This is a genomic window from Erwinia sp. QL-Z3, from assembly GCF_004551645.1.
Classification (GTDB): domain Bacteria; phylum Pseudomonadota; class Gammaproteobacteria; order Enterobacterales; family Enterobacteriaceae; genus Erwinia; species Erwinia billingiae.
The window spans coordinates 3,105,416-3,160,001 of record NZ_CP037950.1 but is presented as its reverse complement, the minus strand read 5'-3'; the positions used below and the strand labels follow the sequence as shown (position 1 = coordinate 3,160,001).

General features: G+C 54.1%; 62 protein-coding genes and 5 tRNA genes (2 of these 67 cut by a window edge). 29 read left to right on the top strand and 38 right to left on the bottom strand.

Annotation, left to right across the window (positions count from 1 at the left end; all coding sequences use genetic code 11):
* From E2F51_RS15340 to E2F51_RS15270, 15 genes are all read right to left on the bottom strand, one after another.
* On the bottom strand, nt 1–392 hold the 5' portion of the coding sequence (locus E2F51_RS15340) for an outer membrane lipoprotein carrier protein LolA (protein WP_209215555.1). The gene continues 211 nt to the left of window position 1, outside the view; 392 of the gene's 603 nt are visible here — the first part of the coding sequence; the start codon lies at nt 390–392; its stop codon lies beyond the left edge, outside the window.
* The gene (locus E2F51_RS15335) at nt 392–814 is read right to left on the bottom strand and encodes a thioesterase family protein (RefSeq protein ID WP_134823859.1); all 423 of its coding nucleotides are present in this window, start codon (nt 812–814) and stop codon (nt 392–394) included. The genes E2F51_RS15340 and E2F51_RS15335 overlap by 1 nt, the downstream gene beginning before the upstream one ends.
* A gap of 2 nt (nt 815–816) precedes the next feature.
* Nucleotides 817–2,511, bottom strand: a complete 1,695-nt coding sequence (locus E2F51_RS15330) for a glycosyltransferase (RefSeq protein WP_134823858.1) — start codon at nt 2,509–2,511, stop codon at nt 817–819.
* Nucleotides 2,505–2,852, bottom strand: coding sequence for a 3-hydroxyacyl-ACP dehydratase FabZ family protein (locus tag E2F51_RS15325; RefSeq protein WP_134823857.1), 348 nt, complete (start codon nt 2,850–2,852; stop codon nt 2,505–2,507). The genes E2F51_RS15330 and E2F51_RS15325 overlap by 7 nt, the downstream gene beginning before the upstream one ends.
* On the bottom strand, nt 2,839–4,182 hold the full coding sequence (locus E2F51_RS15320; protein ID WP_134824881.1) for an AMP-binding protein: 1,344 nt from the start codon (nt 4,180–4,182) through the stop codon (nt 2,839–2,841). Before E2F51_RS15320 ends, E2F51_RS15325 begins: the two co-directional genes overlap by 14 nt.
* Nucleotides 4,179–4,739 carry a hypothetical protein gene (locus E2F51_RS15315; protein WP_134823856.1) on the bottom strand — a complete coding sequence of 187 codons (561 nt, stop codon included), beginning with the start codon at nt 4,737–4,739 and terminating at the stop codon, nt 4,179–4,181. The genes E2F51_RS15320 and E2F51_RS15315 overlap by 4 nt, the downstream gene beginning before the upstream one ends.
* A 10-nt stretch (nt 4,740–4,749) precedes the next feature.
* Nucleotides 4,750–4,998: an acyl carrier protein gene (locus tag E2F51_RS15310; protein WP_013201615.1), complete on the bottom strand. Its 249-nt coding sequence runs from the start codon at nt 4,996–4,998 to the stop codon at nt 4,750–4,752.
* A 22-nt stretch (nt 4,999–5,020) separates the two neighbouring features.
* Nucleotides 5,021–5,287: a phosphopantetheine-binding protein gene (locus tag E2F51_RS15305; protein ID WP_134823855.1), complete on the bottom strand. Its 267-nt coding sequence runs from the start codon at nt 5,285–5,287 to the stop codon at nt 5,021–5,023.
* 16 nt (nt 5,288–5,303) lie between these two features.
* Nucleotides 5,304–6,104 carry a 1-acyl-sn-glycerol-3-phosphate acyltransferase gene (locus tag E2F51_RS15300; RefSeq protein ID WP_134823854.1) on the bottom strand — a complete coding sequence of 267 codons (801 nt, stop codon included), beginning with the start codon at nt 6,102–6,104 and terminating at the stop codon, nt 5,304–5,306.
* The gene (locus tag E2F51_RS15295; RefSeq protein WP_134823853.1) at nt 6,097–6,825 is read right to left on the bottom strand and encodes a beta-ketoacyl synthase chain length factor; all 729 of its coding nucleotides are present in this window, start codon (nt 6,823–6,825) and stop codon (nt 6,097–6,099) included. Before E2F51_RS15295 ends, E2F51_RS15300 begins: the two co-directional genes overlap by 8 nt.
* Before the next feature lie 211 nt (nt 6,826–7,036).
* Nucleotides 7,037–7,423 (bottom strand): hypothetical protein, encoded by a 387-nt coding sequence (locus E2F51_RS15290; protein ID WP_134823852.1) that lies wholly within the window; start codon nt 7,421–7,423, stop codon nt 7,037–7,039.
* Between the two features lie 291 nt (nt 7,424–7,714).
* Nucleotides 7,715–9,088, bottom strand: a complete 1,374-nt coding sequence (locus E2F51_RS15285) for an efflux transporter outer membrane subunit (protein WP_013201610.1) — start codon at nt 9,086–9,088, stop codon at nt 7,715–7,717.
* A complete protein-coding gene (locus E2F51_RS15280) occupies nt 9,088–10,182 on the bottom strand; it encodes an HlyD family secretion protein (protein WP_134823851.1) in 1,095 nt (364 codons plus the stop codon). Before E2F51_RS15280 ends, E2F51_RS15285 begins: the two co-directional genes overlap by 1 nt.
* Nucleotides 10,182–11,879: an MFS transporter gene (locus tag E2F51_RS15275; protein ID WP_134823850.1), complete on the bottom strand. Its 1,698-nt coding sequence runs from the start codon at nt 11,877–11,879 to the stop codon at nt 10,182–10,184. The genes E2F51_RS15280 and E2F51_RS15275 overlap by 1 nt, the downstream gene beginning before the upstream one ends.
* A gap of 1 nt (nt 11,880) precedes the next feature.
* A complete protein-coding gene (locus E2F51_RS15270) occupies nt 11,881–12,312 on the bottom strand; it encodes a MarR family winged helix-turn-helix transcriptional regulator (protein ID WP_053145687.1) in 432 nt (143 codons plus the stop codon).
* A gap of 222 nt (nt 12,313–12,534) precedes the next feature.
* Here E2F51_RS15270 and E2F51_RS15265 point away from each other — a divergent pair, with 222 nt between their 5' ends.
* From E2F51_RS15265 to E2F51_RS15255, 3 genes are all read left to right on the top strand, one after another.
* The gene (locus E2F51_RS15265; protein ID WP_134824880.1) at nt 12,535–13,365 is read left to right on the top strand and encodes an AraC family transcriptional regulator; all 831 of its coding nucleotides are present in this window, start codon (nt 12,535–12,537) and stop codon (nt 13,363–13,365) included.
* 88 nt (nt 13,366–13,453) lie between these two features.
* Nucleotides 13,454–13,861 carry a DUF2000 domain-containing protein gene (locus E2F51_RS15260; RefSeq protein WP_013201605.1) on the top strand — a complete coding sequence of 136 codons (408 nt, stop codon included), beginning with the start codon at nt 13,454–13,456 and terminating at the stop codon, nt 13,859–13,861.
* 444 nt (nt 13,862–14,305) lie between these two features.
* Nucleotides 14,306–14,518: a DUF2116 family Zn-ribbon domain-containing protein gene (locus tag E2F51_RS15255; RefSeq protein ID WP_013201604.1), complete on the top strand. Its 213-nt coding sequence runs from the start codon at nt 14,306–14,308 to the stop codon at nt 14,516–14,518.
* Nucleotides 14,519–14,859: 341 nt separating this feature from the next.
* On the opposite strand, the gene E2F51_RS15250 is transcribed toward E2F51_RS15255, so the two are convergent.
* The 6 genes from E2F51_RS15250 to uvrY all read right to left on the bottom strand — a co-directional run bounded on the left by E2F51_RS15250 (nt 14,860) and on the right by uvrY (nt 18,409).
* Nucleotides 14,860–14,945, bottom strand: a tRNA-Leu gene (locus E2F51_RS15250).
* 12 nt (nt 14,946–14,957) lie between these two features.
* Nucleotides 14,958–15,031: transfer RNA gene (locus E2F51_RS15245), tRNA-Cys, on the bottom strand.
* Between the two features lie 41 nt (nt 15,032–15,072).
* Nucleotides 15,073–15,148: transfer RNA gene (locus E2F51_RS15240), tRNA-Gly, on the bottom strand.
* Between the two features lie 156 nt (nt 15,149–15,304).
* Nucleotides 15,305–15,853, bottom strand: coding sequence for a CDP-diacylglycerol--glycerol-3-phosphate 3-phosphatidyltransferase (pgsA, locus tag E2F51_RS15235; RefSeq protein WP_013201601.1), 549 nt, complete (start codon nt 15,851–15,853; stop codon nt 15,305–15,307).
* 71 nt (nt 15,854–15,924) lie between these two features.
* Complete coding sequence (uvrC, locus tag E2F51_RS15230; RefSeq protein WP_134823849.1) at nt 15,925–17,757, bottom strand: excinuclease ABC subunit UvrC; 1,833 nt, start codon at nt 17,755–17,757, stop codon at nt 15,925–15,927.
* A complete protein-coding gene (gene uvrY / locus E2F51_RS15225; RefSeq protein ID WP_013201599.1) occupies nt 17,750–18,409 on the bottom strand; it encodes a UvrY/SirA/GacA family response regulator transcription factor in 660 nt (219 codons plus the stop codon). Before uvrY ends, uvrC begins: the two co-directional genes overlap by 8 nt.
* A gap of 240 nt (nt 18,410–18,649) precedes the next feature.
* On the opposite strand from uvrY, the gene E2F51_RS15220 reads away from it, so the two are divergent.
* Both E2F51_RS15220 and E2F51_RS15215 read left to right on the top strand, forming a co-directional pair.
* A complete protein-coding gene (locus tag E2F51_RS15220) occupies nt 18,650–18,874 on the top strand; it encodes a DUF2594 family protein (protein ID WP_013201598.1) in 225 nt (74 codons plus the stop codon).
* Between the two features lie 81 nt (nt 18,875–18,955).
* On the top strand, nt 18,956–19,294 hold the full coding sequence (locus E2F51_RS15215; RefSeq protein ID WP_013201597.1) for a GlpM family protein: 339 nt from the start codon (nt 18,956–18,958) through the stop codon (nt 19,292–19,294).
* Here E2F51_RS15215 and E2F51_RS15210 read toward each other — a convergent pair.
* Nucleotides 19,291–19,917, bottom strand: a complete 627-nt coding sequence (locus E2F51_RS15210) for an acyl-homoserine-lactone synthase (protein WP_134824879.1) — start codon at nt 19,915–19,917, stop codon at nt 19,291–19,293. The genes E2F51_RS15215 and E2F51_RS15210 overlap by 4 nt on opposite strands.
* 128 nt (nt 19,918–20,045) lie before the next feature.
* On the bottom strand, nt 20,046–20,768 hold the full coding sequence (gene sdiA, locus E2F51_RS15205) for a transcriptional regulator SdiA (RefSeq protein ID WP_013201595.1): 723 nt from the start codon (nt 20,766–20,768) through the stop codon (nt 20,046–20,048).
* 696 nt (nt 20,769–21,464) lie between these two features.
* Between sdiA and E2F51_RS15200 the strand changes: the two genes are divergently transcribed.
* Nucleotides 21,465–22,130 carry a DUF4396 domain-containing protein gene (locus E2F51_RS15200; RefSeq protein WP_013201594.1) on the top strand — a complete coding sequence of 222 codons (666 nt, stop codon included), beginning with the start codon at nt 21,465–21,467 and terminating at the stop codon, nt 22,128–22,130.
* Here the strand turns inward: E2F51_RS15200 and E2F51_RS15195 are convergent.
* Nucleotides 22,127–22,825, bottom strand: a complete 699-nt coding sequence (locus E2F51_RS15195; RefSeq protein ID WP_013201593.1) for an extensin family protein — start codon at nt 22,823–22,825, stop codon at nt 22,127–22,129. The two genes, E2F51_RS15200 and E2F51_RS15195, sit on opposite strands and share 4 nt — an antisense overlap.
* A 206-nt stretch (nt 22,826–23,031) precedes the next feature.
* Here E2F51_RS15195 and cycA point away from each other — a divergent pair, with 206 nt between their 5' ends.
* Nucleotides 23,032–24,426 (top strand): D-serine/D-alanine/glycine transporter, encoded by a 1,395-nt coding sequence (gene cycA / locus E2F51_RS15190; RefSeq protein WP_013201592.1) that lies wholly within the window; start codon nt 23,032–23,034, stop codon nt 24,424–24,426.
* A 35-nt stretch (nt 24,427–24,461) separates the two neighbouring features.
* Here cycA and rutR read toward each other — a convergent pair whose 3' ends face one another.
* The gene (rutR, locus tag E2F51_RS15185) at nt 24,462–25,127 is read right to left on the bottom strand and encodes an HTH-type transcriptional regulator RutR (protein ID WP_013201591.1); all 666 of its coding nucleotides are present in this window, start codon (nt 25,125–25,127) and stop codon (nt 24,462–24,464) included.
* Nucleotides 25,128–25,406: 279 nt separating this feature from the next.
* On the opposite strand from rutR, the gene rutA reads away from it, so the two are divergent.
* From rutA to rutG, 7 genes are read left to right on the top strand one after another with little or no spacing between them, the layout of a single operon-like run.
* A complete protein-coding gene (gene rutA, locus E2F51_RS15180; protein WP_013201590.1) occupies nt 25,407–26,498 on the top strand; it encodes a pyrimidine utilization protein A in 1,092 nt (363 codons plus the stop codon).
* On the top strand, nt 26,498–27,244 hold the full coding sequence (gene rutB / locus E2F51_RS15175; RefSeq protein WP_134823848.1) for a pyrimidine utilization protein B: 747 nt from the start codon (nt 26,498–26,500) through the stop codon (nt 27,242–27,244). Before rutA ends, rutB begins: the two co-directional genes overlap by 1 nt.
* A gap of 26 nt (nt 27,245–27,270) precedes the next feature.
* On the top strand, nt 27,271–27,657 hold the full coding sequence (gene rutC, locus E2F51_RS15170) for a pyrimidine utilization protein C (protein WP_013201588.1): 387 nt from the start codon (nt 27,271–27,273) through the stop codon (nt 27,655–27,657).
* A gap of 11 nt (nt 27,658–27,668) precedes the next feature.
* Nucleotides 27,669–28,490, top strand: coding sequence for a pyrimidine utilization protein D (rutD, locus tag E2F51_RS15165; RefSeq protein WP_134823847.1), 822 nt, complete (start codon nt 27,669–27,671; stop codon nt 28,488–28,490).
* On the top strand, nt 28,475–29,065 hold the full coding sequence (locus tag E2F51_RS15160) for a malonic semialdehyde reductase (RefSeq protein ID WP_134823846.1): 591 nt from the start codon (nt 28,475–28,477) through the stop codon (nt 29,063–29,065). Before rutD ends, E2F51_RS15160 begins: the two co-directional genes overlap by 16 nt.
* Nucleotides 29,066–29,075: 10 nt before the next feature.
* Nucleotides 29,076–29,600: an NADH-dependent FMN reductase RutF gene (rutF, locus tag E2F51_RS15155; protein WP_013201585.1), complete on the top strand. Its 525-nt coding sequence runs from the start codon at nt 29,076–29,078 to the stop codon at nt 29,598–29,600.
* A gap of 47 nt (nt 29,601–29,647) precedes the next feature.
* Nucleotides 29,648–30,976 (top strand): pyrimidine utilization transport protein G, encoded by a 1,329-nt coding sequence (gene rutG, locus E2F51_RS15150; protein ID WP_013201584.1) that lies wholly within the window; start codon nt 29,648–29,650, stop codon nt 30,974–30,976.
* Here rutG and E2F51_RS15145 read toward each other — a convergent pair.
* A complete protein-coding gene (locus E2F51_RS15145) occupies nt 30,973–31,899 on the bottom strand; it encodes a DMT family transporter (RefSeq protein WP_134823845.1) in 927 nt (308 codons plus the stop codon). The genes rutG and E2F51_RS15145 overlap by 4 nt on opposite strands.
* Before the next feature lie 103 nt (nt 31,900–32,002).
* Nucleotides 32,003–32,191, bottom strand: coding sequence for a general stress protein (locus tag E2F51_RS15140; protein WP_071822109.1), 189 nt, complete (start codon nt 32,189–32,191; stop codon nt 32,003–32,005).
* A gap of 363 nt (nt 32,192–32,554) precedes the next feature.
* Here E2F51_RS15140 and wrbA point away from each other — a divergent pair, with 363 nt between their 5' ends.
* From wrbA to E2F51_RS15125, 3 genes are all read left to right on the top strand, one after another.
* A complete protein-coding gene (wrbA, locus tag E2F51_RS15135; protein ID WP_013201582.1) occupies nt 32,555–33,154 on the top strand; it encodes an NAD(P)H:quinone oxidoreductase in 600 nt (199 codons plus the stop codon).
* A 19-nt stretch (nt 33,155–33,173) separates the two neighbouring features.
* Nucleotides 33,174–33,404 carry a YccJ family protein gene (locus E2F51_RS15130; RefSeq protein ID WP_013201581.1) on the top strand — a complete coding sequence of 77 codons (231 nt, stop codon included), beginning with the start codon at nt 33,174–33,176 and terminating at the stop codon, nt 33,402–33,404.
* A gap of 172 nt (nt 33,405–33,576) precedes the next feature.
* Nucleotides 33,577–34,950, top strand: a complete 1,374-nt coding sequence (locus E2F51_RS15125; RefSeq protein ID WP_053145726.1) for an NAD-dependent succinate-semialdehyde dehydrogenase — start codon at nt 33,577–33,579, stop codon at nt 34,948–34,950.
* Nucleotides 34,951–35,023: 73 nt separating this feature from the next.
* Here E2F51_RS15125 and agp read toward each other — a convergent pair whose 3' ends face one another.
* From agp to E2F51_RS15110, 3 genes are all read right to left on the bottom strand, one after another.
* Entirely contained in the window at nt 35,024–36,682 is a 1,659-nt protein-coding gene (agp, locus tag E2F51_RS15120) for a bifunctional glucose-1-phosphatase/inositol phosphatase (protein WP_209215446.1), read from the bottom strand.
* Between the two features lie 304 nt (nt 36,683–36,986).
* Nucleotides 36,987–37,074, bottom strand: a tRNA-Ser gene (locus E2F51_RS15115).
* A 225-nt stretch (nt 37,075–37,299) separates the two neighbouring features.
* Nucleotides 37,300–37,387: transfer RNA gene (locus E2F51_RS15110), tRNA-Ser, on the bottom strand.
* Nucleotides 37,388–37,604: 217 nt separating this feature from the next.
* On the opposite strand from E2F51_RS15110, the gene yccA reads away from it, so the two are divergent.
* Both yccA and tusE read left to right on the top strand, forming a co-directional pair.
* A complete protein-coding gene (gene yccA / locus E2F51_RS15105; protein WP_013201578.1) occupies nt 37,605–38,264 on the top strand; it encodes an FtsH protease modulator YccA in 660 nt (219 codons plus the stop codon).
* Between the two features lie 149 nt (nt 38,265–38,413).
* Nucleotides 38,414–38,740, top strand: coding sequence for a sulfurtransferase TusE (gene tusE, locus E2F51_RS15100; protein ID WP_053145730.1), 327 nt, complete (start codon nt 38,414–38,416; stop codon nt 38,738–38,740).
* 3 nt (nt 38,741–38,743) lie between these two features.
* Here the strand turns inward: tusE and yccX are convergent, their stop codons facing one another.
* Nucleotides 38,744–39,022 (bottom strand): acylphosphatase, encoded by a 279-nt coding sequence (yccX, locus tag E2F51_RS15095; protein WP_013201576.1) that lies wholly within the window; start codon nt 39,020–39,022, stop codon nt 38,744–38,746.
* Nucleotides 39,023–39,111: 89 nt separating this feature from the next.
* Here yccX and rlmI point away from each other — a divergent pair, with 89 nt between their 5' ends.
* Both rlmI and hspQ read left to right on the top strand, forming a co-directional pair.
* Complete coding sequence (gene rlmI, locus E2F51_RS15090) at nt 39,112–40,302, top strand: 23S rRNA (cytosine(1962)-C(5))-methyltransferase RlmI (RefSeq protein ID WP_134823843.1); 1,191 nt, start codon at nt 39,112–39,114, stop codon at nt 40,300–40,302.
* A 61-nt stretch (nt 40,303–40,363) separates the two neighbouring features.
* Nucleotides 40,364–40,684 carry a heat shock protein HspQ gene (gene hspQ / locus E2F51_RS15085; RefSeq protein WP_134823842.1) on the top strand — a complete coding sequence of 107 codons (321 nt, stop codon included), beginning with the start codon at nt 40,364–40,366 and terminating at the stop codon, nt 40,682–40,684.
* A 29-nt stretch (nt 40,685–40,713) separates the two neighbouring features.
* On the opposite strand, the gene E2F51_RS15080 is transcribed toward hspQ, so the two are convergent.
* A complete protein-coding gene (locus E2F51_RS15080) occupies nt 40,714–41,130 on the bottom strand; it encodes a CoA-binding protein (protein ID WP_013201573.1) in 417 nt (138 codons plus the stop codon).
* 186 nt (nt 41,131–41,316) lie between these two features.
* Here E2F51_RS15080 and E2F51_RS15075 point away from each other — a divergent pair, with 186 nt between their 5' ends.
* Both E2F51_RS15075 and mgsA read left to right on the top strand, forming a co-directional pair.
* Entirely contained in the window at nt 41,317–41,958 is a 642-nt protein-coding gene (locus tag E2F51_RS15075; protein WP_013201572.1) for a DUF2057 family protein, read from the top strand.
* Nucleotides 41,959–42,041: 83 nt separating this feature from the next.
* Nucleotides 42,042–42,500 (top strand): methylglyoxal synthase, encoded by a 459-nt coding sequence (gene mgsA, locus E2F51_RS15070; RefSeq protein WP_134823841.1) that lies wholly within the window; start codon nt 42,042–42,044, stop codon nt 42,498–42,500.
* Nucleotides 42,501–42,537: 37 nt separating this feature from the next.
* On the opposite strand, the gene helD is transcribed toward mgsA, so the two are convergent.
* On the bottom strand, nt 42,538–44,592 hold the full coding sequence (helD, locus tag E2F51_RS15065) for a DNA helicase IV (protein ID WP_134823840.1): 2,055 nt from the start codon (nt 44,590–44,592) through the stop codon (nt 42,538–42,540).
* A gap of 133 nt (nt 44,593–44,725) precedes the next feature.
* Here helD and E2F51_RS15060 point away from each other — a divergent pair, with 133 nt between their 5' ends.
* Nucleotides 44,726–45,172 (top strand): YccF domain-containing protein, encoded by a 447-nt coding sequence (locus tag E2F51_RS15060; protein ID WP_013201569.1) that lies wholly within the window; start codon nt 44,726–44,728, stop codon nt 45,170–45,172.
* Between the two features lie 6 nt (nt 45,173–45,178).
* Nucleotides 45,179–47,317 (top strand): YccS family putative transporter, encoded by a 2,139-nt coding sequence (yccS, locus tag E2F51_RS15055; RefSeq protein ID WP_134823839.1) that lies wholly within the window; start codon nt 45,179–45,181, stop codon nt 47,315–47,317.
* On the opposite strand, the gene E2F51_RS15050 is transcribed toward yccS, so the two are convergent.
* Nucleotides 47,314–47,943 (bottom strand): TfoX/Sxy family DNA transformation protein, encoded by a 630-nt coding sequence (locus E2F51_RS15050; protein WP_013201567.1) that lies wholly within the window; start codon nt 47,941–47,943, stop codon nt 47,314–47,316. The two genes, yccS and E2F51_RS15050, sit on opposite strands and share 4 nt — an antisense overlap.
* Before the next feature lie 211 nt (nt 47,944–48,154).
* On the opposite strand from E2F51_RS15050, the gene sulA reads away from it, so the two are divergent.
* Both sulA and ompA read left to right on the top strand, forming a co-directional pair.
* The gene (gene sulA, locus E2F51_RS15045; RefSeq protein WP_134823838.1) at nt 48,155–48,664 is read left to right on the top strand and encodes an SOS-induced cell division inhibitor SulA; all 510 of its coding nucleotides are present in this window, start codon (nt 48,155–48,157) and stop codon (nt 48,662–48,664) included.
* A gap of 347 nt (nt 48,665–49,011) precedes the next feature.
* Entirely contained in the window at nt 49,012–50,085 is a 1,074-nt protein-coding gene (ompA, locus tag E2F51_RS15040) for a porin OmpA (RefSeq protein ID WP_013201565.1), read from the top strand.
* A 93-nt stretch (nt 50,086–50,178) separates the two neighbouring features.
* On the opposite strand, the gene matP is transcribed toward ompA, so the two are convergent.
* The gene (matP, locus tag E2F51_RS15035; RefSeq protein ID WP_013201564.1) at nt 50,179–50,634 is read right to left on the bottom strand and encodes a macrodomain Ter protein MatP; all 456 of its coding nucleotides are present in this window, start codon (nt 50,632–50,634) and stop codon (nt 50,179–50,181) included.
* A 185-nt stretch (nt 50,635–50,819) separates the two neighbouring features.
* Between matP and E2F51_RS15030 the strand changes: the two genes are divergently transcribed.
* Together E2F51_RS15030 and fabA are read left to right on the top strand one after the other, a co-directional pair.
* The gene (locus E2F51_RS15030) at nt 50,820–52,574 is read left to right on the top strand and encodes a Lon protease family protein (RefSeq protein ID WP_134823837.1); all 1,755 of its coding nucleotides are present in this window, start codon (nt 50,820–50,822) and stop codon (nt 52,572–52,574) included.
* A gap of 68 nt (nt 52,575–52,642) precedes the next feature.
* A complete protein-coding gene (fabA, locus tag E2F51_RS15025) occupies nt 52,643–53,161 on the top strand; it encodes a bifunctional 3-hydroxydecanoyl-ACP dehydratase/trans-2-decenoyl-ACP isomerase (protein WP_013201562.1) in 519 nt (172 codons plus the stop codon).
* A gap of 69 nt (nt 53,162–53,230) precedes the next feature.
* On the opposite strand, the gene rmf is transcribed toward fabA, so the two are convergent.
* The 3 genes from rmf to pqiB all read right to left on the bottom strand — a co-directional run.
* On the bottom strand, nt 53,231–53,398 hold the full coding sequence (rmf, locus tag E2F51_RS15020; RefSeq protein ID WP_071822140.1) for a ribosome modulation factor: 168 nt from the start codon (nt 53,396–53,398) through the stop codon (nt 53,231–53,233).
* 281 nt (nt 53,399–53,679) lie between these two features.
* Nucleotides 53,680–54,246 carry a membrane integrity-associated transporter subunit PqiC gene (gene pqiC, locus E2F51_RS15015; RefSeq protein WP_134823836.1) on the bottom strand — a complete coding sequence of 189 codons (567 nt, stop codon included), beginning with the start codon at nt 54,244–54,246 and terminating at the stop codon, nt 53,680–53,682.
* Nucleotides 54,246–54,586, bottom strand: the final stretch of a protein-coding gene (gene pqiB / locus E2F51_RS15010) for an intermembrane transport protein PqiB (RefSeq protein ID WP_134823835.1). The gene runs 1,300 nt beyond the window's last position; only the last 341 of its 1,641 coding nucleotides appear in the window; its start codon lies beyond the right edge, outside the window; it ends in the stop codon at nt 54,246–54,248. The genes pqiC and pqiB overlap by 1 nt, the downstream gene beginning before the upstream one ends.

Genomic DNA, 54,586 nt, shown 5'->3' with positions numbered 1-54,586 from the left:
TCGCTGAAGTCCAGCGAAAAGTTCTGCTCCAGCACCTGGCGATCGGCCTGGAATAGCGCCCGCATCAGATGGTTAAACTGGAACATCTGCGGATTGCTGTCGGCGGTGATAATCTGCGGCGCCTGGCCGTTCATCACCTGCACCATGCGCTTGTCATCCAGCACCAGCGTCAGCGGGAACGGTTTGGCCTGATGCCACCACAGCCCTTTATCCTGCGCGATCAGCAGTTCACCGCTGGATTTCAGCGGTTGCGCCATCCCTTTGATTTCACGCAGCTGGCTGAAGTCCGCCCGCACCACCGGCTGGCTGGCGAAACGCTGCTGTAAATCGTCCAGCGTGACGGCCTGAGCGGCGGCGCTGATTAACAGCAGTCCCGCGAGCAGAGACTTCATCATGGCTGCACTCCCAGGCGCTCAAACAAAATCGGCGGCGAGACAAAGCTCAGCTCATGGCTGCCCTCTTCCACCGCCACCTGAATGGTGTAGCCGGTGGTGGTCCGCTGGCCGCTGTGGGCATCGAAAATCTGGTAGTTAATCCGCAGGCGGTTTTCAATCTCGTCCAGCGTGGCGCGCACGCGGATGGTCTGCTCAAAGGTCAGCGCAGCGCGGTATTTCACCCGGGTATCCACCACCGGCCACAGATAGCCGGAGGCTTTCATTTCGCGGTAGCCGTAGTTGAACGTGCCGAGCAGTTTTTCGCGGGCAATCTCAAAATAACGGAAATAGTTGCCGTGCCAGACCACGCCCATCGCATCCCCATCATGGAAAGGAATGGTCAGCTCAACATCAACAGTAAAACGCGGGTCGTTTAACACTGTTACTCCTCTTTCTCTTGCGGTTGATCCGGCAGCTGCCAGAAATCAAAAAAATTAAACCAGTCCAGCGGCGCGATCAGCGCATGATGCTCCAGCCTGGCGGCATAACGATCGACCGCGTCCTGCAATGCCTGTTGCCGGGTGGCCCGGGGCAACAGCAGCGGATCGGCAAAGGGTTCGCAATGCAGCTTCAGTTGCCCCTGCTCGCGCAGGGCAAACATCAGCAGCACCGGACAACGCAGTGCGGCGGCCAGCACAAAGGGCCCCTGCGGGAACGGGGCCGGTTTGCCAAGGAAGTTGCTCCAGACCACCCGTCTTACGCCGCCGCGCTGACGGTTAACCGCCGTGCGGTCGCCAACGATAGCCACCCATTCGCCCGCGTCCAGCTTCTGCTGTAGCAGGATGGCGGTCTCCGGGCCAATGTTGCTGACCGGGATCACATGCTTGCTGGCTTCTGGCGCAATCTCATCCATTACCTGACGGAAACGCTCGGCGTTATCGGTAAAGACCAGCGCATTGATCACCAGCCCGCTGACCTGTTGCGCCAGCGCGCGGCAGGCTTCGATATCACCGAGATGCGACGCGAGGATCAGTCTGCCGCCAGGCTGGCCCGCAGCCAGCGCCTGCTCTGCACCCGCAGCAAAATCGATCTCTTTGCCCCAGCGCAGATCGCCGCGCCAGCTGGCGATCTTCTGCAGCATCGCCTCGCCGAAGCGCAGGAAATGATGAAAGCTGGTCATGCGCGCGGGCAGTGGCTGGTTTTTTTGCGCCGCAACCGTTTTCACCGTCTGCAACCACTGGCGTGAAGCCTCGCGCTGCGGGCCGCCGCTTAACCAGTAGAAGCCAATCACCGGCCAGAGAAACAGCGTAAAGATGCCGCGACCAAAAATGCGGTAGATCCACAGCATAAACTTGAGGCCCGCCAGCCCTTTTCGCTCCTTCGTCTGCGCCCAATGCTCGCCACGCGGGCGCCTGAGCAGCGACGGGATGCGTGGCAACATGCCGAAAAACAGCCGGGTATGCATCCACGAGATACGCACATTATCGTGCAGGGCATCAAAGTGTGACACCCCGTCCTGCGGATAGGTCACGCGGGTGGCGATAAAGCGGCTTGGGGTTCTGGCCCAGTACAGGCGCACCATGATTTCAGTATCGAAATCCATCCGCTGACCGATGGGATGACGGGTGGCCAGTGCCAGCGTGGGGGCCAGCGGATACACGCGGAATCCGCACATGCTGTCCCTGATTGAGAACGACAGCGTTTCAACCCAAACCCAGAAATGGGTGATATAACGGCCGTACAGGCGGGATTTTGGTATTGAGTCGTCATACACCGGCTGACCCGAGATCAGGCACTGCGGATGCTGCCGGGCTTCAGCCAGCATCTGCGGGCAGTCTTCAATCTGGTGCTGACCATCGGCATCCACCTGCAGCGCATGGCTGAATCCCGCCTCCGCAGCCACCTGCAGCCCACGCATCACCGCCGCGCCCTTGCCCTGGTTTTCAGCCAGACGGATCAACGTCACCTGCGCGTTGCGTAATCGCTCAAGCTGGAGGCGTGTCGCTTCATCACTGCCGTCATCAACGATAAATACCGCAAGATTAAACGGCGCCAGCCTGGCCAGCACCGAGGCCATCATCGCACCGTGGTTGTAGCAAGGGATCACCACGCAGGGCGAGAAGTTTGCCGTTAGCACAGCGCGATTTTCCCGCTACTGGCACGCAAAGGCTGTTCACCGTCGAGGATGTGGTAGTCGAACAGCAGCCAGTTTTTTGCTTGCTGCCAGCTGAGCGTCAGCCTGAGGGTTTTCCCCGGCAGGATCGGCTGCTGAAATTTGATATTTTCGATGGCGGAAAACTGTTTGCCCGGCGCCAGCAAAGCGATGCCGTAATGCATCACCCAATCCAGCTGGGCAACGCCGGGCAGGATCGGTTGCGCGGGAAAATGTCCCTGAAACCAGAACAGATCGGCATCAACGAGCAATACCAGTTCCGCCTGATCAGCCTGTTGCTGGCAGGAGAGTTCAACGGGCAGCATAAAATAACTCCTGTATTTGCGGCCAGGCACGCTTGCTCTGACTGTTATGCGGGATCGTCTCTACGATCCGCCAGTAACGCGGCATGGCCACGGGCTCCAGCCAGCGATGCAGCTCATGACGCCAGTCACGTTTGAGCTGGACCAGCTGCTGCTCACTGTAGGCGGCATTCAGCACCAGTACCACGCCAATGCCACTGCGCTCAGGGCGGCTGACCGAAAGTGCGACGGCATCAACCACCTGCGGCAGCGCCAGCAATCGTCGTTCAATCTCACTGAGCGAGACGCGCTTGTCTTCAATTTTCACAATGCGATCGTAGCGGCCACACAGCTGAAAGCCCACGGCGGTAAACTGCAGTTTATCGTCCAGCTGCAGCCCTTCTGGCTCTGAGATTAGCGGAGACGTGGCCCACCAGCGCTGCTGATGATCCTGCCTGAACTGCACGCCGCTGAACGGCTGCCAGAGTTCGTCTTCTGCTGCGCGGCTGCGGGTCGCCAGCACGCCGGTTTCGGTACTGCCATAAATCTCCTCCACCGGCAGCTTAAGCCAGCTGTTCACCTCCTGCGCGCTGGTCCACGGCAGTACGCCGCCCGCCGAAACGATCAGCCGGCAATCCGGTGCGGCAAGGGTGCGATCCAGACGGCGTAAAAAGGCTGGACTGCTGATTAATGCGAATTTCAGGTGCGGGTCCTGTGCGGACAGCTGCTCGCTGTAAAACACCTGGCGGCAGTCAAATACCAGACCGAGCGCTAACGGCAAAATGAGTCGGAACGTCAGACCATACAGATGTTGATGGTTGACCGTGGCGATCACGGTGCATCCCTCAAGACGCTCGCCCCAGCGATCCGCCAGCCAGCGGGCTTCTTCATCCAGGCAGCTCACGGGTTTAACGATTTGTCGCGGCGTTCCGGTCGACCCGGAGGTGAATAAGACGATACAGGCTTGCGGGTCAATCGGCGGCAACGCGGGCAGAGGCTCATTACCGGCCGCAGATTCAGTCAGGTTGACCACCGGGCAGCTGAGCGCCAGCGGCATGTCGGTTAACACCGCGTCAAACTCGCTGCTCTGTTCCTGCAACAAAGATTCGCGGCAATGACCGGGGACCACCGGGACTTTGCCGGCATGCAGCGCGGCCAGCAGCGCGATGCTGAACAGGTAGCTGTCCTCAAAGCACAGCGCCCACTTCTGTTGCGGCCGGGCCAGCAACGCGTGGCCCAGGATCAGCACCTCACGCTGCCAGTGCTGGCGCGTGAACAGTTGAGATCCCCGGCGGGCGATTGGCCCTTCAGCGGAGTACGTCAGCCATTGTGCGACAGGCAGCGCCTGGCTCATGCCTGCTTTCTCATTCGCTGACGCAGCAGCCATTCGCTCGCCATCAACAGTCCCATCAACAGATAACTGACCAGCCCGTTCCACCACGTCCACCAAAGAAGATTGTTAATCAGGCAGGTCGCCAGCGCGACGCTGCCATTAAAAATGAAGAACAGACACCAGATCTGCGTCACGCGCCGGGTCCAGCGGATCGCGCGCGGCGGAAGATCGGGTTCACGCAGCCGCGCCAGCCGTTCTACCAGCGGCATCCGGCTGAATAACGAACTGCCAAACAGCAGCAGCATCAGCCCGTTGACCATCACCGGATACCACAACAACAGATGATAATCGCGCAGGAACAGGCTGCTGAGGCTCAACCCTGCCCCGGCCAGCGCCAGCCATTTCCCCACCAGCGAAAGCGCGCCATGTTGCCCGCGTAATGCCAGCCAGCGCAGTAAAAACAGGACCGCGGCCAAAGGCAACAGCCAGCGCCAGGCCGGATGCGTCAGAGAGAGCCAGACCAGAAACGGCCAGGCAATCATCATCAACGCGCTGACCGCCTGCAACAGCCGCTGCATGTAAGCCGGATTACCCTTCGCGGATCAGTTGGTCAACCGCGTCGACCACATCCTGCACCGTGCGCACGGCTTTAAACATCTCAGGCTTAATTTTGCGCCCGATGCGTTTCTGCAAATGTACGACCATATCCACCGCATCAATGCTGTCCAGCTCCAGGTCTTCATACAGCCGCGACTCAGGCTTAATGTCATCCGCATCTAATTCAAAAAGTTTTACCAGCAGCCCGGTAACTTCCTGATAAATTTCATTCTTATCCATAAATAACTCGCGATGTTAAGGATCAGGTACCCAGCTTGCGCTGGCTGAGGATAAAGGCCGCCAGCGTGAAGACGGAATAAAAATGCTGACGCATCTCCTCGCTCTCGGCGGAGAGCACCACGCCGTAGCGATTTTTCACCGCCAGGCCAAGTTCCAGCGCATCGATTGAGTCCAGCCCCAGTCCGTCGCCGAATAACGGGGCTTCGCTGTCGATCTCTTCCGCGGCAATCTCTTCCAGATTGAGGGTGTCGATGATCATCTGTTTTATTTCAAGCGCTAGCTCTTCCATACCTGTTTCCGAATAATTATTGATGTTCTGGGGTTAATGCCTGTTGCAAATACTGGGTCAGATGGCGGGCGGCCAGCGCCTGTGCATCTTCATCCCCTGCCATAAATTGCTGACTGTCGATGCGCTGCCCCACCGTGACGGTAAACAGCGGCTTTTCCGGCGGGACCTCATACCAGCGGCTCTGTTTGTCCAGCATTCGCTGGCTGCATCGGATGTGCACAATACGCAAATCGCACTGGCAGCGCACGGCAATATTTGCCGCACCGCGCTGGAGTTTCAGCGGCTCACCATAACGTGTGCGGGTTCCCTCCGGGAAGATCATGATCGCTTCGCCCTTCGCCAGACGCTGCTGGCAATCGGGCAGCAGGGTTTCGGCCTGGCTGTTAACCAGGTAGTTAGCTGAGCGCACCACGCCACGCAGAAAAACGTTGCGCTGCAGATCGGCCTTCACCAGGCAATCCACGTCCGGCATCACCGATGCCAGCATCACGTAGTCGATTAACGAGGGATGGTTAGCCACCACCAGGCAGCGGCGATCGCTGCGCAGGATTTCAGCCCCTTCAATGCGGTAATCCAGCACGCCCAGAAAGGTCATGGTGCGCATAAAGAAGCGAAAGCTGCAGGAAATACTGCGGCGGGCCCACTGACGTCGGCGTTCAGGGTTGCGCTGCACCAGCAGCAGCAAATTGAACCACACCAGCGACAGCATCAGACCACCGAGGCCAAACAGGGTGAAACAGATCCCCGTCATCGCAATGCGCCAGGCGCGGTTAAAGGTCGACGTACCTGACCGGCGGCTAAAGGTTGAGTCAGTCATAGCGACACTCCCAGGCCCAGTTGAGCCGATCGCCCTTCAGAGTAAAAGCACAGGTTCGGGCCAGCCAGGCATGGATAAACAGCAGGCTTTGCGGCAAACCGCCCGCTTCCTGATTGTTAGCCGGGCTGGACTGGCAGCAACAGGCGTCACCCGCCGCCAGTAATAAGGCGACGGCATAAGGACTGTGCATCGCGCCCTCAGCGACATGAGGGTGATAAAATTCGGGGATCGCGCCGTCAAAATCCACCAGCAATACCTGCTGGTACCCGGCGGAATGCAGCGCGCTGACTTCGACCAGCCCCTGCTGAAAAGAGTCCACGCCCGCGGCCAGTGAGGTACTGACCAGCGGCGCGGCGGCGGCAATCGTCAGGCTGCCGACGGCGGCATTGTGTACCGACATAGCGAAATCAGTGGGTGAAAGGCTTTCTTCCTTCGCCAGAGAGGTAAGGATCCGCAGATTTCGCTCCAGTTCGCCGTGGCGGCTGGTAAACACAATGGCATCGACCCGCTGGCGCGCCATCAGGGCCAGACCACTTTCTACGGCTGCGCGGCTTCCGCCCATCAGTCGTCGGGCCGTCATCATCGGCAGAAAGCGTGTTTTGGCCATCGGCCGGGAGGCATCAATGTCGGGAGTCTGGCTGGCCCACTGTTGCCAGTCGGCCTGCTCGTTCAGTCCCGGTGCGCTGGCCTGCCAGTCGAGGAGTGTAAAAGCTAATTTCATACGTCCAATCTTCTCAAGGCGTTCCGCTGACTGCAGGGCAGAACATTCCGCTAAGCATAGCGCCAGCCTGGTCCGAAAAGCACTCGGATTTACCCGCAATTGCGGGGAGTCTCTGGTTTATCCCAACGGGCTGTCTGAAAGGATTGTCGGCAGACAATCCTTATTCTTTAACACTACTGATGCATTTTTCGAGGATAAACAGATCGTTTGCTTATTTAGCAGCCTGAGACGCGAGGCGCAGCTTAATATCCTGGTCGAGGTTGCTGATCCAGTGATTATAATTTTTGTGGATTTGACCGCGTCTCGCTTTCAAATTACTGCTGCTGACATAATTGATGCTGTAGCTGCCGGAAGAATAGGTCACCCGAATATCCGCCGTGTGTCCACGCTGTGACAGATGGCCGTTGATAACCCCCGGTGCGGCTGGCGTCATCACCCATTGACGGGACAGGCCGGCCTGAATAATGGCGTCTTTCAGCTGTTCATTGCTGTACTGTAAGGAAACAGTTTCATTAATGTTATGAACAGGTTCGGTGCGGGCACAGCCCGCCAGCGCAAATACGATAGCCAGCGCAGGAATAAAACGATTCTTATACATAGATAACCCTAAAATTTGTTTAAAAATACGCAGTGTGTTGTTAAAAACGTCGCAACACCAAAATCAATTAACGGCCATTAGTGGCGTTTATTTAATATAATGGCGCGCATAATAGCACCCGTTGCTAAAGAATGCGAAGCGCAAAAGTCCACAAATAGTACAGGCCTACTTTAATCAGCATGAATAACTGTTACGGAGGATTCTGGGTGGATTTTTCGCCACCACAGATCGGAAAGGCAGTATTTAAAGAGGAAAATCAGCGGACGCTGTCCCTGTCCGCCTGCGAAATGGTTATTGCGGATTCCAGCCGCCACCTAACGCGCGGTAGAGATCAATCTGTGCCAGCAGTAAATTGTTTTTCACCTGTACCACGTTCAGCTGAGTGGTGAACAGGGTGCGCTGCGCATCCAGCTCATCAAGATACGACGCATAACCATTCTGATAGCGATTACGGGAAATACGCAGTGCTTCGCTGACGACCTGTTGCTGCTGTTGCAGCTCTGCCAGCTGCTGCTTATAGCGATCTATCGCATCCAGATCGTTATTCACTTCACTGAAAGCGTTGCGAACCACCTTTTCATAGCTGTACAGCGCCTGATTGCGTGAGGCCATCGATACATCCACCTGAGCGGTTAACGCTTCCCGGTTCAGCAACGGCGCAAGCACGCTGCCACCAATGCTCCACAGGCGGAAAGGATCGTCGATCAGCTGATGCAGCACGGAACTTTGCATTGTGCCGGTGGCGGTCAGATTCAGCGACGGCAGTAATTTGGCCCGGGAGGATCCCAGCGAGCTGTCGGCCGCCAGCAGCAGACGTTCAGCCTGAACAATGTCCGGCCGGCGCTGCAGCAGTTCGGAAGGCAACACTGATGGCAGCGTTTGCGGCGCAACGTGATGACCTTGTCGCGCAATCGCTCTTGGGTTCATCCCCACCAGAATGCTTAACGCGTTTTCTTGCTGTGCGATCTGATGCTGCAACACCGGGACCTGGGCTTTCGCCGTTTGCAGTTCGGATTCTGCCTGCACCCACTCGAGTTTCGAGGTATAGCCGGTTTCATACTGGCGCTGGGCCAGTTTGGAGGAATCTTCCCGCGAGGCAAGCGTCGCCTGCGTAACCTGCAGCTGTTCATCCAGCGAGACCAGCGTCATGTAACCGGAAGCCACCGAACTGGCGACGGTTAATTCAGCGGCAGAGGCGGCAGCCTGTTGGGCGGCCAGCGTGGCTTTTGCGGCATCAATACTGCTGCTCCGCGCGCCCCACAAATCCACCTCGTAATTCGCCTGCAACAATCCCTGGAACACCGCGTATTCGTAAGGTTGGCCGGTCACCGATGAGAGCGCCCGCGCATGGGAGGCCGCAACGCCGGCATCTAAGGTGGGAAAGTTGTCCCCCTGCGCCCCACGCAATTCCGCGCGATACTGATCGACCCGCGAACGGGCAGTAAGAATATCGAGGTTATTGCGCAACGCCTGCTCAACCAGACGGTTCAGATCCGCATCACCAAAGGCGCGCCACCAGTTGGCCTCCACCGCAGAGGATGGCCCGACCTGATTTCGCCATTGCTGAGGGATCGGCAGCGATCCCGGCGCTTTGTCGACTTCCGTTGCACAGCCTGCCAACAGCGCGGTCAACAATGCCGCCAGCAGTGAGGTTGACCAACGCATTACTTCGCCTCCTGCGCGTCATGCTCGCCTGAGGTATCAATATTCACTTCGACGGACATGCCCGGACGCAGGTGTGCAGCATTATCGCTGGTGATTTTGATGCGCACCGGAATACGCTGAGCAATCTTCACAAAGTTCCCGGTGGCGTTATCCGGCGAGATGGCGCTGAATTCAGACCCGGCGGCAGGCGAGATATATTCAACCTCACCCTCAAAGCGCTCTTCGTTCAGCGCATCGACCGTAAAGTTCACCGGCAGGCCTGGCCTGATGCGCGCCATCTGGGTTTCTTTCATATTGGCGACCACCCACAGCTGTTTTGGCACTACCGAGGTCAGCCGCGTGCCCGCCGTGACATACGCGCCCTGGCGCACAGAAATCTGTCCCAGCTGGCCGTCGCGTGGCGCGATAATTTTGGTGTTAGCCAGATCGATCTGCGCCAGCTCGAGCGCCGCCTCCGCACTGGCGACATCGGCTTCTAGCGAAGCACGATTGACGATCACCGTTTGCAGATCCTGACGCGAAACGTCCAGCGTCGCTTTCGCCTGCTGTACATCGGCCATGGTCTGGCTGTTGCTGGCGCGGGAGGCATCGCCCTCACGGATCGATAATGAGCCGTCAGAAACCAGATTTTCGACGCGCTTCAAATCCAGTCCGCTTTTTACCGCCTGCGCTTTGGCATTTTGCAGCGCGGCCTGATTGCGTTCGATCACCGCCTGGGCGCTGCGGCGTTGCTGAATGTTGTTGGCCAGCGCCGCTTTTTTCATCGCCACCTGCGCGTCCGCCTGGTGCACCTTCTGGTTATAGATGCGGTCATCAATGGTCATCAGCAGATCGCCCTGTCGGACGGGCTGATAATCCAGCACGTCAACCGACGTCAGGTAACCGTTCACCTGCGGGCTGATAAAGGTGACCTGACCCCGGACATAGGCGTTTTCGGTCGACTGGATCTGGCTGGTAAACGGGGGAAGTTGCCAGGCATAAAGGATCACCAGTACGCCGACTAAGGCAATGCCTGCGCCAAAGGCGATCGAGATAATACGCAGTCTGTTGGTTCTTTCACGCTCAGAGATTTGGCTCTGTTCCTGCTGACTCATTATTGCCCCGTGCTAATCGAAGATGTGGATTGTTGCATTGCGCGCAGTTCGGCTGCTGCTTCACGTTTTGCCTGCTGCCAGTTGAGATAGCGCAGCCGTGACAAACGCCACAGCACCCAGATCAGGGTGATAAACGCCATGCCCGCCGTCAGCAGATAGGTATCGTTATAGGCCAGCACATTGGCCTGCAGCGTGGCGACGGTTTGCAACTGGACCGCGCCCTCCGCACTGCGCAACGCGTTGTCGCCAATAAAGCTGTTAAACAGATTGGTATACTGGGTCAGCCTGTCGGTGACATTCGGATTGAGATACGACAGCTGATCGGCCAGCAGGCTGGAGTGATATTTTTCCCGCCAGGTCTGGAACGTTCCCAACAGGGCCGAGCCCATCAGGCCGCCAATGTTCTGGCTCATGCCAAACAGCACCACCAGACTGACCAGGTTTTTGGGTTGCGTCACCACGCTGCCAATATTCAGCAACAGCGCCGGGGCAATAAAGAAGGTGCTGCTAAAGCCCAGCAGGAACTGGCTGAAATACATGTTGTTTGCACGCGTCAGCGGGCTGGACTGTGAATCCATCAATGAGGCCACGATGATCAACAGCAGCGACATGACAATCGGCCAGCTCAGGTGCTTAACGTTGATGGTCAGGGCGCTGACCACAATCCCCGTCACCACGCCCGCCAGGATCGCCATCGCAAGGTGCTGCATCTGATCGTTCAGCAGGCCGACCTGCTGCAGATAGCCAATTGCGCCAGTATTCTGCTCCGCCAGCGTGACGCGCAGCATGATCATCACGATGCCCAGCCGGAAAATCGCCCCGGTTCGCAGCCATCGGGTATTGATCAGCGGGTTACTGCGGTTATGTTCAAGCACCACGGCGGCAATCACCAGCACCAGCCCCAGTGCCAGGCAGATGCCCAGCCACGGCGTGCTGGTCCACCATTCAATGCGGCCCAGCGACAGCACGCCGCAGAACAGCGCCATGCCGGGCGCCATCAGCATAAAGGTCAGGAAGTCTTTTTTCTCAAAGACCTTGATGCGATCGCCGGGTGGCAGTTTTAAGACCAGCACCGCGCCCAGGCAAATCATCGCCAGGCCCAGCTCAAACAGATACAGACCGCGCCACTCATCCAGCTGCAAAAGCTCTGTCGAGAACAGACGCGCCAGCGGGATCGCCAGTTGCGATGCGCCTAAGCCGATAGTCAGGGCTTTCAGGCGGTGTTTCGCCGGCCAGGCCTGCACCTGGTAATAAATGCCCAGCGAGCTGAGCGCTGCGCCGACCATGCCGTGGGCGGTGCGCACAATAATGGCCGAGCTGAGGTCATTGACCAGCAGATGGAAAAACGACACCAGCACATACAGCACCAGAAAGGCTTCGGTGAAGGCGCGGAGGCCAAATTGCTGGCGGAATTTGACCAACAGCAGGTTGATGGAGATGTTGCCCATCACATACACCGCGGGCAGCCAGGCAATTTCGTTGCTGTAGGCGCCGAACACGCCCTGCAGATTAGTGAGATTCGCCGTCACCAGCGCATTACTTAGCGCGCCGGTGATAGAAATCAACAGGCCGATGATGCCAAAGGCGATGCGGTTATGGGTTGGATGCAGCGGCGTGGAAGGCGATCCCGGCAGCATCGGTTTTTCGCCTGGTGCCCACTCGCGCGGCGCGAAAGGATCGGGTCGGGTACCGCGCATGTTATTTCGCCTCGGTGGCTTTCAGCAGACGCTGCAGCACGCGTTGGGTAATGGCCAGTTCATCGCTGTTGATGTCGGCCAGCAGTTCATTGCGCAGGCTATCCGCTTCGACCTTCAGCTTTTGATACAGCGCGTTACCTTGCGGCGTGACGTGCAGCAGACGCTTGCGGCGATCCTCTTCCGGCTGAAAGCGTTCGACCAGCTGTTGCTTAACCAGGCGATCGATCAGGGGAACCACGCTGGCATCTTCCAGCCCCAGCGCCTGAGCCAGCTCTTTCTGGGTGATTGGCGTTTCCTGAATGGCAATGGTGGCCACCGCCATCCAGCTGCTCATGCTCAGTCCGTTGTCTTTCATTCGGCGATCGATCGCCTGACGCCAGGCATGGGCCGTCAAATGGAGTAAGCGGGAAAAGTTGACTTCCTGAGCGTTCAAAATATAGAGGCCTGATAATTAGAGGTCTAACTAAATAATGGCGGTAATTATATGCAAGGATCATAGTCGTTAGAAAGCGAAAGGTGTGACAAAAACGTAAATAAATGGAGAAATAGTTACGTTTTAAGCGCCGGGTTTTTGCGGCGAGGTAATCAACAAACGGTTGCCAGGGTTTGCTGCAGAATTTACCCTGCTCAGGACAACGCCACGGGAGCCAGAGTGATGAATACGCCAGGTTGGGTGCAGCTTTCCAGAGATGATGAGATGCCGGTGGAAGCGATCCGTGCCCATTTCACTGGCCATGCCTACGATCCGCACTGGCACGATACCTACCTGGTTGGCGTTACCGAACAGGGAGTGCAACAGTTTCACTCCCGCCGAAAGAAACATCAGAGTCGGCCCGGTACGGTTTTTCTGCTTGAGCCGGGTGAGCTGCACGATGGTGATGCCATTGATGACATCGGCTTTACCTACCGGATGCTGTATATCGATGCCGACTTTATGCGGCAGCAGCTGGCAGCCGTGTTTGGCAATGTTCCGGACAGCTTTGAACTAAATTTTGCCCGCACGCTTTCCGGCGATCGCCGACTGGCCCACGCAACGTTCCATGCCTTTCAGTGCCTGTATGACCGCGAGTTAAAGATTGTGAAGGAGGCGGCAATGCAGCAGCTGTTTGCCGCACTGACCCAGCATCAGCACTGGCGACAGTCGATGGTTACCCCGAAGGTTGAAACGTCGCTGGCGCTGAAGGCCAGAGACTGGTTGAGCGATCATCTGCACGACAATATTGGTCTGAGTGATATGGCGCAGGCATTAGAGGTCGATCGCTTTCGTCTGTCTCGTGAGTTTCAGGCGCAGTTTGGCCTGCCGCCGCATGCCTGGCTGATCCAGCTGCGCCTCACCCATGCACGCCGGTTACTGGTTGAGGGCGTTTCACCGGCGAACGTGGCTGCCCAGCTGGGCTTTGCAGACCAAAGCCATCTCGGTCGCTGGTTCCGTCGCGCCTATCAGTTAACTCCGGCTCGCTATCAGCAAGGCTGTACGCCGCTTTAAATTCAACTTGCCTCTCTGCACAAATCTTCCAGACGGCGCTTGAGCAATCCCCTACCCTGCTGTTTTTACCTGCCTAAAGAAGAGCCCAATGAACGATTTACGCTGTGTAGTTATCCTGAATGCCGACCTGCCCGCCGGCAAAGCCGCTAATGCGGCGGCGGTGATTTCCCTTACTCTCGGGCAGCGCCATCCCCAATTTGTCGGGACAGAGCTGGTTGATGGCGATGAAAAAGCCTGGCCAGGACTGATCCCGGTGGGTATTCCGGTGCTGTCGGCCAGTGATGAACAGCTGGCATCATTGGTCGGTCAGTGTGCCGAACAGGGTTTCGATACCATTTTGTTCCCGGTTGAAGGACAGATGACCGTCGACTACGCCGCATTTTCAGCAGCCGTCAGACAGATCCCGACTGACCAACTTCAGCATTTAGGCCTGGGCATCGTTGGCGAGAAAAAAGCGCTGCGTAAACTCACCGGAAAGCTAAAGCTATTTGGTTAAACCCTTGTGACTTGCTGATTTCATTTTTTGCCGTCGAGCGCTTATCCCGCCCTGATAATAATGATTATCAGGGCCTGCATTTAATGCTTTATGCGTAATATATAATTATTATCATCGCGCGCTGCGGATTTTTATTTATGACGACAACACACCTCCGCAAAGGCTTATTTATCCTCCCGTAATTCGTTTGGCAATGTCATAAATACAGGTTGAATATCAGCACATTAGCTGTCACACCCACGCCCACAGGCAATCTTCCTACCGCAGACTCAGGAAAGTCTGCAGATGCGAAAAATTTGCAGGGGAATGCGCTTTGGCTATAATAGTCGCCCTGACTTTAATAGTGTTGAGAAGTTTTATTAAAGTATGTGATTTCGCATCATGGTTGAAGACGGCGTACAGGCCCTTCAACCAAACCGGTAAAGTTTCACAGGAGGAGAAGCAATGGACGATGTAGATTTAGCGCAAGAACGTGAGGAAGCCCTTATCACGGCAGCCATGTCAGCCCGGCAGCCGGTGATCACCAGTCCTGACGGCAAATGCATCTGGTGTGAAGATGAATCGGTAGTGCCCAACAGCGCGTTCTGCTCCGCTGACTGTGGCGAAGACTACTCCAAGCACCAGCGTGAGATGAAACAACGTATCCACGGCGAATGACGCTGACATTCATGATTTGCGGGCAGCTGCCGATAATACCTCACCGGATGCTGCAAGCTGACGGATAAAAACAAAGATAACACACAGCTTAAACCGGTCTTTATGGCCGGTTTTTTTTTGCCTGCTCACTTTTTGCCTGAATTTATCTGTTTTGAAGTCATCGGGCTAATTGACTCTTAATTCCAGCGCATTGGTTTTGTGGTGATTAACCAATTTGATGAGGAAATATTATGAAGGGATGTTATGAATTTTACATTGGGCACAAAAAAACCGCCCTTGGGCGGTTACGACATCACTGCTTATTGCTTTGATTTTATTCGGTTTTTAATCGGTACTAAATATGGTGCCCGGGGCGGGACTTGAACCCGCACAGCCATAAGCCGAGGGATTTTAAATCCCTTGTGTCTACCGATTTCACCACCCGGGCATGGGTGTAAAGTGGAGGCGCGTCCCGGAGTCGAACCGAGGTTAACGGATTTGCAATCCGCTGCATGGCCACTCTGCCAACGCGCCTTAATCTTGCTGTATCACCAGACTTTCTGGTGATTAAAATTTGGAGCGGGAAACGAGACTCGAACTCGCGACCCCGACCTTGGCAAGGTCGTGCTCTACCAACTGAGCTATTCCCGCATTCAACAGCTGCGATATTCGCAGAACTTGCTGATTTACTTTATCTTCTGACAGACCAGCTGCCTTTCGATGCGTTGCATTCTACTGACCTGGAGAAATGAGTCAACACAATTATCCTCACTTTCCGTCCGTTTGCTGCTTTTTGAATCGCATCGATCACTGTTCAAACAAATCCCCGCGTGACGCGTTAAGATACTGGAACATTGACCAGAAAGTCAGCACGGCAGCAATGTACAACGCCACCACCCCAATTCCCACTACGGTACTGTCCGGACGCCATAACAAGGCAAACAGCGACAGCATCTGCGCAGTGGTTTTGACTTTACCAATCCACGATACGGCCACGCTGCTGCGTTTGCCAATTTCCGCCATCCATTCGCGCAGCGCCGAGATAATAATCTCACGGGCAATCATCGTGGCCGCCGGCAAGGTGATCCACCAGGAGTGGAAGTACTCAGCCACCAGCACCAGCGCCATGGCGACCATCACTTTGTCCGCCACCGGGTCGAGAAACGCACCAAATCGGGTGGTTTGCTTCCAGCGACGAGCAAGGTAGCCGTCGAACCAGTCGGTGATCGCCGCAAAAATGAAGATCAACGCACATACAAGAGGAGCCCATTCAAATGGCAGGTAAAAAGCCAGTACAAAGAACGGGATCAAAACGACACGAAACAGGGTAAGTAAGGTCGGAATGTTAAAATGCATAGGTACGCTAACTGTTTGGGCAGAGTAGAATTTGTCCCTATGTTCCTACATTGCTCCAGGGGTTGCAATGCTTAGTGTTTCAGCGAATAAAAGATTTTCTCCGCCAGTAGCTGTGAAATCCCAGGCACTTTCGCTATTTCATCCCCCGAAGCATTCATCAACGGTTGCAGGCCGCCCATGTATTTCAGCAGCATCTGACGCCGTTTAGGCCCAATTCCGTCAATTGTTTCCAGCGCACTGGTGTTCTTCACCTTCGCCCGCTTATTACGGTGGCCCGTAATTGCATGATTGTGAGAGTCATCACGAATATGCTGTAGAACATGCAACGCCGGAGAGTCCGGTGGCAGGTTAAAGCCCTCACCTTCCGGTTCAAAGAACAGCGTCTCCAGTCCGGCTTTACGATCGGTGCCTTTGGCAATACCCAACAAAATGGGCCGATCTTTATCCCAGGCGACATCCAGTTCAGCGAAGACATTCTTTGCCTGCCCTAACTGGCCTTTACCACCGTCAATCAGGATCACATCCGGGATTTTGCTCTCTTCCAGATCTTTACCATAACGACGGCGTAAAACCTGGTTCATCGCAGCGTAATCATCCCCCGGCGTGATGCCGGTAATGTTATAGCGGCGATACTCCGCCCGCAGCGGGCCATTGCGGTCAAACACCACGCAGGACGCCACGGTCTGCTCACCCATGGTGTGACTGATATCAAAACACTCCATGCGCGTGATCTCAGGCAGATCGAGGATCTCAGCCAGCGCCTTCAGGCGTTGATGAATGGTCGACTGCTGGGAAAGCTTACTGACCAGCGCGGTACTGGCATTGGTTCGCGCCAGCTTAAGATAGCGTGCACGGTCACCGCGTGGCTTGCTTTGAATCGAAACCTTGCGACCGGCCAGCCCCGTCAGCGAGTCGGACAGCAGATCTTTTTCCGGCAAGGTAAAGTCCAGCAGGATATCGGTTGGCAAGGTGCGCGCCTGACTGCCCTGCAGGTAGAACTGCCCGACAAAGGTCTGCACCACTTCCGCCAGCTCGGTGCCGTTCGGCACTTTGGGGAAGTAGCTGCGGCTTCCCAGCACTTTTCCCTGACGGATAAACAGCACGTGCAGACAGGCCATGCCATTATCAAACGCCACGCCAATCACATCCAGATCGTCACCATTATTGGAAACAAACTGGCGTTCAGTCACCCGACGTACCGCCTGAATTTGATCGCGCAAACGGGCCGCTTCCTCAAATTTCAGGCTGATGCTGGCGCTTTCCATGCGGGCAACCAGCTGATTGAGCACCTGATCGTCCTTGCCGGAGAGAAACAGCCGCACATACTCAATCTGCTGCGCATATTCCTCTTCACTGACCAGCCCGGTAACGCAGGGTCCCAGGCAACGACCAATCTGGTATTGCAGGCACGGACGTGAGCGATTGCGGTAGACGCTGTTTTCACACTGGCGGACCGGGAAAATCTTCTGCAGCAACGACAAGGTTTCCCGCACGGCATAGCCGTTAGGGAACGGGCCGAAGTACTCGCCTTTTGCGTGTTTCGCCCCGCGATGGCTTGCCAGGCGCGGATGCGCATCGGCACTGAGAAAAATGTACGGATAGGATTTATCATCACGCAACAGCACGTTATAGCGTGGCTGATAGAGTTTGATGTAATTGTGTTCCAGCAACAGCGCTTCAGTTTCGGTATGGGTGACCGTTACATCTATCTGGCGAATGGCCTCAACCAGCGCTTCCGTCTTACGGCTGGCTAAATTGCCGCGGAAGTAGCTGGTGAGCCGTTTTTTCAGATCTTTGGCTTTGCCGACATAGATAACCGTGCCACCCGCATCATACATGCGATAAACGCCTGGCTGGCTGGTAACCGATTTCAGGAAGGATTTAGCATCAAACTGTTCATTCACTACTGATTAACGACTCCGCATTGAACAGGCCATGTCGAATGGCCAGGTGCGTTAACTCAACGTCACCGCTTATGTTGAGCTTGCTGAACATGCGGTAACGATAGCTGTTAACGGTTTTAGGGCTCAGATTCAGCTGCTCGGAAATATCGGCAACTTTCTGGCCCTTGGTGATCATCAGCATAATCTGCAATTCGCGTTCCGACAAACTGTCGAACGGTGAATCGGATGTTTGCGGTTCAATCTGGCTGAGCGCCATTTGCTGAGCAATATCCGACGCGATATAACGCTGGCCGGCGTTGACCTGACGGATGGCATTAACCACTTCCTGCGGCGCTGCCCCTTTGCTGAGGTAGCCCGACGCACCGGCCTGCATCACTTTGGCGGGCAGCGGATTCTCCGTGTGGATGGTCAGCATAATGACTTTGATGTCCGGGCTGTAGCGCACGATTTTGCGCGTCGCCTCCAGCCCACCAATGCCTGGCATGTTCATGTCCATCAGCACAACGTTGACGCTATTGGCACGGCACCACTTCACTGCATCTTCGCCGCAGCTGGCCTCTCCGGTAACCTGGAAACCTTTTATATCTTCAAGTATCCGACGGATACCCGCGCGGACCAGTTCATGGTCATCAACAAGAAAAACGCTAATCAAAAAGGTCTCTCCAAGTGGGCACTACCAGAGTGGTTCAGGATGCGTTAAGAGGCCGGATCTTACCTCTTTTTAGCGGGTGTTAGAACTGAAATAATGGACTTTGTCAGGTGAAAGCATTTCAGGTAAGCCACTGTCGCTGTGGCTTCTCTCACAGGGTTATGTGATATACTTGTTATTGATTTACATTTTCAACGCCGTGCGTATACCGCGTTGAATTGATGATGACAACAAGGAGAAATCATGAGTAATACTGACTTTTCAACCAGTGAAGAAACCAAAACCCTGTCAGAGGAAATGGCCTGCATGAAAGCCCTCGTTACCTTTATGTTAAAGGGAATGGGTCAGGCCGATGCCGGCAAAGTCATCATTAATATGGAAAAGTACATTGATCAACTGACCGATCAGCAGCAGGCTGACGTCTTCAGCAGCACCATCAAGCAGATCAAACAGGCTTATCGCCAATAATTCTCTCTGCCACGCCTTAGCCCATTGCTTTTCCTTCAGCGTTGTAACATGGTTACATTTTCCCTCAAGCTGAATGGAACAATGGGCTTACTTATCAAAGCGGTACTCGGTGCACTGGTCGTTGTGCTGATCGGCATGTTATCGAAGACCCGCAACTATTACATCGCCGGCCTTCTGCCTCTGTTTCCCACCTTTGCGCTGATAGCCCACTATATTGTGGCCAGCGACCGTGGCATTGAAGCGCTGCGTACCACAATCATTTTTGGTATGTGGGCAATCATTCCCTATTTTATCTATCTACTGTCACTCTGGTATTTCGTCAGCATGATGCGGTTGCCCTATGCGCTCGGCAGCGCAGTCGCCTGTTGGTGCCTGGCCGCCTGGCTGCTGATAACGCTGTGGAGCAAGTGGCACGCTTAGCGGCCTCTGGCACTCCAGCTGACGGAAACACCCAGCGTGGGTAACACTTCTTCCGGACTGAAACGACGCGCACCGTGGAACTTCTCCGCCAGCTCGGGTTGATTCACCGGGATCCTGACCGCGAACAGGTTATCCTCAGACTGGATCACGCCAGCATTCAACGGCTCATAAACCACCCGGTGCTGCTCGAACATCTGCTCCAGCATCGGCGTAGCGGCGCTGTAGAGATACTCAATTCCCGACTGCTCGGCTAGCTGCACGCTGTGCCATAAGATGCTTAACGGCAGCTCGGCATCAATATCCAGCTTGGCCGAGAAACGCGACATTTCCCAGACCGGCACCGGCGCCTGGCTTTTTTTCTCGGTCATATCGGCAGCCGAGCCGGCTTCCGGATCCTGCCACTGCATCAACCTGGCACAGCCGCAGATGCCATGCTGAGCCTTCCAGGCAATCAGCCAGACCACGTCAGAGCGATCGAAACGATCGTACTCCTGGCCCGGGGTACTCAGACGGGAAGGAATTGACCACCCTTCCCCGCGGGCAAAGACGTTGTAACGGTAACTTCCCAGTTCTGCCAGCAAAGAGGACGGCATATCCCTGAGCTTCGTTTGGATAATTTTCATCATTGATCCCCTATCGCATTCCCTCGTGAACGCCGCTCCTCACGGCTAGATCAGGGTTGTTACCCTGCGCGCAGGGTAGACAACCGATTAATATTGCGAAACTACCAAATCTGGTAGTTGCATCTCCCTCAAAGTAGACCGATTGCGGCTGCGTAAGAGGCCACCTGTGTTTTGTTGGGTGCATTGAACCTCTTTTGCATTTTTTTCTGATGGAAATTGACCGTATTCTCCGAAATGGACAGGATCAGAGATATTTCTGCTGAAGTTTTACCCTCGGCCGTCCATTTAAGGATTTCCAGCTCACGCTGGCTTAATTCCATGTTCATCACCGACATGGAAATATCTTTTACCTGTTGTAACGCCTCCATTATCAGTACCGATAAATACTGAAGCTTAAGTTGCTTTTCAGGCGTTAACATAATCTTTTCAAAAGTCTTACCCGATGCCATTGATAATATACCAATGGATCTATTTTTAGCCATTGCGCAGGCGGAAAATCCACTGTGAATGCCATACTCTTTCGCCGCATCAAACACTTTCTGCCCACGACGACTGAGAGGTTCATCCCATAACACTATTTTTCCCGGGACCTGGCAATTTTCGATCACCGGGTCTATGGCGGCAAAATTCCCTTTCTGGTAGGCGCTGACCCACTTTTTAGGATAGCTGGAGTAAATAAAGATTTTAGGCCGGGTAAAGGGCACTGGATGGCGAATATACAGCGCATAAAAGTCAAATCCCAACGCCAGCGTCTGCTGCTCAATGAGCGCAGTTATCTCTGAAATGTCGGAGACATTCAGGAATGCAAGCTGTATTTTTTCACGCCAACTGAAATAATTCTCAGATGTCATTTATTCCTCATCAAGGGTGAGAAAATCGCCCCAAATTTTGCTTATAATTTTTAGTGATGTGGGAAAAAAATGAATTAAATCGAGAAAAAAAATTAATGTATAAAATTAATTTTCCCTTCAGGTGATAATAACCGCAATTACGGATTGTTGCATCCGACGAATGATGCGTTAAACCCGCAATCATTAAAAGTCCAGTCAATTTAATTTATAAAGAACGGGAAAAGAGCCTTTACTTTCCCTATGCAGGGCGAAAAACAGGCCTCATCCCGCGAACTCATTAGCCTAATTAGAATAGGATTTTTCCTGGAAATATTCAATAATTTTGACCCTGCTAAGATTAATAATTCCTGCTAACATTTTACTGATTAGCCGATTTAAATCGCCTAAATCTCCCTTTACCACCCACGGTAAAAACAAATAAATCAATGAAATAAAACAAATTTATATTTTTTAGGGTGAATATTTGCCTTTCCGCTTAATGTTAAAGATCTCTGTAGTAAACGAATGATAACCTTAATGCGCCAAAGGGTTTATCAGCGTAATCTGTTTTACCCGTCTATCGGCGGGATTGACTGCGTTAAAATGAGTCTTTACCTCTCGTTGGCTTTTGCCAGGTGCAGAGCCATAATCTAACTGGCTGAATGGATGTAATAGAACCAACCTCCCTCGACGCATTATACCGGTAAGGAAATAGTGATGTTAGACAGACTGGCGATGGTGTTTATCCTGTTAGGCATTTGTACTTCCCTGATGATTATCAAAGACATCCTACGCCGTCCGCACCCGGTGCGGATTATGAATCTGGTGTGGCCGATCACCGGACTTTATATGCCGTTTTTTGGCTGGCTGGCCTGGTGGTTTTTTGCGCGGAAAAGTCGTTCGGTCTCCTTACTCCGCATCTCCCGAGGCAAGCAGCAACCCGAGTTAAAGCAAATTTTTTCCACTACCAGCCACTGTGCCGCCGGCTGTGTATTAGGTGATATCGTTGCGATTCCGATAATTTCAATGCTGAACTACATCCCTTTTCACTCTTTGTTGATCGCCCACGCTATTCTGTCGCTGATCCTGTCGCTGATTTTTGGGGTCGCGCTGCAATTTTTCGCCCTGAGACAAATAGAAGGCTTCTCTCTATTTCGCGCGCTATGGCGGGCAATTAAAACTGATGTGTTTTCGCTGATGGTTTATCAGGCGGGGATGTTTCTCTGCCTTGAACTGGCGTTTCGCTTTATTTTGCATGGCCAGATTGAACCGCGCCTGCTGAGCTTCTGGTTTATGCTGCAAATTGCCTTAATGATCGGTTTTGTCTTTGCATGGCCGGCGAATAAGTTCCTGCTACAACGTGGGATTAAGCCCGTTATCTAGCGACAAAAACCCCTTCCGCGCATCCCAAGGTGGAAATGATTTGCGTGCGCCGCGTTGTAGTCAGGACCAATCGAATTGCCATAATATCGGCAGCTCTGTTGAAAAATCTGGTGCAACCACTGCGCGTCATTTCCCTGGCGGGGCCATGTTTTTAAGACGCCAATCTGCTGACCGTTCGCCAGCCTGAAGCCAGACATATCAAGGGCATCGGCCGTGGCATGCTCGCTTAACCTTCCCTCTGCCCGATGATAGATATTCCGACAGGCATAGCTGCCAAGATGGTCGATACGCACCAGTGGCGACCCCAACTCTGCCGCAGCGAGCGGTTTGACGGTCTGCGTGACAAACATCGTGCTGCTGACCGCCAAAGAACAACTGGCCAGAAAACTGGCGCTCAGGCGTACGTCGCCAAAACGTTGCACTCTGATCGGCGCAGGTAACGGACAGCTGCCCGAAGTGGGCGCGGGTTGACTGAAGCTGAGATAGCCCTGTTGTTGGGCCTGTTCTAACACGGCGAGGCACGCCTGCGGATCGCCCGCGAGGCGTTGCAGCTTATAGCGGGTGATAAATGTGGGTGAGTCCGTCACTTGCAGCGGCGTGAAGGGATTCCAGGCTGAAGGCAGATTTTTGGCAAACCAGGGCGTAATCGCCACCAGGAGCAGTAAAATGCCGCCAACAATCAACAATCCTTTCATTTTATCGGTTTTCCCCCTGCCCTAAGCTCCAGATCCGTCAGGCTTTGATCAGCCGGAAATCAGAATTAAACAGTGTAGCGGCGTTTTTGTGCAATCGGTCGGGTTATACCGAACTTTACCTGCCATTCCGGGGCTTTTACGTTAAGCTTTGCGCCGTAAAAGCCTTCAGAGCTTACATAACATCACGTAAAGGACAGGAAAACGTTATGGTTGACCAACCAAAAGAGACGCTTCTCGATGAAGAAGCCCCGGGCGAGCTCCGGCGCACCCTGCACAATCGTCATATCCAACTCATCGCTATCGGTGGTGCCATCGGCACCGGCCTGTTTATGGGCTCCGGTAAAACCATCAGTCTGGCCGGTCCGTCGATCATTTTTGTGTATATGATCATCGGCTTTATGCTGTTTTTCGTCATGCGCGCCATGGGCGAGCTGCTGCTGTCAAACCTTGAGTATAAGTCGTTCAGTGATTTCGCCGCCGATCTGCTCGGTCCCTGGGCCGGCTATTTCACCGGCTGGACCTACTGGTTCTGTTGGGTGGTGACCGGCATCGCCGACGTGGTGGCCATCAGCTCCTACTTCCAGCTCTGGTTCCCCGATTTCTCTATATGGATGAGCGCCCTGCTTTGTATCGCGGTGTTCCTGTCGCTGAATATCGCGACGGTGAAACTGTTCGGCGAGATGGAGTTTTGGTTTGCCATCATCAAGATTGTTGCCATCGTTGCGCTGATTGCCACCGGGATTGTGCTGGTGGCAATGCATTACCCTTCACCGGGCGGCGGCAAAGCAGCCATCAGCAATATCTGGGATCATGGCGGCATGTTCCCGAAAGGCTTAAGCGGCTTCTTTGCGGGCTTCCAGATCGCCGTCTTCGCCTTTGTGGGTATCGAGCTGGTCGGAACGGCGGCGGCTGAAACCCACGATCCGAAGAAGGTTCTGCCGCGGGCAATAAACGCCATTCCGCTGCGCATCATTATGTTTTACGTGCTGGCGCTACTGGTGATCATGGCGGTGACGCCATGGAACAGCGTGGTTGCTGACCGCAGCCCGTTCGTTGAGATGTTTATGCTGATTGGCTTACCCGCTGCGGCCAGCATCGTTAACTTTGTGGTGCTGACCTCGGCGGCGTCGTCCGCTAACAGCGGCATCTTCTCCACCAGCCGTATGCTGTATGGCCTGGCGCAACAGGGTGTGGCACACCGTCGCTTTGGCATGCTTTCCCGCCGGGCGGTGCCGACCACCGGCCTGTTCTTCTCGTGCCTGTGTCTGCTGGGCGGCGTTGCCTTGATTTACCTGATCCCGAACGTGATGCAGGTGTTCACGCTGGTCACCACCGTGTCAGCGATCCTGTTTATGTTTGTCTGGACGATTATTCTCTGTTCATACCTGGCCTACCGCAAAAAGCGCCCTGAACTGCATGCGGAGTCCAGCTATAAAATGCCGATGGGTAAGTTTATGTGCTGGGTGTGCATCGCGTTCTTCGCGTTTGTGCTGGTGCTGCTGACGCTGCAGGAGGATACCCGTCAGGCGCTGATGGTGACGCCAATCTGGTTTATTCTACTGGGAATTGGCTGGTGGTTACGTCAGAGAAAACAGGCGTAATGTGATGCTGGTGGGCCGCTCAGGCCCACCATTTTTTAGCGAACCCGAATCCCTTCGATCACCATCCGCTGCACGTTTTCTACCGTCTGATTGAAAAAGCCTTCATCATTTAACGTCTGCCCGGTCACCGCTTCGATCTGAGTTGAAAAATCGGCGTAGTGTTGGGTCGTGGCCCACAGCATAAAGATCAGATGATGCGGTTCAACAGCCGCCAGTTTTCCCTGATTTATCCAGCCTTCAATCACCGCCGATTTCTCATCCACCAGCCCTTTCAGATCGCCTTCCAGCTCCCCTTTCAGCAACGGTGCGCCCTGAAGCATTTCCATGCAGAACAGGCGTGATGCCTGCGGATGATCGCGCGACACCTCAAGCTTAAGCCGGATGTAGTCCTTGATCGCCACTAAGGGTTGCTGGTCTTCCCGCAACGCACGCAGTGGCGCCAGCCAGACATCAAGAATGTCCTTCAGCACCGCAATATAGAGGGCTTCTTTTGACGGGAAGTAGTACAGCAGGTTGGTTTTAGAAACGTCAGCCCCTTCGGCCACTTTATCCAGGCTGGTGCCATGCACGCCAAATTGTGAAAACAGCGCCAGTGCCGCAGTGAGGATCGCCGTGCGTTTCGCTGCTACCGCACGTGAGCGACGCGTGGGCGCCTTCACCGATGTCTTATCTGTAGAATTCACTGAGACCTCATACTCCATGTGGGGTGCCGGGATGATAGCAAAACCCCTCGCCCGGACCTAATGCACTTAAATTGACCACGATGCCTGCTTTTTGTGCACCTGATTTTGACCAAATGGTCTGTTTTAGACCATTCACTCCAGAAAAATTTAACACAAATATTTCAACACACTGATTACTAGCACCTTTTATAAACTGGCACAGCGTTTGCAATTATCTCAACAAGCGCCGCTTCAGGGAGAGTGCAGGATGCATTGCAGCGCACAACTTTACCCTAACGCACACCCAGAGGTATCCCAATGAAAATCGGTGTCTTTATCCCAATTGGCAACAACGGCTGGCTGATCTCCACCAACGCGCCGCAATACATGCCGACCTTTGAACTGAATAAAGCGATTGTGCAGAAAGCCGAGCATTATCACTTCGACTTTGCGCTGTCGATGATCAAACTGCGTGGCTTTGGCGGCAAGACCGAGTTCTGGGATCATAACCTTGAATCCTTCACCCTGATGGCTGGCCTCGCTGCCGTCACTTCGCGCATCGAAATCTATGCCACGGCGGCCACGCTGACGCTGCCGCCGGCCATTGTGGCGCGCATGGCTTCCACGGTTGATTCCATTTCTAACGGCCGCTTCGGGGTGAACCTGGTGACCGGCTGGCAGAAACCGGAATACGATCAGATGGGTATCTGGCCTGGGGATGAATACTTCGCCCGTCGCTATGACTATCTGACCGAATACGTCTCGGTGTTGAAAGATCTGTGGGGCACCGGCAAATCCGATCTGAAAGGTGAGTTCTTCACCATGAACGATTGTCGCCTCAGCCCGCAACCGCAGAAGCCGGTCAAGGTGATCTGTGCCGGCCAAAGCGATGCCGGTATGGCGTTCTCAGCGAAACATGCTGACTACAACTTCTGCTTTGGCAAGGGCGTGAATACCCCAACCGCCTTCGCCCCAACCGCCACCCGTATGAAAAAAGCCGCCGATGAAGTGGGCCGTGATGTCGGATCTTTCGTTTTGTTTATGATCATTGCCGATGAAACCGACGAAGCCGCCCGGGCGAAGTGGGAACACTATAAAGCCGGCGCAGACGAAGACGCGCTTTCGTGGCTGACCACACAAAGCCAACAGGATAAAACGTCGGGCAGCGACACCAACGTACGCCAGATGGCCGACCCGACGTCCGCCGTCAATATCAATATGGGTACGCTGGTCGGCTCTTATGCCAACGTGGCACGCATGCTGGATGAAGTCGCGACCGTTGAGGGAACCCAGGGCGTGTTGCTGACGTTTGATGATTTTTTACAAGGCATTGAGAAATTTGGCCAACGCATCCAACCGCTGATGCAGTGCCGTACCGATATCATTGAAGCCGCGAAGGAGGTTGCGTAATGAGCAGTAAAGAGCCGGTAGTGTGCACAACAGCGTCGACTAAAAACTGCATTACCCTGCCCGCGCGGCCGGAGCCCATTGCCTTTCCACCCGAGCAGACCGCTTTAATCGTGGTGGATATGCAGAATGCTTACGCCACCACCGGCGGCTATCTGGATCTGGCGGGATTTGATGTGTCCGCTACCCGCCCGGTGATCGATAACATCAACGTGGCGGTGAAAGCCGCCCGTGAAGCCGGCATTCAGATTATCTGGTTCCAGAACGGTTGGGACGATCGGTATGTTGAAGCCGGTGGCCCAGGCTCGCCTAACTGGCACAAATCCAACGCGCTGAAAACCATGCGCCAGAATCCTGAACTGGAAGGCAAGCTGCTGGCGAAAGGCGGCTGGGATTATGATCTGGTCGATCAGCTTGTCCCGCAACCCGGCGATATCGTGCTGCCGAAGCCACGCTACAGCGGCTTCTTCAATACCGCGTTAGACAGCATGTTGCGCAGCCGTGGCATTCGCCATCTGGTATTTACCGGCATCGCCACTAACGTCTGCGTTGAATCAACGTTGCGCGACGGTTTCTTCCTGGAGTATTTCGGCATTGTACTGGAAGACGCCACCTATCAGGCCGGTCCACTCTTCGCCCAGCAGGCCGCCATCTTCAATATTGAGACGTTCTTCGGTTGGGTGTCTGATGTTTCGACCTTTTGCTCCGCCCTGCAAACCGAAGCCGTGCCGCAACAACAAACGGCCTGAAACCTGACCTGACTGGAGAATGCGCAATGCCGAAAACCATTATTACCCCACCGGGAACCAGCGTGCCGATAGCGCCGTTCGTCCCTGGCACGCTGGCCGATGGCGTGGTGTATGTCTCGGGCACGTTGCCCTTTGATAAAGACAATAACGTGGTGCACGTCGGCGATGCTGCCGCGCAAACCCGCCATGTGCTGGAAACCATTAAAAGCGTGATTGAAACCGCGGGCGGCACCCTGGACGACGTGACCTTCAACTCGATTTTCATCACCGACTGGAGCAACTACGCGGCGGTGAACAGCGTGTATGCCGAGTATTTCCCTGGCGAAAAACCGGCGCGTTTCTGCATTCAGTGTGGTCTGGTGAAACCCGATGCACTGATCGAGATCGCCAGCGTTGCCCATATCGGTAAGTAGCGGAGGAAGACATGCATATTGAGCTCTCCGGATCGACCGATCCTCAGGCCAGAACGCTGGTGCTTTCTGCCGGGTTAGGCGGCCTGGCTAACTTCTGGTTGCCGCAGCTAAACGCACTGCGTGAACACTATCGGGTGGTGGTGTATGACCAGCGTGGCACCGGGCGCAGTCCCGACACGCTGCCGGCAGGCTACAGCATGGGCGATATGGCGGCTGAACTGGCTCACGAGCTGGCGGCTCTGGGGATCGAAAGCTATGACGTCATTGGCCATGCGCTGGGCGGTATGGTGGCGATGCAGCTGGCGGTGGACTTTCCACAACGCGTCGGAAGGCTGGTGATTGTTAATGGCTGGCTCAGGCTGAATGCGCATACCCGCCGCTGCTTCACCGTTCGACAGGAGCTGCTGCTCAATGTCGGCGTTGAATCCTATGTTCGCGCACAGCCCCTGTTTCTCTATCCTGCCGACTGGCTGGCAGATAATCAGGCACGTATCGAAGCTGAAGATGCGCTGCACGCCGCACATTTTCAGGGGACAGAAAACTTGCTGCGCCGTCTGACCGCATTGATGGCCTGCGATTTCACCGAACTTGCCGGCCAGATCGCCCAGCAGGTGCTGTTGATCTGCTCACAGGACGATCTATTGGTGCCCTGGACCTGCTCACAAACCCTGCTGGAGGCGTTGCCAAACGCCACGCTGGAAAAAATGGCCTGGGGCGGTCATGCGATGAGCGTCACCGACAGCAGTACCTTCAATCCACTGTTACTGAACTGGCTGAGCGATACCCCGGCCTCATCCCCTGCTGAACTGGAGCTGATATGGCAGAAGCCCTGAATTCCCTCGCGTTAGAGACGTTGTTTACCGCAGCACGGACGCACAATGGCTGGCAGGATCGTCCGGTTACCGATGCGCAAATCCACCAGCTGTATGACTTGTTAAAGATGGGCCCAACCTCGGCGAACTGCAGCCCTGCGCGCTTCTGTTTTGTCCGCAGTGAGGAAGGCAAAGCCAGGCTGAAGCCAACGCTCTCCAGCGGCAATCTGGAAAAAACCCTGAGCGCGCCGGTGACGGCGATAGTCGCCTGGGATCCGGCGTTCTTTGACCAGCTTCCACAGCTCTTCCCACATGCCGATGCAAAATCCTGGTTCACCAGCAGCCCGGCGCTGGCGGAAGAGACCGCATTTCGCAACAGCTCGCTGCAGGCGGCTTACCTGATCACCGCCTGTCGTGCGATGGGCTTAGACACCGGCCCGATGTCCGGCTTCGATCGTGCGGCGGTTGATGCGGCGTTCTTTGCGGAAAGCGGCTGGAAAAGCAATCTGCTTATCAACATCGGCTATGGCGATGCCAGCAAAGTGTATGCGCGCCTGCCACGTCTCTCATTTGCAGAAGCCTGCACCCTCGAGTAAGGAAATGATCATGTCTCTGGCGACCCTGTCGCCCGCGGTAACGTCGGGCGTAGAAAAACAAGATTTTCGCAATGCGATGGCGCGCCTGGGTGCGGCCGTCAATATTATCACCACCGATGGCCCCGCCGGGCGCGCAGGTTTTACCGCCTCTGCCGTGTGCAGTGTGACCGATACGCCGCCAACCCTGCTGGTGTGTCTGAATCGCTCGGCGTCCGTGTATGAGGTGTTCAAAACCAATCAGCAGCTCTGCGTTAATACGCTGGCTGCGGGACATGAATCGTTATCCAACCTGTTTGGCGGTAAAACGCCGATGGCCGAACGCTTTATCGCGGCTGAATGGTCGACGCTGGTGACCGGCTCGCCGATTCTGGCCGGCGCGGTGGCGTCGTTTGATTGCAAAATCACCCAGGTGATGAGTGTCGGTACCCATGATGTGCTGGTCTGCGAAGCCCAGGCATTAGTCTGTAACGATGAAACACACGGCCTGATCTATTTCGATCGCGGCTATCACCATTTACTGCGGCAGGAAGCCTGATCCCGCCGACGGCGGGCAATGCTTTATTCACTTCTCTGGAGAAGACGATGGCGAGTTCCTGGTTTCCTGTATGGCGTAAGCAGTCCGCATCAGCGCAAGGGTTAGTGGCACCGGATGAAACCCTGCCGCTGGGACAAACGGTAATTATGGGGCTTCAGCACGCGGTCGCGATGTTTGGTGCCACGGTTCTGATGCCATTGCTGATGGGATTAGATCCCAATCTGTCGATCCTGATGTCCGGCGTCGGCACGCTGCTGTTCTTCCTGATCACGGGCGGACGCGTGCCCAGTTATCTTGGGTCGAGCGCCGCGTTCGTGGGCGTGGTGATTGCGGTGACGGGGTTCAATGGTCAGGGCATCAACCCTAACCTTGGCGTGGCGCTGGGCGGCATTATTGCCTGCGGCCTGGTCTATACGCTGATTGGTTTTGTGGTGATGAAAGTGGGCACCCGCTGGATTGAGAAGCTGATGCCGCCGGTGGTGACCGGCGCCGTAGTGATGGCAATTGGGCTGAACCTCGCGCCGATTGCGGTACGCAGCGTCTCCTCATCGATGTTCGATAGCTGGATGGCAGTGATGACCGTGCTCTGTATCGGTATTGTGGCGGTATTTACCCGCGGCATGGTGCAACGGCTGCTGATCCTCGTCGGCCTGATTGTCGCCTGTGCCATCTATGCCGTGCTGACCAACGGGCTCGGGCTGGGTAAACCGATCGATTTTAGCCTGATGGCTGCCGTGCCGTGGCTGGGCTTCCCGACCACCACCTCACCCATTTTCGACAGTCATGCGATGTTCCTGATTGCGCCGGTGGCGGTGATCCTGGTGGCAGAAAACCTCGGGCATATCAAAGCGGTGGCGGGGATGACGGGCAAAAACCTCGATCCGTATATGGGCAGAGCCTTTGTCGGTGATGGCCTGGCCACCATGCTTTCCGGCGGCGTGGGCGGCAGCGGTGTCACCACCTATGCTGAGAATATTGGCGTGATGGCGGTAACCAAGGTGTATTCCACCCTGGTGTTTGTTGCGGCAGCGGTGATTGCCATCCTGTTAGGATTCTCGCCGAAGTTCGGCGCGTTAATTCACACCATCCCAGGCCCGGTGATCGGCGGTGCATCCATCGTGGTATTTGGTTTGATTGCCGTGGCGGGTGCGAGGATTTGGGTGCAGAACAACGTCGATCTTGGGCAGAACAACAACCTGATTATGGTGGCGGTCACGCTGGTACTGGGTGCCGGAGACTTTGCCCTGAAGATCGGTAACTTCACCATGGGCGGGATCGGGACGGCGACCTTTGGCGCGATTATCCTCAACGCTATCCTGACGCGTCGTAAAGCTGCCGTGCTTAACAGCAACGACGTCGTGCATCAGGACAATTAATTCACTTCCGCTTTATCAGGCGAAGGGTCAACCTTCGCCTTTTTTTTGCGCTTCAGCTTCAACTCACTGACCAGCACGCCGACGACGATCAGTGCGCCGCCAATCAGTGCCGCGCCAGGCAAACGCTCACCGGCAACCCGACCAACGATCCCCGCCCACACCGGCTCACCGGCATAAATCACCGTGGCACGCGTTGGCGACACGCTGCGCTGCGCCCAGTTCATCGTCACCTGTATTAACGCACTGGCCAGCCCCAGACCAATGGCGCTGAACAGCAGATAGGGCGAAAACGGCGGTACCGATTCACCATTGGGGACCATCAGCGCGAACGCCAGCAGTGAAGCGCCCGCCAGCTGGATGATCGTGACGCGTTTGACATCCACTTTGCCGGCACTGGCGCTGATCAAAATGATTTCAGCGGCAATTGCCAGCGTGCTCATTAAGGTGGCAATTTCACCGGCGCCAAATGCCAGCGAATCTCCGTCCGGCCCCGCCAACAACATCAGACCGGTGAATGCCAGCGCCACGCCGATCCACGACATCAGGCCGGGCAAGCGTCCCAGGAAAAGCCATTGCAGTAGCGGCACCAGCGGCACATACATTGCGGTAATAAAGGCGGATTTACTGCTACTGATGGTTTGCATGCCATAGGTCTGTAAGCCATACCCACAGCCAATGGCGATGCCGATTAATGTCCCGGCTTTGATTTCAGCCCTGGTGATGCCGCGCAACGAACGCCATGAAATCGCGCCCAGCACCAGCGCGGCAGTGGCAAATCGGGTGCCGACAAAGAAAAATGGCCCGCTTACGGTCATCGCATGATGGACTGCCAGAAAAGTTCCGCCCCAGATCATGGTAATCAGGACCAGCACAATCTCTTGTGGGGTAAACGACAGTTTATAGCGGGAAAGTAAGGCAGACATAGCAGGCTCGGTTGAGAATTTGGCGCTAGTGTGCCGGGAGGGAACGCAGTGGTCAACTCTGTGACGTAACCGCCGGGGAAAGACCCGACGGTTTCAGGCGAGGCTAAGCTTCGGAATCGGTTTTAGTCCGACTGCCACGGCTATTACGTCCCCCCTTTTCGCCAGCCTGTGAAGCACGTTGAGGGTCATTTTTAAAATTCCCTCCGCTGACTTTGCCGCCTTTGCGACCTGCTTCTGATGCTCTTTTACGGTCTTCAGCGAAATTTCCAGATCCACCACGATGTTCTGCCATTTCTTACCTCCGAATAGTTAAGCCATCATACTGCTTTATCACGATTAGCCTTCAGGCCTTCCGTGACGGCAATCGGGGAGAGAACACTCCCGGCCGCGTTACTAAGCATAGATTATCAAGCCTGAAGTGGTGAAAAAAACGCCTGAGCACGGCTCACAAAACGGCAAATTCCTTTAAACAGCCTGAATTATTGCATTATTGACGCTAATCTTTATGTCCATCCCGCCACCCGCATTGCGCGCGTTTTAAGCAAAAGGACCGCTTCCTTCTGCATGACCCGTCAGGCTCTTCTATACTTTCCTGATTGCCTTCAGGGCCTGATTTTGACCCCAATCATCCAACAACCAGTCGACGAGGGAACAAATGGCAAAGATTCTGGTGCTCTATTACTCCATGTACGGACATATCGAAACCATGGCCAATGCGGTTGCAGAAGGCGCAGGTCGGGTTAGCGGAGCGGAAGTGACAATCAAGCGCGTACCTGAAACCATGGACGCAGAACGCTTCGCCCAGGTGGGCGGTAAAACGCAGCAGTCGGCAGCGGAAGCGACCCCGGAAGAACTGCCGCAATATGATGCCATATTGCTCGGCACCCCAACCCGCTTCGGTAATATGGCCGGTCAGATGCGTACCTTCCTTGACCGCACGGGTGGCCTTTGGGCATCAGGTGCGCTGTACGGCAAGCTGGCCAGCGTCTTTGCCTCAACGGGTACCGGTGGCGGACAGGAACAGACCATCACTTCGACCTGGACCACCCTCGCCCACCACGGCATGGTGATCGTGCCGATTGGTTATGGCACCAAAGAACTCTTTGATATATCGCAGGTGCGTGGCGGTACGCCTTATGGCGCCACAACCATTGCCGGCGGTGACGGTTCGCGACAACCCAGCGAAGAAGAGCTGAATATTGCCCGTTATCAGGGTGAATATGTCGCCGGCCTGGCAGTAAAACTGAACGGATAACCTCAATCAGGAGACTATTATGGCAACGCAACAATCGAAAGCTCATCATGTAGGCGAGTGGGCAAGCCTGCGCAGCACCTCTCCGGAAATTGCGGAGGCCATTTTTGAAGTGGCTAACTACGATGAGAAACTTGCCGAAGGCATCTGGGAGCAGCAAGGCAGTGACGAAGTGCTGCTCAGGGCCTTTGAGAAAACCGATCAGGACGTGCTGACCTGGGATAACAAAGTCGTCGAGCGAAAAAACGTTTAGCACCAAAATCGGTATTCGGGGCGGATTTATCCGCCCTTTTTATTGTTTTACGCCCTCAGAAACGTCCGAAACCACTAACTACTCACGTTGTGAAACCATCGTTTTTCTACCAGGCTTAATGCCATATTCATTAGCCTGACCGCCAGGCCGATTACTCGAAAAGGAGTGCAGTATGTCTTATCAGACAATTAATCCCGCCAGTAATAAGCTTGTCAAAACCTGGACCGATCACAATGACCAGCAGGTTGAACAGGCGTTAAAGACCGCGGATGACCTTTATCATTCCAGCTGGTCCAAAGGCGATATCCAACCGCGTCTGCAGGTGCTGAAAAAAATGGCTGACCTGATTGACGCTCGCGTTGAAGAACTGGCAAAAACGGCCAGTGTTGAAATGGGGAAACTGATCAATCAGAGTCGCGGCGAAGTGCAGCTTTGCGCGCAGATTGCCCGTTATTACGCCGAAAATGCTGAACGCTTCCTTGCCCCTACCCGTTATCCAAGCGAGCTGGGCGAAGCCTGGGTGGAAAATCACCCTATTGGGGTGCTGGTTGCCGTTGAGCCCTGGAACTTCCCGTTCTATCAGCTAATGCGCGTACTGGCGCCGAATCTGGCCGCCGGTAACCCGGTGCTGGCAAAACATGCCGCCAATGTCCCTCATTGCGCCACGCTGTTCGAAGAGCTGGTGACCGAGGCCGGTGCGCCAAAAGGTGCCTGGACTAACCTGTTTATCAGCAACGATCAGGTTGCCTCACTGATTGCTGACGATCGTGTTCAGGGTGCTGCGCTGACCGGCTCTGAACGTGCCGGGAGTGCCGTGGCACAACAAGCCGGTAAATACCTGAAAAAGACCACGCTGGAACTCGGCGGTAATGACGTCTTTGTGGTGCTGGATGACTGTGACCTTGATAAGGCCGTGAAGGCTGGCGTCGGTGCCCGTCTCAGCAACTGTGGTCAGGTGTGTACCGCAGCTAAACGTTTTATCGTGCATGAAAAAGTGGCAGATGCCTTCTTCGAAAAATTCACCCAGGCTTTCCGTGACGTGAAGATTGGCGATCCGCTGGATGAAAGCACCACGCTAGGCCCGCTATCTTCCTCAACGGCACGCGATACGCTGGTGAAACAAGTTGAGCAGGCGGTGTCTAAAGGCGCCAAACTGCATATCGGCGGTAAAGTGGTTGCCGGTGAAGGCTGCTTCTACGAGCCCACTATCCTCTCCGGTATCACCCGTGATAATCCGGCCTATTTTGAAGAGTTCTTTGGCCCGGTCGCGCAGGTTTACGTGGTGAAGGATGACGAGGAAGTGGTTAAACTCGCCAACGATTCTCACTATGGTCTGGGTGGTGCGGTATTTAGCAAAGATATTGCCCGTGCCAAAAAACTGGCTTCACGAATCGAAACCGGCATGGTGTATATCAATTCCGCCAGCGATACGTCGGCCGAGTTGCCATTTGGCGGCGTGAAACGTTCAGGCTATGGTCGTGAACTGTCTGATTTGGGTATCAAAGAGTTCGTTAACCAGAAACTGGTCGTGGTCAGCAGTGACTGATTGCTAACGGCATCTGCCCAAAAAGAAAAGGCCGACAGTGAATGTCGGCCTTTTTATTGCGTGCGAATCAGACTCAGGAAGACTTTTCAGTCTCTGGCTGCGCAGGAGTGGCAGGCTCATCGGCGTTAGCTTTTTCCGCCTTGGCTTTATCGGCTTTATCAGCCTTATCCTTCGCCGCTTTATCTTTCGCAGCCTGCTCAGCCGCGGCTTTGTCAGCAGCCGCCTTGTCTTTGGCTGCCTGCTCGGCTGCGGCTTTATCAGCTGCCGCCTTGTCTTTGGCTGCCTGCTCGGCTGCGGCTTTATCAGCTGCCGCCTTTTCTGCAGACGCTTTAGCCTGAGCGGCTTTATCTGCCGCAGCCTGATCGGCCGCTGCTTTAGCCGCAGCCACTTTATCAGCAGCCGGATCTTTCGCGGCCGTTGGTGCGGCTGGTGCTTCAGCTGCCGGAGCTGCTGGTGCAGGTTGCGGCGCGCTTGCCGCCATCGGCGTTCCCTCAATGGCTTTATTCAGCACCTGAGTAAACTGATCCCATGGGCAGAAGCCATTGGCATCGGTCTGGCAACCGTTCATTTGCAGCGTGACGCGCTTAGGAGGCGTATCCAGCGACAGCGGCGTTGCATTACGCAGCTGATCGGTAGACTGGTAAACGTACTCAACCTTCACCAACTCACGATTGTTTTTCTTATCGTGCCAGCGCTGGAACTGGATCATCCCACCAATAGGCGTGCGCTCGTTTTGCTCTGGCAGCGTGTAAGCTTTGAAATCCAACGCCGTCAGCAGGGAGGCGATATTCGAATCATGGCCGACCATCAGCGTCACTTTCGGCGCGGAGGCTTTATCTTCATCCACTAACATACTGCGGATATAATCGACCAGTGGTGCTGCGACGTCACGCGCCACTTCTGGCGTAGTAAACAATGTGTCCTGATAGCCATTTTTGATGGCGGACAGCTCTTTCCACTGCTCAGGTGTCTTAATCTGACCCCAGGCGACCTGATCCAGCGGCATCCCTTCGTAATATTGCAGGGTGAAGGCATCCACCAGCGAATTCCCGACTTTTAATGGACCCGAAACGTTCGGCTCTTTACCATTTTCAGCGGTGAATTTGTTCTGATTATCACTGGAGAGATCGCACTGCTTTTTGCCATCACAGGCAGCAGAGGATTTGTAATCGATGATTTTTTCCAGACGCTGGAAGGCCGGTTTGAGTGCCAGTTTTTCACCCGCGCTGTTCATGCCGGTCAACGCCTGCTTGTTGAAGCCTTCGCTGCTGTCGGTAATCACCGGGTTGAACACCGGATCCATCGCGCCCATTTCATCCTGATGAGACACCTGAATGTCACATCCCGGGAACGCACCGGTGATAAAGAACTGCGCGGTGGCGACGGTACGCTGCAGGCTGTTGGCGTAGGCGTAAACATCGTCAGAGGCTGGACATTCGCCGTCGGCGATCAGCCCTTGCTGCGCAAGCCACTCACGGGTGTAACGGCCCATGTAAACTTCAAGCACGCCGCCCTTGGTCGTCAACTGTCCACCTGGCACATCCCACTTAGGCCAGGCCTTTTTAGTGGACTGAGCCAGCACGCTGCCATTATCAGCCAGCGGCGCACGGAGGTTATGGCGGCTCATCATTAACACTTGCTCAAGCTGGTAATCGTCGTCAGCAGCATAAGCTGAAATGCCGGTGAGTGCCGAGCAGACTGCTAATGCGCAAAGACTAAACTTTTTAATCATGTGTTTTTCCATTGATTCAAGGTAAATCACCCGGCCGTAATATGGCGATGCGGTTGGTTAAAAATTCGCAACAACGCAAATGAGGCTCGCTCGGCGTTCCTGGAAATTCAGGCCAGGGGTGGGCATTCTTCATTGGTGTTGAGAATATAGCAGAGTATCGCCTTTGCCGTTGAGTCGCATCAGGAGATTGAAAAGAAACGGGATGTTTTTCGGAATGCTCTAATAAACGAACGTGTTAGCGAAGAAACAAGCGGGGAAGGCAGAAAGCAAAACGGGCCAGCCTAAGCTAACCCGTTGAATTTGATGGTGGAGAGGCAGAGATTCGAACTCTGGAACGGTTTCCCGTCGCCGGTTTTCAAGACCGGTGCCTTCAGCCACTCGGCCACCCCTCCACACTAGTACCAGTCACCGTTTCAAAGAGTGGCTAAACTCCCTGAGCAACTGATGGGGCGCAGTATAGGGGATGCCGATCGCTTTGCCAAGCATAATTTTGGCTAGTTTGTTGAATTATTGCGCTTTTATGCAATTTTTTTTCATCTGTTCAACAAACGGTCAATTGGCGGTTTTATTGCGCCCATAGCAAAACGGGCCAGCTTTCGCTGACCCGTTAAATTAGATGGTGGAGAGGCAGAGATTCGAACTCTGGAACGGTTTCCCGTCGCCGGTTTTCAAGACCGGTGCCTTCAGCCACTCGGCCACCCCTCCACAATGAGGCGAACTATAAACACCCTCCCGGTCGATGTAAAGTGTGTTGCGGTTCAATCGCCTTAAAAACAGTCGATCGGCGTTTATTTGCTGGCAATATCGCCACTCTGCTTACTTAAACAGCCGACTATCGCGTAAAGAAGGGTAAAACGCCTTTCCCCGCTTCGCCCTGCTCCCTATTCTCACAGGTAAATTGGTGACCCAAAGAGGCTCTTTTATGGATCGCATTGTTTCGAGTACCCGTGGCAGCTCCTTAATTACCACCCACAAGGTGCTGCGCAATACCTATTTCCTGCTGGGGCTGACGCTGGCCTTTTCTGCCGTTACCGCTACCTTGAGCACCGTTTTCGCCCTGCCCGCGCCAGGCTTCATTCTGATGCTGGTCGGCTTTTACGGGCTGATGTTCCTGACTTACCGCCTGGCGGACAGCCCTACCGGCATTCTGGCGGCGTTCGCCTTTACCGGTTTCCTCGGCTACTGCCTGGGCCCAATCCTCAACTCATTGCTGTCTGCAGGGATGGGTGATGTGATTGGTCTGGCATTAGGCGGCACCGCACTGGTGTTCTTCAGCTGTTCTGCCTACGTGCTAACCACCCGTAAGGATATGTCCTTCCTGGGTGGCATGATGATGGCCGGGTTTGTGGTATTGCTGGTTGCCGTCGTGGCAAACATCTTCCTTAACATTCCGGCATTGCATATGGCAATCAGCGTGTTGTTTATCCTGTTCTCTTCAGGTGCCATCCTGTGGGAAACCAGTAACATCATTCACGGCGGCGAAACCAACTATATTCGCGCGACCGTTAGCCTGTACGTGTCGATCTATAACATCTTCGTCAGCCTGTTGAGCATTCTGGGCATGTCATCGCGCAGTAATTAATAGCCCGCAGTTGACGCAACAGTAAGAGCCCCGCCCTGCGGGGCTTTTTTTATGTGCCGGATTAAAGCTGCCAGTAAGAGGCAGACTACCCACAGCTGGCCGCAGTTTGCTAAACTGGGCGGCTTAGCAAATCAGACAGAGGCAAGACGGTGTTATTCCAGGGCAAAGAAATTGAACGTGACGCGCAGGGTTATCTGAAGTCCACGATGGACTGGAGTGAAGCGCTGGCTCCGTTACTGGCAGAAGAAGAGGCCATTGAGCTGACTGACGCCCACTGGGAAGTGGTGCATTTCGTCCGTGCCTTCTATCTGGAGTTCAATACCTCCCCGGCGGTGAGAATGTTAGTTAAAGCCATGGCGCAAAAATACGGTGAAGAAAAAGGCAATAGCCGCTACTTATTCCGCCTGTTCCCAAAAGGCCCGGCAAAACAAGCAACTAAAATTGCCGGCTTGCCTAAACCGGCCAAATGCCTTTAAGCACTAACCGGTAGTGAAGCCGTTTGGCAAGTCGCGCGGTTGATGAGGTTCCTCGAGCACCCTTTCTACGCGGGCACTTCTGGGGCCGCCGTCTTTAAGCCAGGTAAGTAACGTCTGCACATCACCCTCTTCACCACAGGCCAGAACTTCAACGCTGCCGTCATTCAGGTTCTTCGCATACCCCTTGAGCCCCAGCGCTTTGGCCTGATGTTGCGTGCTGTAGCGGAATCCCACGCCCTGAACCACACCGTGAACCCAGGCTTTTACGCAGACAGTAGTCATATTTCTTCTCCTTTCACGACGCAGATTGCATTTTAACGGTTGGCACCGGACAATAACCGCTGATTCTTTACTGTATAAGCATAGCAAATATGACTGTTCGTTTGATTCTTGCCAAAGGACGTGAAAAATCCTTACTTCGCCGCCATCCGTGGATCTTTTCTGGTGCTGTTGCTCGTCTCGAGGGGAAAGCCGAGTCGGGTGAAACTATTGACGTCTGTGACAGCCAGGGCAACTGGCTGGCTCATGCCGCCTGGTCACCCGTGTCGCAGATCTCTGCCCGTGTCTGGAGCTGGGAACAGGAAGAGGCGATTGATACCGACTTCTTTATCCGCCGTCTTAAGGCTGCGCAGTCTCTGCGTGACTGGCTGGCAGCGCGCGATAACCTCGACAGCTATCGCTTGATTGCCGGTGAATCTGACGGTCTGCCTGGCGTGACCATTGACCGCTACGGCAAGTTCCTGGTCCTGCAATTGCTGTCGGCTGGCGCAGAATATCAACGGGCAGCGCTGATCTCCGCGCTACAGAGCTGCTACCCGGACTGTGCGATTTACGATCGCTCGGACGTTGCAGTGCGTAAAAAAGAAGGTCTTGAACTGACTCAGGGCAACGTCCTGGGCGACACGCCGCCAGAGCAGTTACCGATTGTTGAGCATGGCATGAAGTTACTGGTCGATATCCAGGGCGGCCACAAGACCGGTTACTACCTCGATCAGCGTGACAGCCGTATGGCGACTCGCCGCTATGCGAAAGATCGCCGGGTATTGAACTGCTTCTCTTACACCGGTGGTTTTGCAGTTTCCGCGCTGATGGGCGACTGCAAACAGGTTATCAGCGTCGATACGTCACAAGGCGCGCTGGACATTGCCCGCCAGAATGTTGAGCTGAACGGGCTGGATCTGTCGAAAGCCGAGTTCCTGCGCGATGACGTGTTTAAGCTGCTGCGCCGCTACCGTGATAGCGGTGAGAAATTCGATCTGATCGTGATGGACCCGCCGAAATTTGTCGAAAACAAAAATCAGCTGGCCGGTGCTTGCCGTGGCTATAAAGACATCAATATGCTGGCGATGCAGCTGTTGAACCCGGACGGCATGCTGCTGACGTTCTCCTGCTCAGGGCTGATGCCAACCGATCTCTTCCAGAAAATCATTGCCGATGCCGCGCTCGATGCTCAACGTGATGTACAATTTATAGAGCAGTTCCGGCAGGCGGCCGATCATCCGGTGATCGCCAGCTATCCGGAAGGCATGTACCTGAAAGGATTTGCCTGCCGCGTCCTGTGACTTGAAAAAGCTGTCCCTGCCCCCATCTTGGTAGCAGGGCACTGTTTCTCAGGAGGTCACGATGATTGCCAGCAAATTTGGACTCGGACAACAGGTGCGGCATAAGCTGCACGGTTTCCTCGGTGTAGTGGTAGATGTGGATGCAGAATATTCACTGGACGATGATCCGGAAAAGGATGAGGTTGCCACCAGCGAATCGCTGCGTGAAGCGCCCTGGTATCATGTCGTGATGGAGAATGAAGACGGCGAGACCGTTCATACTTATCTGGCAGAAGCCCAGCTTTCGTGGGAGCTGCCGGGCGACCATCCGGAACAACCTTCCATGGATGAACTGGCCGCGTCAATTCGCGAACAGTTGCAGGCGCCACGCCTCAGGAACTAATGCAAAATCCCCGCCTGGCGGGGTTTTTTTTAGCCTTTTTCCAGCCCTAAGCGCGGGATCTCGATTTTAGGGCAGCGATCCATCACCACCTTTAATCCCGCTTCTCCCGCCAGCACCGCAGCCTGCTCGTTAATCACCCCAAGCTGAAGCCACAGAGATTTCGCCCCCACCGCGATCGCTTCCTGGGCGACACCCCATGCCGCTTCGGCATTACGGAACACATCCACCATGTCGATCGGTTCAGGAATGTCTTCCAGCTTTTCGTAAACTTTTTGTCCCTGCAGCGTCTGGCCTGCCAGCTTTGGGCTGACCGGCGTCACTTTGTATCCCTGCGACAGCAGATAAGCCATCACGCCATAACTGGCCCTGGCGGGTTTATCACTCGCTCCAACCAGCGCGATATGTTTGGTGGAGGTCAAAATATCGGCAATTATTTTATCTTGCATGCAGCTCTCCTTATCAGACTGATTACAGTTTATGCGCAGTGTGGCTGTTGGGAAAACAGCTCAGGCAGAAGATGCCAATTCCTGAATATAAAGCACGAATAAATATGTTAAAATGTTAATATGCTGCCATACTGAAAGACTTTGATACACTCGACGTGTTTGCCTGCCCTCGCCTCTGGAGAATAAATGAAGCTGCGTTTGGTCATTACAGGCGTTTTAGCTTTGCTGGTTGCGACTACAGTCCATGCCACCACGCTCAAACTCGCCCCTGATATTGACCTGTTGGTGCTGGACGGCCGAAAAATTTCTGGTTCGTTATTAAAAGGTGCTGAAGGGCTCGAACTCGAGCAGGGACAGCATCAGGTATTGTTTCGCGTCGAGAAAAGCCTGAAAAAAGATGCTCAAATGGCCACGCCATGGGTCTCTACCCCATTGATCGTCACGTTCACCTCTCAGGCAAAATCAGTCACCATCACGTTGCCGCCGCTAACCACCACCGCGCAGGGAAAAATGTTTGATAAACATCCCACTTTCCAGCTGCTTAACGAGCATGGTGCGGTGGTTGAGAGTCAGCAAGACCATTTGCTGGTCAAAGCTGACAATAACTATGAGCAGGCCATGGTGGTGTATAACCTGAAAGGCAACGTCGCCTCAGTACCTCGCTTTGCCCAGGGACAAACCTCCACTACCCCAATCAGTAATGATTCCCAGGACTTTGCCAACGGCAATCATGCCGGCAGCCGGGTATTGCAGCTGTGGTATCAACAGGTTGATTCCGCCACCCGCCAACGTTTTGTGATGCTGATGCGCGCCCTGCGTACCAGTTGATGTCTGCACGCCTTCCGCCTACACTCGATACGCTTTATCAGGCAGTTCCCCTCATCTGATTGACGTGAAACCAGGAAGCCGGAATGGATCAGACCACCCGTAAAATTCAGGAAAAGAAACACATTGCGCTGGTTGCGCATGACCATTGCAAAACATCGTTGATGGAGTGGGTCAATATACACAAAGACGTGTTACAGGCTCATACACTTTATGCGACAGGCACCACGGGCAACCTTGTCCAGCGTGCAACTGGCCTGCCGGTGACGGCAATGTTGAGTGGCCCGATGGGCGGCGACCAGCAGGTGGGTGCCTTGATTTCCGAAGGGAAAATTGATGTGCTGTTCTTTTTCTGGGATCCGCTAAACGCCGTGCCACACGATCCAGACGTTAAGGCGTTATTGCGCCTTGCAACAGTATGGAATATTCCAGTGGCGACCAACCGCGCAACCGCCGACTTTATTATCCGCTCACCGTTATTCGCGCAGGCGGTTGATATCATCATTCCAGATTATCAGCGCTATTTGCAGGAACGTCTGAAGTAAACTGATGAGCGTGCAACGGCACGCTCATCCCGCCAATTTAAGGTTTACGCAGCACCGGAACACCCAGCCGCTTAATTTCTTCCACAAATCCCGATGGGTTCTCTTTATTAAACAGCAGCCACACCTGCTGCTTCGCACGCGTAATGGCGACATACGCTAACCTGCGCTCTTCTGCATCGGGGAAGTCTTCCGGCTGGGGTAACAACGCCTGCTCCATGACGGACTCTCTGGCCGCTGCGGGGAAGCCATCCTTGCCGTTTTGCAAACCCAGCAATATCACATAATCCGCCTGCTGCCCTTTACTGGCATGGATGGTGGTGAAATCAATCCGCAATTTTGGCCAGCGGGTTTTGGCTTTTTCCAATACTGCCGGGCGGATATGGTGATAACGGGCAAGGATCAAAATCCGCTCATCCGCGGTGGCATAGCCGCTAATTTTATTCAGCAATGCCTCCAGCTGATCTTCCGGCAGGAGGGAAATCGACTTTTTATTGCCTTTGGTCAGGCTGTTCAGCGGTTTTTTCAATTGATGCGGGTTGCTCTGCACAAACTTATTGGCAATTTCACCAATTCGATCGTTAAAGCGGTAGGTGGTATCCAGCACGCAGCGGTCGCCCTCACCAAAGTGATGATGAAACGCGGTGGTCAGGGTCATCTCAGCCCCGCTGAAGCGATAGATCGCCTGCCAGTCATCGCCAACGGCAAACAGCGCCGCCTGCTTGTTCTGTCTTCTGAGGGCGGCGAGCAGCGCCGCACGCTGAGGCGAGATATCCTGGAATTCATCGACCAGGATATGCTTCCACGGGCTGATAAACCGGCCTTTATCAAGGATGTTGACCGCCTGATGGATCAAGCCGGAGAAATCTACCGCCCCTTCTTCTTTCAGGGCGCTTTTCCAGGCCTTCATCAAAGGCGCCATCAGCTTTACGCGTTTGGAAAAGAGATCGCGCACCTCTTCAGGAGCTGATTCAATCATTGCCGCCTGCGCGCCGCCATGCATTCGCATCAATCCAAGCCATCGCTCAAGCCTGCTGGCCAGACGTTTGGCAAGCCGCTCTTCTTTCCAGTAATCACCTTCGCCGATTTCCCACTCCAGCTCGTCCTGCAACCATTGCCGCCAGCCATTGGCATGGGCTTTCTTTTCCCCACACTGCTGGCGCCAGACGTCAATTAACAGCTTATGGCGCAGCGTCGTATCGGTTTCGAGCTTGCTGATGGAAGGGGATTTATTGCTGCCCTGCTGGATGATGTTCAAAGCCAGTGAGTGAAACGTGCGGGCCTGAATACCGTCGGTATTCAGCCGGGCTTTGATGCGCTCGTTCATCTCTTCAGCGGCCTGACGACCAAAGGCCAGCAGCAGGATCTGTTCTGCGCTGGCTTGTTTGCGCATCAGTAACCATCCTGCGCGGGCGACCAGCACGGATGTTTTGCCACTCCCCGCACCCGCCAGCACCAGCAGCGCATCCTCACCATTCACCACCGCTTTTGCCTGGGAACTGTTGAGAGGGGACGTCTCGACGGTATTGAAGAAATCGGCGTACTGCGCCAGCATTTTTTCTGACCACTGACCGTTGCGCTTCTGCCGTTGTGCATCGCTGTTATTCAGCCAGGCGAGGCAGAACTGATAGTTTTCGCGGCAGTTATCAAACTCATCCAGACGCTCTACCGGCAGTGGCAATGAGGAGAACGCCTCCTGAATGGCGGTACGCCAGCCGGCCATATCGCTGCGCTTCAACCATTTATCCTGCTGTTCACCCTCCTGTAAGCGGGTGACCAGTTGCTGTAGGACTTCAGAGGAGACCAGGCTCATCTCCTCACTCCATTGCTGCCAGGCCTGGTTGAGGTAATGATAGAAACGTTGGGTTTCCTGCCATTCGGTGCCATGCAGGCGCACGACTTTATCTTCAGGCAGGGCAAATTCGAGTTCGCCCCAAACCATCCCGCGTTTACATTTGATGGCTAACAGCTGGTTAAACGGAATAAGGTATTCATGTTTTTCACCACTCACCTCAACGCCTGCGGCCAACATTCGTACCCGATTGTAGGGATGCTGCGCCAGATGTTTGCCCAGCGACGTTGCTTTCAGTTCCATGACCTGCCTCTGGCTGTGGTTGCTTTTAATGGGCTGTAGTTTAGCTGGCAGGAGTGTACCGCTCCAGAGTTAAAACGCGCTACAATCAACGCATTGTATTTTTGAGCTCCGCGCTCTGTTAGGGAAACGACCAATGCGTACTGTTTTAAACATTCTGAATTTTATTCTGGGCGGTTTTCTGACCACGCTTTCGTGGCTGTTTGCGACCGTTGTCAGCATCATTTTTATTTTTACCTTACCGCTCACCCGTTCCTGCTGGGAAATCACCAAGCTTTCGTTACTGCCTTACGGTAACGAAGCCGTGCATGTAGATGAGCTGGAACCCGGCCGCAAAAATGCGCTGATGAATTCGGGCGGCACGCTGCTGAATATCATCTGGCTGGTCTTCTTTGGCTGGTGGTTGTGCGTGATGCATATCATGACCGGTATCGCCCAGTGCATCACTATCATCGGCATTCCGGTTGGGATTGCGAATTTCAAAATCGCCGCCATCGCATTGTGGCCGGTAGGCCGCCGCGTCGTCAGCGTCGAAGTGGCACAAGCCGCGCGTGAAGCTAACGCCCGCAGCCGGTTCAACTAGTTTCTGATGCGCTTATCGTTAAGCTCCAGGCTGCGGCGCTACGCCTATAACACTGCGCTGCTGTACAACCTGCGTATTTTTATCGCCCTTGTGGGTACCGCAGGTGTGCCCTGGTGGTTGAATCAAATCACCTGGACCATTCCGCTAACGTTAGGCGTGGTGGCTGCGGCGCTGGCAGACCTTGACGATCGCCTCAGCGGCCGGCTGCGCAATCTGGTCATCACCCTGGTTTGCTTTTGCATTGCGTCCGTCTCTGTTGAACTTCTTTCTCCGTATCCCTGGCTATTTATCCTCGGTCTTGCCGTGTCGACCTGGGGTTTCATTTTGCTTGGCGCGTTGGGGCAGCGCTATGCCACGATTGCCTTTGGCGCGCTGCTGATCGCTATCTATACCCTGCTCGGCCTTGGGCTGTTCCCTCAGTGGTATCTGCAACCTTCCCTGCTGCTGGTCGGCGCTATCTGGTACAACCTGCTGACGCTCACCGGACACGTTATTTTTCCCGTCCGTCCGTTACAGGAAAATATCGCCCGCAGCTTTGAAGGGCTGGCAGTGTATCTGGAGGCAAAAGCGGGGTTATTCGACCCGGATATCGAAGAGAATGAAAATGCGTCGTTGATCGACGTGGCCATGGCCAACAGTCAGTTGGTGGCGACACTCAACCAGGCAAAAATTTCGATTCAGTCCCGCTTACGTGGGGACCGGGGACAACGCAGCACGCGCAGAACGCTGCATTATTACTTTGTCGCTCAGGACATTCATGAGCGTGCCAGCTCTTCCCATGCGCAATACCACGCGCTGCGGCAGGAATACCGTTACAGCGATATTCTGTTTCGCTTTCAACGCCTGCTGACGCTGCAGGCAAAGGCCTGCCAGCAGTTGGCAAACTGCATTCTGCTGCGCGAAACCTATCAGCATAACAGCCGCTTTGAGCGAACCTTCATTCACCTCAACGCCGCGCTGGATCGTCTTGCTGCTGCCCGTCCAGGGAGCAGTGACGTCAAAGCCATGCACTATTTGTTAAATAACCTCAAAGCCATAGACGCCCAACTGGCGACAATTGAATCAGAGCAAATTCTGGAAAGTCATCATGAGAATCATGATCAAACGCTTTCCAGCGAAGGATTAACCGGATGGGCCGATATTCGTTTACGTATCAGCCGCCATTTATCGCCTGAATCCCCGCTTTTCCGCCATGCGGTGCGGATGTCGCTGCTGTTGTGTGCCGGCTATGGGTTTGTTCAGCTGACTGGCCTTGAGCACGGCTATTGGATCCTGCTGACCAGTCTGTTTGTCTGCCAGCCGAACTACAATGCCACCAAACGCAGATTAGCATTGCGTATTGTGGGAACCGTGGCGGGTATCGTACTTGGGTTGCCTTTACTGTGGCTGGTGCCTTCTGTCGAGGGGCAGCTGATATTGATCGTGGTCACCGGCGTGCTGTTCTTCGCCTTCCGTCAATCGCAATATGCTCATGCCACAATGTTTATCACCTTGCTGGTGCTGTTCTGTTTCAATCTGCTGGGTGAAGGGTTTGAGATTGCCCTGCCCCGCATCTTTGATACGTTGTTAGGCTGCGGCATTGCCTGGCTGGCGGTGGCTTTCCTCTGGCCTGACTGGCGTTTTCGTCGGCTGTCTTCGGTTGCAGAACGCACGCTGACCGCTAACTGCCGCTATCTGGATGCCATTCTGGTTCAGTATCATCAGGGAAAAGACAACCGGCTGGACTACCGTATTGCCCGCCGTGACGCCCACAACGGTGATGCTGAGCTGGCTTCAGTGGTGTCTAACATCTCCGCAGAAAAGAATGCTTCCGCCTCGTTGCGGGAAGCGGCGTTTCGTCTGCTGTGCCTCAACCACTCCTTCCTCAGCTATATCTCGGCGCTGGGCGCGCACCGGGAAAAGATCACCCGGCCTGCCATGCTGCAATTGATGGATGATGCCGTCTGCTACGTCGATGACGTGCTGCATATTGATCTTATCGATGAACAAAAAACCCAAAGATTGTTGTCGAGCCTCTCTGAGCGACTGGCAGCAACGGAAGCCGACCCGGAAACCAAAGAGCCGCTGGTGCTTCAGCAGGTGGGTCTGTTGATCGCATTACTGCCAGAAATCGCTCAGTTAAAAAAACAGGTCCTGGAAACTTAACGTCTTCTCAGTTCGCTCAGCGTCTGGTACAGCAAGGTTTCGCGGTGCCAGCCCCTGAGCTCCTCTTTGATCGCCACCGGCAGTGCTTCACAATGCAGCCCCTCGATCGCGCCTTGCAACGCAAAAAGAATATTCACCCCAAGACTTTTATTTTTCTCGTGCAATTTTAACCAACTGCGCTTTGCGCCCAGCTGCTTTAACATCTCTGCGTTAGCGATACCCACCCGCCTGAGCTGCACTTCCAGTTTCATACTGAGATTAGGCAAATCCTTCAGCCGCCCCGAGTTTTGATGCAGTTTTTTATCTTGCATCGCCCCTTTCAGACACAATTGACAGAGCGCAATCAACTGTTCAGGCTCGGCCCACAGCGGGTTGTCCACGCGGTAGTATTCCAGCGCGACAGGGATCCCCCTTTTGTTAAACATCAACGGTTTCATCTTACGTTCAATGATATACGGCCTCACTTCTTCACAGGCCCGAAGATAGAGGTCGCCCTCACTGACAAGCGCAAAGACCACGCTTTCCACTGATAAACTGTAGCCACCAAACTGGCTACGGCTATTTATTTCGCCCAGCGAAGAAAGCTGACGTTTTGCCCTGATAATATTGCTTTTTGAGTCCTTCATATTCCGCATCCTTAACGTTGTAAGACATCCTGGTGTTTCTCCTTTCCTGCAGAAAAAAAATAGGCAATCGCCGTTACAAGTTCAATCAATGATTTGCTTTGCACCCTATCGATTTGTGTTTTTGCGAGGCGTTTTCAAAAAAATAAGGTTGATCTTTGGACACCCTCGCTATACTGTACATCCATACAGTAACCCTGCGAGCGAAGCCAATATGCAAACTCATTCCCTGAAATCTTCTTCTGTTAAAACTGGTGTGCGGACTGCTCCAGACTGTGCGAAAGCCCAGCCTGCAGCTGCGGCGGGCTTAATCAGTGAGCTGACTTACAGCGAGAATCAGCCTGCTATGACGCAAATGCTGCTGCTGCCCTTACTGCAACAGTTAGGGACTCAGTCACGCTGGCAATTGTGGTTGACGCCTCATCAAAAATTGAGCCGTAGCTGGTTGATTGAGTCAGGGTTACCGCTGGATAAAGTGATGCAGATTAATCATTCCGGTGCTATTACTACCGTAGAGGCGATGATCAAAGCATTACAGACGGGAAATTACAGTGTGGTTTTAGGTTGGTTGACGGGCGAGATCACCTTAGAAGATCGTCAGCGGCTGCAAAAAGCGGCATTTGCTGGCAAGGCTTTGGGGCTGATTATGCGACCCGATCGGATCAATTCTGCCTCCTCCAGACCGTTTAATGGCTTAAAAATTCACTCTACTTTGTATCATTAAGTAAAAATAAGAAATTTCTCACGAGAAAATTCTGCAGCTGGCTCGTTAAGCCCCTGATTATGCTATGAGCCTGCGGGACAATGGTTTAGCGCCATTTTCCCCTCAGGTTTTACCTGTATAACCTGTCTGCAGATGTGTAAATTTGTGTACGAAAGCCTATTTTTTTGCTGACCGTCGTCACATCATACTTGTAAGTTTGCTGGTACGTTGTAGACTTTACGTCGCCAGGGTGCTCAATAATCTCCAGTTTTTGGATGAGTCACAATCGAGCTTTATAACCCGGCGAAGGATTAATCAAAGAGCTAATTAAAGCTCATTGCCTATTTGGATGATAACGAGGCGCAATAATGAAAAAGACAGCTATCGCAATTGCAGTGGCACTGGCTGGCTTCGCTACCGTAGCGCAGGCCGCTCCTAAAGATAACACCTGGTATACTGGTGCAAAACTGGGTTGGTCTCAGTACCATGACACTGGTTACTACGGTAACGGTTATGCAAACAATGACGGCCCAACTCACGAAAGCCAGCTTGGTGCAGGTGCTTTCGGTGGCTACCAGGCTAACCAATACCTGGGCTTCGAACTGGGTTATGACTGGCTGGGACGTATGCCTAACAAAGGCAACGTAACTAACGGCGCATTCAAAGCACAGGGCGTTCAGCTGGCTGCTAAACTGAGCTACCCAATCACTGACGATCTGGACGTGTACACGCGTCTGGGCGGCATGGTATGGCGTGCAGACTCTACTCAGCAGAACACCATTACTGGCAACCGCCAGAGCGACCACGACACCGGTGTTTCTCCACTGGCTGCCGTTGGTGTTGAATACGCACTGACTCAGAACTGGGCAACCCGTCTGGATTACCAGTGGGTTAACAACATCGGTGATGCACAGACCGTTGGTGCTCGTCCAGACAACGGCATGTTAGCACTGGGTGTTTCTTACCGTTTCGGTCAGGACGAAGCTGCTGCTCCAGCACCAGCTCCAGCGCCTGCTCCAGCGCCAGTTGTTGAAACCAAGCGTTTCACTCTGAAATCAGACGTTCTGTTCACCTTCAACAAAGCTTCCCTGAAGCCAGAAGGTCAGCAGGCTCTGGATCAGCTGTACACCCAACTGAGCTCACTGGATCCTAAAGATGGTTCTGTTGTTGTTCTGGGCTATACCGACCGTATCGGTTCTGACCAGTACAACCAGAAACTGTCCGAGAAACGTGCTCAGTCAGTAGTTGACTACCTCGTTTCTAAAGGCATCCCTTCTAACAAGATCTCTGCACGCGGTATGGGTGAATCTAACCCAGTTACCGGCAACACCTGTGACAGCGTGAAAGGCCGTAATGCCCTGATCGATTGCCTGGCACCGGATCGTCGCGTAGAAATCGAAGTTAAAGGCATCAAAGATGTTGTAACTCAGCCACAGGGCTAAGTTCTCTTTGATGAAAAAACCCCGCTTCGGCGGGGTTTTTTTTGGTCTTTATTTTGTCTGCCGGAACCGGCGGAAGGCGCTTTACGGAAGAAATTAATCCGGCTTACCGAGAATGGCCTGCAGATCTTGTTTCAAAGAAGACATCTGCGTGGCGTATTTTTCTTTACGTTCAGCATCTTCTATCAGCTGCACAATCGTTTCGGAAAGCGTGCTGTTACGACGTTGAGCCAGACCGGCCAGACGCTGCCAGACCAGATACTCCAGGTCGATAGATTTTTTGCGTGTGTGCTGATGTTCAGCATTAAAGTGACGCTTGCGACGGGCGCGAATGGTTTGTTTCATCCGGTTTTCGAGCGCCGGATTAATATGTTGAGCAATCCAGGTTAAGACATCAACCGGGCGATTCTCCATCGCCAGCAGTTCGTCCACTACCGCCTGAGCCGCACTGTATTCCAGATATCGGGTGATCGCTTCACCCTCCCGGTGTTTTTTCACCAGGTATTTCCATTTCCAACCGCTTTCAAGATTTTCCAGTTGCTGATATTTCATCGGAATCTCATGCTGATTTCGTGACGAGTTTAGAATAACAGCTTTTTTTAAGCATGCCGTAAAGAAAACGGGCTTGTTATCGCAATCTGCTGCTGAACATCGTTTGAAGTGTCACTCTACGGTGCTTAACAGGCTGAAATCTTGTATAATGCCGCTTTTACTCATTTCAGAAAAATACGATAACTTTGACCAACAACAGACTTGAATGGCGTGCCCTACAGCCCGATACAGAAAGCGTTCAGCCCCTCTTCCTGCAGGCGCCTGAAGACGACGCCAGCTGCTTTGATGCCGTGCAATCACGCCTGTTTAATGGCCTGAGTCTGCTGCTGCAAACGCCGGCAAAATTGCCGCTGATGCTGATTAAAACAGCTGAAAACGTCGAATATCAGGCTTTACTGCAAGATGTCCTTGATGGCCTCAGCGAAGATGATGAGGCGATGTTACAGGGAGGCCATTACCAGATTGACGGTATGTCGGTCACCTGGCGTGCTGCGGAAACGGAGCAGGATAACTTTGCCAGCACCGGTGGCATTCATCGTGCGGACTGGATTGAGGCAGAACAGCTTCTGGGCTGTGTACGCTGGTATAACAACCAGCTGACGCTTGAACCGGGACTGGTTCACCGGGCCAACGGTGGCACACTGATTTTGTCTCTGCGGACGTTAATTGCACAGCCTCTGCTGTGGCTTCGCATTCGACAAATTCTCACCACACAGCGCTTTGACTGGCACTCTCCTGACGAGACGCGCCCCTTACCGGTCGCTATCCCCTCCATGCCTTTGCAGTTTCGCCTGGTCCTGACCGGCGACCGTGACGTGCTGGCAGATTTCCAGGAGATGGAACCGGAGATGGCGGCCCTCTGCCTCTATGCGGAATTCGAAGAGAATATCCAGATTGTAGATGGCGAAGAGTTCAGCCTGTGGGTGAAATGGGTGTTGAACGTTGCCACGACTGAAGGCTATGGCCCGATTGCGGAAGACTTCTGGCCGGTGCTGATTCGCGAAGCCGTCCGCTACACGGGCGATCAGGATACGTTGCCGTTGGATCCCTCGTGGATCGCCCGACAACTGCTGGAAGCGGCGATGTACAGCCCGGATCAATCGGTCAATGGCGAGCAGTTGCAAACCGCACTGGAAACGCGTTCGTGGCGTGAGGGCTTCCTTGCCGAACGCGTGCGCGATGAGATCCTGCTCGATCAAATCCTGATTGAAACCGAAGGCACGATGGTCGGTCAGATCAACGCCCTGTCAGTGATCGAGTTCCCTGGGCATCCCCGTGCTTTTGGCGAACCTTCACGCATCAGCTGTGTCGTGCATGTCGGTGACGGTGAATTCACCGACGTTGAACGTAAGGCTGAATTAGGCGGCAATATTCATGCGAAAGGCATGATGATTATGCAGGCCTGGCTGATCTCTGAGCTGGAGCTTGAGCAGCAGCTGCCTTTCTCTGCCTCGATCGTATTTGAACAATCCTATTCAGAAGTGGACGGCGATAGCGCCTCTCTGGCGGAGCTTTGCGCGCTGATCAGCGCCCTCTCCGGTCAGCCACTGACCCAACAAATTGCCGTGACCGGTTCGGTCGATCAATTCGGTCGGGTGCAGCCTGTCGGCGGACTGAACGAAAAAATCGAAGGGTTTTTCCACATCTGTAATCAACGTACGCTGAACGGCACTCAGGGGATTATTATGCCTCTGGCAAACGTTCGCCACCTGTCATTACAGCAGGAAGTTGTTGATGCGGTTCGGGAAGGCAAATTCCATATCTGGGCGGTCAGCAGTGTGGAAGAAGCGTTGCCGATTTTGACCGGCGCAGAGTGGGATAAAGAAGAAGGTCCCTGCCTGCTCAGGTTGATTCAGGAGCGTATTGCTCAGATCAATCATCAGGATGGACGTCATCGTCCGTGGCCGTTGCGCTGGTTAAACTGGTTCAACCACAGCTGATCGGACTTGTTCAGCTTACAGCTGTAAGCTAGACTTCGTGACTCATTAAAATAAGGCATATTGAGAACATGGTAGATAAACGCGACTCCTATACAAAAGAAGACCTGATTGCCTCTGGTCGTGGTGAGCTGTTCGGCGCTGAAGGCCCACCGTTACCGTCTGGCAATATGTTGATGATGGACCGCGTGGTCAAAATGACTGAGGATGGCGGTAACTACGGGAAAGGTTTCGTTGAAGCCGAGCTGGATATCAATCCGGACCTGTGGTTCTTTGGCTGTCACTTTATTGGCGACCCGGTAATGCCTGGTTGTCTCGGTCTGGATGCCATGTGGCAGCTGGTTGGTTTCTACCTCGGCTGGTTAGGCGCCGAAGGTAAAGGTCGTGCTCTGGGTGTGGGTGAAGTTAAATTCACTGGCCAGGTACTGCCAACCGCGAAAAAAGTTTCTTACCGCATTCACTTCAAGCGTGTGATCAATCGCAAGCTGGTGATGGGTGTGGCAGACGGTGAAGTGCTGGTCGACGGTAACGTGATTTACACCGCGACAGATTTGAAAGTGGGTCTGTTTAAAGACACGACTGCTTTTTAATCCAGAGTACTAAAACGGAAACCTCCGCTTCGGCGGAGGTTCTTTTCCTTACTACATTGAACAGTCAGATTACGCAGTAACCGTCCTGTCCTCCATGGCTTGTCGCCAACCTCCCAACCAGTGAGATTTCGCATCTATCAATTGATAGGGACACATCTCTTTCGAGCGTCCGGTAATACCGGCCTGATAACCTCGTGAATGTGCCCGTTCTAGCCGATCTCGTTTCTGTCTCTTCATCATGCCTGTAATCCCCTCTTCAGGTCAGGTGGAATCTGGTGGAAAGAAAACAGTGGTCGCTTTCTGCGTAACCACTCATAAGTTCTACCGCCAACTGGTCCAAAGATCAATGCGCAAATTTCACGCCAATGTCATCATTTTGAGACAAACCAGGGCCATTCCTGGCCCCGAATCAGCGCACGAATTGCTAATAAGCCGCTGTAATCCAAAAAAAAAGCCCCTGACTGCGGAAAATCTTAATTTTCGACAATCAAGGGCTTAGCTTTAAAGATTAAATTTTGTTAATTAATGCCACGGATCGCATTTGCGATTTCGCCCGCTTCCTGCTGCCATCCTTTAGCCAGCGTTCTTACTAACGCATCGTAACCATCTTCCGTTTGCGGCAGCGTCAGGGCAAAAGAACGCTTAATGATCTGGCCCTGATGCTCAAGAACCCAGTCACCGCTAATCACCGCATGGCCATCGTAGCGGCCCTGGAAGCCCGTGACGTTGACGTTAAGCGTATCCTGCTGTCGCCCTAACTGGCTGGAAGAAACCAGCCAGCCTGGCAGTGCTTCGCCCAGATTAACCACCAGCGTCTGTTGCAGCTGTTGGTCCAGCGGACTGGCCCACAGATTGTTCGCGGCAATGACATATTTCACATCGCTGCTCTGATAGACCAGGCCGTTTCCGGCCAGATAATCTGGCACAGAAACATGCTGAACAAACACCGCCGGACGTGTGGCATCCGCTGGACGGGTTGTCGAGGTCGCTTTACCGCCCGCAGGCAGCTGATAGTAGGTGGTTTCTGGCGTGCTGCTACAGGCAGACAGCATCAGAGCCAAGGCTACGGGGATCCATTTCATCATTATTTCGCCCTCTTAGGCTGCGGGTCCTGGCCAGGTTTAGCTTCAAACACCAGGGCGTTACTCTTACTGTTCAAGGTCTTCAATACCGGTTGCAGCTCACGCATCACCTGATCCAGTCGCTGCATATCTCCCACCATGCGGGTATAAGCCGGCGATCCTGGCTGGAAGCCTTTCATGCTGGTGTTCAGTTCACGCAGCGTTTTCTGCATATCGGCCGGCAGATCCTTCATCGACTGGCTTGAGGTAATCTGGTTAATGTTATCCAGCGTCTTCTGCAGTTCCTGAATGGTTTTCTGGCTCTGTTTCAGGGTACTGGTGGCCTGATTCAGCAGCGGATTCA

Excerpts from the sequence above, each read along its gene's own strand:
- E2F51_RS15325 (WP_134823857.1), bottom strand. The coding sequence starts at position 2,852 with ATGCTGCCCGTTGAACTCTCCTGCCAGCAACAGGCTGATCAGGCGGAA.
- E2F51_RS15320 (WP_134824881.1), bottom strand. The coding sequence starts at position 4,182 with ATGAGCCAGGCGCTGCCTGTCGCACAATGGCTGACGTACTCCGCTGAA.
- E2F51_RS15315 (WP_134823856.1), bottom strand. The coding sequence starts at position 4,739 with ATGCAGCGGCTGTTGCAGGCGGTCAGCGCGTTGATGATGATTGCCTGG.
- E2F51_RS15310 (WP_013201615.1), bottom strand. The coding sequence starts at position 4,998 with ATGGATAAGAATGAAATTTATCAGGAAGTTACCGGGCTGCTGGTAAAA.
- E2F51_RS15305 (WP_134823855.1), bottom strand. The coding sequence starts at position 5,287 with ATGGAAGAGCTAGCGCTTGAAATAAAACAGATGATCATCGACACCCTC.
- E2F51_RS15300 (WP_134823854.1), bottom strand. The coding sequence starts at position 6,104 with ATGACTGACTCAACCTTTAGCCGCCGGTCAGGTACGTCGACCTTTAAC.
- E2F51_RS15295 (WP_134823853.1), bottom strand. The coding sequence starts at position 6,825 with ATGAAATTAGCTTTTACACTCCTCGACTGGCAGGCCAGCGCACCGGGA.
- E2F51_RS15290 (WP_134823852.1), bottom strand. The coding sequence starts at position 7,423 with ATGTATAAGAATCGTTTTATTCCTGCGCTGGCTATCGTATTTGCGCTG.
- E2F51_RS15285 (WP_013201610.1), bottom strand. The coding sequence starts at position 9,088 with ATGCGTTGGTCAACCTCACTGCTGGCGGCATTGTTGACCGCGCTGTTG.
- E2F51_RS15280 (WP_134823851.1), bottom strand. The coding sequence starts at position 10,182 with ATGAGTCAGCAGGAACAGAGCCAAATCTCTGAGCGTGAAAGAACCAAC.
- E2F51_RS15275 (WP_134823850.1), bottom strand. The coding sequence starts at position 11,879 with ATGCGCGGTACCCGACCCGATCCTTTCGCGCCGCGCGAGTGGGCACCA.
- E2F51_RS15265 (WP_134824880.1), top strand. The coding sequence starts at position 12,535 with ATGAATACGCCAGGTTGGGTGCAGCTTTCCAGAGATGATGAGATGCCG.
- E2F51_RS15260 (WP_013201605.1), top strand. The coding sequence starts at position 13,454 with ATGAACGATTTACGCTGTGTAGTTATCCTGAATGCCGACCTGCCCGCC.
- E2F51_RS15255 (WP_013201604.1), top strand. The coding sequence starts at position 14,306 with ATGGACGATGTAGATTTAGCGCAAGAACGTGAGGAAGCCCTTATCACG.
- pgsA (WP_013201601.1), bottom strand. The coding sequence starts at position 15,853 with ATGCATTTTAACATTCCGACCTTACTTACCCTGTTTCGTGTCGTTTTG.
- E2F51_RS15220 (WP_013201598.1), top strand. The coding sequence starts at position 18,650 with ATGAGTAATACTGACTTTTCAACCAGTGAAGAAACCAAAACCCTGTCA.
- E2F51_RS15215 (WP_013201597.1), top strand. The coding sequence starts at position 18,956 with ATGGGCTTACTTATCAAAGCGGTACTCGGTGCACTGGTCGTTGTGCTG.
- E2F51_RS15210 (WP_134824879.1), bottom strand. The coding sequence starts at position 19,917 with ATGAAAATTATCCAAACGAAGCTCAGGGATATGCCGTCCTCTTTGCTG.
- sdiA (WP_013201595.1), bottom strand. The coding sequence starts at position 20,768 with ATGACATCTGAGAATTATTTCAGTTGGCGTGAAAAAATACAGCTTGCA.
- E2F51_RS15200 (WP_013201594.1), top strand. The coding sequence starts at position 21,465 with ATGTTAGACAGACTGGCGATGGTGTTTATCCTGTTAGGCATTTGTACT.
- E2F51_RS15195 (WP_013201593.1), bottom strand. The coding sequence starts at position 22,825 with ATGAAAGGATTGTTGATTGTTGGCGGCATTTTACTGCTCCTGGTGGCG.
- cycA (WP_013201592.1), top strand. The coding sequence starts at position 23,032 with ATGGTTGACCAACCAAAAGAGACGCTTCTCGATGAAGAAGCCCCGGGC.
- rutR (WP_013201591.1), bottom strand. The coding sequence starts at position 25,127 with ATGGAGTATGAGGTCTCAGTGAATTCTACAGATAAGACATCGGTGAAG.
- rutA (WP_013201590.1), top strand. The coding sequence starts at position 25,407 with ATGAAAATCGGTGTCTTTATCCCAATTGGCAACAACGGCTGGCTGATC.
- rutB (WP_134823848.1), top strand. The coding sequence starts at position 26,498 with ATGAGCAGTAAAGAGCCGGTAGTGTGCACAACAGCGTCGACTAAAAAC.
- rutC (WP_013201588.1), top strand. The coding sequence starts at position 27,271 with ATGCCGAAAACCATTATTACCCCACCGGGAACCAGCGTGCCGATAGCG.
- rutD (WP_134823847.1), top strand. The coding sequence starts at position 27,669 with ATGCATATTGAGCTCTCCGGATCGACCGATCCTCAGGCCAGAACGCTG.
- E2F51_RS15160 (WP_134823846.1), top strand. The coding sequence starts at position 28,475 with ATGGCAGAAGCCCTGAATTCCCTCGCGTTAGAGACGTTGTTTACCGCA.
- rutF (WP_013201585.1), top strand. The coding sequence starts at position 29,076 with ATGTCTCTGGCGACCCTGTCGCCCGCGGTAACGTCGGGCGTAGAAAAA.
- rutG (WP_013201584.1), top strand. The coding sequence starts at position 29,648 with ATGGCGAGTTCCTGGTTTCCTGTATGGCGTAAGCAGTCCGCATCAGCG.
- E2F51_RS15145 (WP_134823845.1), bottom strand. The coding sequence starts at position 31,899 with ATGTCTGCCTTACTTTCCCGCTATAAACTGTCGTTTACCCCACAAGAG.
- E2F51_RS15140 (WP_071822109.1), bottom strand. The coding sequence starts at position 32,191 with ATGGCAGAACATCGTGGTGGATCTGGAAATTTCGCTGAAGACCGTAAA.
- wrbA (WP_013201582.1), top strand. The coding sequence starts at position 32,555 with ATGGCAAAGATTCTGGTGCTCTATTACTCCATGTACGGACATATCGAA.
- E2F51_RS15130 (WP_013201581.1), top strand. The coding sequence starts at position 33,174 with ATGGCAACGCAACAATCGAAAGCTCATCATGTAGGCGAGTGGGCAAGC.
- E2F51_RS15125 (WP_053145726.1), top strand. The coding sequence starts at position 33,577 with ATGTCTTATCAGACAATTAATCCCGCCAGTAATAAGCTTGTCAAAACC.
- agp (WP_209215446.1), bottom strand. The coding sequence starts at position 36,682 with ATGATTAAAAAGTTTAGTCTTTGCGCATTAGCAGTCTGCTCGGCACTC.
- yccA (WP_013201578.1), top strand. The coding sequence starts at position 37,605 with ATGGATCGCATTGTTTCGAGTACCCGTGGCAGCTCCTTAATTACCACC.
- yccX (WP_013201576.1), bottom strand. The coding sequence starts at position 39,022 with ATGACTACTGTCTGCGTAAAAGCCTGGGTTCACGGTGTGGTTCAGGGC.
- rlmI (WP_134823843.1), top strand. The coding sequence starts at position 39,112 with ATGACTGTTCGTTTGATTCTTGCCAAAGGACGTGAAAAATCCTTACTT.
- hspQ (WP_134823842.1), top strand. The coding sequence starts at position 40,364 with ATGATTGCCAGCAAATTTGGACTCGGACAACAGGTGCGGCATAAGCTG.
- E2F51_RS15080 (WP_013201573.1), bottom strand. The coding sequence starts at position 41,130 with ATGCAAGATAAAATAATTGCCGATATTTTGACCTCCACCAAACATATC.
- E2F51_RS15075 (WP_013201572.1), top strand. The coding sequence starts at position 41,317 with ATGAAGCTGCGTTTGGTCATTACAGGCGTTTTAGCTTTGCTGGTTGCG.
- mgsA (WP_134823841.1), top strand. The coding sequence starts at position 42,042 with ATGGATCAGACCACCCGTAAAATTCAGGAAAAGAAACACATTGCGCTG.
- helD (WP_134823840.1), bottom strand. The coding sequence starts at position 44,592 with ATGGAACTGAAAGCAACGTCGCTGGGCAAACATCTGGCGCAGCATCCC.
- E2F51_RS15060 (WP_013201569.1), top strand. The coding sequence starts at position 44,726 with ATGCGTACTGTTTTAAACATTCTGAATTTTATTCTGGGCGGTTTTCTG.
- yccS (WP_134823839.1), top strand. The coding sequence starts at position 45,179 with ATGCGCTTATCGTTAAGCTCCAGGCTGCGGCGCTACGCCTATAACACT.
- E2F51_RS15050 (WP_013201567.1), bottom strand. The coding sequence starts at position 47,943 with ATGAAGGACTCAAAAAGCAATATTATCAGGGCAAAACGTCAGCTTTCT.
- sulA (WP_134823838.1), top strand. The coding sequence starts at position 48,155 with ATGCAAACTCATTCCCTGAAATCTTCTTCTGTTAAAACTGGTGTGCGG.
- ompA (WP_013201565.1), top strand. The coding sequence starts at position 49,012 with ATGAAAAAGACAGCTATCGCAATTGCAGTGGCACTGGCTGGCTTCGCT.
- matP (WP_013201564.1), bottom strand. The coding sequence starts at position 50,634 with ATGAAATATCAGCAACTGGAAAATCTTGAAAGCGGTTGGAAATGGAAA.
- fabA (WP_013201562.1), top strand. The coding sequence starts at position 52,643 with ATGGTAGATAAACGCGACTCCTATACAAAAGAAGACCTGATTGCCTCT.
- rmf (WP_071822140.1), bottom strand. The coding sequence starts at position 53,398 with ATGAAGAGACAGAAACGAGATCGGCTAGAACGGGCACATTCACGAGGT.
- pqiC (WP_134823836.1), bottom strand. The coding sequence starts at position 54,246 with ATGATGAAATGGATCCCCGTAGCCTTGGCTCTGATGCTGTCTGCCTGT.